Source organism: Mycobacterium sp. 852002-51057_SCH5723018, assembly GCF_001667035.1.
Lineage (GTDB): Bacteria > Actinomycetota > Actinomycetes > Mycobacteriales > Mycobacteriaceae > Mycobacterium.
The window spans coordinates 1-57,671 of record NZ_LZIR01000120.1 but is presented as its reverse complement, the minus strand read 5'-3'; the positions used below and the strand labels follow the sequence as shown (position 1 = coordinate 57,671).

Here is a 57,671-nt window from a genome sequence, read left to right as displayed (position 1 = left end):
GGACCGGCTGCGGGACCACCTGCCGGAGTTCGAGAACGACCACAGCGTGGCACTGGCGATATCGGTGGGGCCGCCGCCCACGCACAAGATCTGGGCCCTGGAGAGCGGGTTCACCTTCCCGGTGCTGTCGGACTTCTGGCCGCACGGCGCCGTCAGCCAGGCCTACGGCGTGTTCAACGCCGACGCCGGCTACCCCAATCGCGGTACCTTCGTGGTCGATCGGTCGGGGATAATTCGGTTTGCCGAAATGAAACAGCCCGGCGAATCCCGCGACCAGCGGGCGTGGACTCAAGCGCTGGCGGCGTTGCGGGCGTGACGTTTGGGTGCTTGGGTTTCCGGCGTGTAGCCTGCGGCGGACCCCCGGGTTTCAGGGCGCGTAGCTCAGTGGTAGAGCTCTGGTTTTACACACCAGCGGTCGGCGGTTCGATACCGTCCGCGCCCACCCTTGTTCTTCCAGGTCAGTGACTTAACGCGACGCTCTGGGATTGGGTTGGCGAACCCCCGTTGTGCCAAGAATGTGCCAACTGTGTTCGCACACGCGGTCGAGCGTGTGCCCGTCAATGTGGATCAGCGCCGCTCGCCGGCGCGCGGCGCCCGGCCGAAAAGCGCATCTCGCCCGCCGAGGCGAGTGCGTCGTCGTAGACGTGGCCGTATACCCGCAGTGTCATCGCCGGATCGTGGCCCAGCCACTTCGCTGCCGCAGAAACAGTGGCGCCGCTGTCGAGCATCCGCGTAGCGGCAGTGTGCCTAGTGTCGTGTAACCGGATCACAGGAACACCGGCAGCCGCGCAGTGACGGCGAAATGCCTTGGAATAAGTCTCGGGCCGAATCGGGGAGCCGTCTGGATTGACAGCGACCAGGCCGGCGTCGATCCATGTCGGGCCGAACGCCACCCGTTCGCGCTTTTGTTGCGCGCTCAGCGCGCGCAACGCGAGCATGACATCAGCGGGCATCGGCAGGGTGCGTCGTGAGCGTTCGGACTTCGGTCCACCGGTCGCGGTACCCGCGCCGCGCACGACGACCCGGCCCTGGGCAACGCTGACGGTCCCGGCGTCGAAGTCCACCGCTGACCACGCCAAGCCGAGCACTTCGGAGCGCCGCCAGCCAGCCAGTGTGAGAAGCCAGCACGCATACAACCGGTCGCGGCGGACATGCTCGCGGAACCGCTCGACCTGTTTCGGCGTCCACGTCGACATCTCGCGGTGCTCGATGGCCGGGCGGTCGACGAGCTGGGCGACGTTACGTGCAACCAGTCCGCGCTTCATGGCCGTGGTGAGCGCCGACGACAGCACAGTGAGCATCGCGCAGACGGTTCGATTACTCACGCCGCCAGGTACTTTCGGACGTTCGGGTTCGGCGGCCACCGCAGCAACGTATCGCGCCCGCCGCGGGCGCAGAACATCGCCAGGTAGGACCAGACGGTCGAGTGCCTTGATGCCAGGTTCGCCGAACGTCGTCAGCAGTTCCGAATACCCCGCGCCGTCTGACTGTGCGCGGAGGTAGGCCAAGACTTCGGCCGACCGCCGCCCGCGCTTAGCACGGTGGGGGATCGGTTCGCCGGTTAGACGCAACGTCACCAGCTCGTCGAGGTGCGGGGTGTCGAGGTGCTGTAACGGGACCGTGCCGAGATGGTCGATGACGGGCTTGAGGGCGGCGCGGTAGCCGTCCAGGGTGTTAGGGCGCACACGGCGGCTGTCGAGCCACTCCGTCAAGAATGCGCCCACGGTCACCTTGTCGCGGCGGACCAGGGTCCCAGCTGACGTTTCGGTGGTAATACGCGCGTACTCACGTCTGGCCTCGGCCAGGGTCGCGTAGGTGTAGCGGCGCCGATCGCGGGAGCCGTCGGGCTTTGTGCCCGCGTCGATTTGGAAGGTGTAGCTGACTTTTCCGTTGCGAGCGACGCGCTTGGTGATCGGTAAGGCACGACGGGCGCGCACGCTCGTTTGGCGGTGGGGGGTGGTCGGGCCCCCGGCGGTTTCGGCACCCATCGGTCGGACTCCTCGGTGGTGATTCTCGATTCGCGCTGGCAATCAATTGGGAATGCCACTGCTAGACAGAGCCTTTCACGAGGCTAGCTCACGAAGGCCAGCGGTCACCACATAGACGCGGCTGCCCAGCCGTCGGATGGGCAGGTCTCCGGAGGCCGCCAGGCGGTAGGCCGAGGGCCGGCTGATTCCCAACAGCTTCGCGGCTCGAGGCACCGCGAGCAGCAGGGGTAAATCGTTGAACACGTTGTCTTCCAGATTCATCAGTTCGCCTCTCCGTAGGCAGTCTCCTGCGGAAGTGCGTTTATGCGCCGGCGGCGGCCTTCGCCGGTGCCACATCTGCTGTCTGGGTGAGCGTGTTGGTAGGCGATGCCTAGACCGGCGATGGTGACCGCACGTCCCGCGGAGACCTTCGGCTCCCCGGCGACCGTCACGCCAATCACGTCTCCGCCCGACGCGTCGAAGGCCATGACTCGGGCCGGCCCCAGCGGCATGCCGGTGGCCTTGTCAACGCTGGCCTGACCCGTCTTGAAGTTCGTACCCGGTTCTGGCGCTCGTGTGCACGCAAACGACACATTGGTGCTGTCCATCTTGAGTCTCATTACCGTGCTATCCCTTCCGGTTGTTGTTTTGGCGCGGTTCTTTTGGATCGCGCAACTAGCACAGCGCGACTGGTCCAGGCGCCGGAAGTGATGCCCAGTGATGGCAGTGATGCCCCCAGACGCGCACGATCGCCTGACGTCACGAATCGGGCTTTGGGTCGTCGACGAACGCTCGCGGGCGAGCGTGCCGAAGCCGCCGGCCGCCAGCGGCATCCTCGGTTGGCACGACGTCTCGCATCATGTCCGGTACCGCCTCTGTATGACGAGGAGTACGCGAGGGTATTGCGAAATCTGACCATCTAGGAGGTGGAATGTGTGGTTTGGGAAGGGATTCCATCTCTGTATGGATTTCAGCCGTGCCCGCGCGGCTCGGCCCCGACCCAGCCGATCCGGGGTGATCGACGACGTGAACCCGAAGATTCGCTGGTGGCGGCTCCCGTCCGCTCGGCCGCTCCCGTCCGCCGCCACCGAAACCCGATTTGCACGCCTCAGCCACCCAGACTCCGGCAGGACACTCGCCAGCCGGTGCGGTTAAGAGTTTCTATACATGAGAATCAAGGGCCGTGACAAGAAGGACCGGATAGCCTATGACAGCCTCAGGGTCCACGCCAAGAGGCATTACGACGACGCTGCTGTAACGGCCTACTGGCGAGCCCGGATGCACAAGGAGCTGATGAAAGCCCTCGGAGGATAACGAGTTGTAGGACCGTGGCCATGCTCGTCAACCGGGAGACAACGCCGGTTCAATTGCACGCCAAACCTTTCGCAACTGGAGATCCCACCGGGAGAGGAAATTTTTCGTACTTATAACGCCGTGCGGGGATCGGTGTGGCTTTGGCTTGGCTTCGGCCCCGAACAACCCGCGCAGACGAAATTAACGACCGGATGCCTTGCACTCAGCCGGTGAGTGGCATGGTGACGTGCAGCGCCGTGCCACATCCCAGCGGACTGATGACATTCATGTGGCCGCCGAGCACTTCGACGCGGTCTTTAAGCCCGATGAGTCCGGAGCCTTTGCGGGAATCCGCGCCGCCGATGCCGTCGTCCTGAATCGACAGGCACAGATTGTCTTCCCTGACTTCTGCGCAGACGGTCACCTCGGAGGCCTGGGCGTACTTGGCGGCGTTGGTCAGCGCCTCGGCCACCACGTAGTAGGCGGCGACCTCAACCGATTCTGGCAGTCGCCCCTCAACGAGAACGTCAACGTTGGCCGGTATCGCGCAGCGGCGAGCCAACGTCCTCAGCGCCGGTCCCAGGCCGCCGTCAGAGAGGATCGCCGGGTGGATCCCCCGCGAAATCTCTTGCAAGTCGGTTGAAACCGCGGTCAAACCCGACACGATGCCCGACAGCTGCTCCTCCAAGTCGTGCTGATCGGGTCGCACCCAACCCTGCGCCTGGCGCAGTTGCAGCGCGAGTGAGACCAGACGCTGTTGTGCTCCGTCGTGCAAGTCCCGTTCCAGGCGACGGCGGGCGTCATCGGCGGCCGCCACGATCCGAGCGCGGGAGGCAATCAGTTCATCGCGGGCGACGGCGTTGGCGATGGCGGTGGCGACCAAATCGGTGAAGTCACCGATACGCTCCTCGGTGTCCTCCGGCAGCGGTTTCGGCACCGATGATGCCAGGCCGATCACCCCCCATACCTCGCCATCGACGATGACCGGAACACCGACCCCCGACTGGACGCCCATCTCGCGGATGATTTCGTTAAGCGAACTTGCCGTGTGCTCCAGGCTGTCCTGGCGTGCGGGGAGGCCGGTTTTGAGGATCGTCGCCGGGATGTTGTCGCCGTCTAATGTCATCCGCAAGCCAATAGGCAGCGAATCCATGCCCGGTGCAGTACGGCTTGCCAGAAGGGTGGCAGTCCCGTCGCCCTCGTAGCGCAGCAGTCCGCCGTTGTCCGCGTGGAAGCATACGAGCAGTTCGTCGACTACCGCCTCAAAAATCTCCGACGGGGCGGCCCCGCGTGCGACGAGTGTCGCCGCCCGCCGCAACGCCGCCTGCTGCTCGGCAAGCTCAGCGAGCTGGTCGCGGCTAGTCTGCAGGTCGTCGCGGGCGGCGGCGTTGGCGATCGCGGTGGCGACCAGGCCGGCGAACTCAGCGACGCGCTGCTCGGTATCGGAGGGTAAAGGCCCAGGTTCTACCGAGGCGACGGTCGCCACGCCCCATAGGCGTCCATCGACGATGATTGGCGCTCCCACCGCCGCACAAATGCCCAACTCACGCACGACTGCAGCGATCGAACCGGTTGCATCGTCAAGGCTGTCCTGTCGTGCGGGGCGGCCCGTGTGTAGCACCATTGCTGCGAGGTTGTCACCCTCGATCGTCATGCGCTGGCCCACGGGATCCGACGGCAACGCCGGATCGCTGGCTGAGGCGACCAGCGTAACTTCGTCGCCGGTCTCGAAGCGGAACAACGCCGCGGTCATCGCACTTAGGCATCGGCGCATTTCATCGGCCACTGCCGCGAACAGCTCAGAGGAGTCCACTCCGCGGGCCACCAGCGTCGCCACCCGCCGCAGCGCGGCCTGCTGCTCGACGGGCAGGCTTGGCTTGTCGCGGCTTGCGCCCAGCATGCCCGCCGCCTCAGCGAGCCGGTCCTGCTCATCCGGGCGTTCGGTCACCGCGCACCTCCGCAGGTGGCGTCAAGCGATAACGCCATGCCGCTAAGTATGGGCGTTTTTTTTGAATGAATCACCGCAACGGCTACGTTGCGGTGAGTGGGCGATTACCGCACCTCGCACGGTGGGCGCGGGACACCTGACCCTGGTCGCACGGTCACCCAACATCATTAGTAGTGATGTTGCTCCCGTCGGGTGCCCAGGAGGGCGCCTAACACGTCGCTCGCTGCCGAGGCGAGACTAAGGCTGAGGTCGCTGGCTATCTCAAATCACCCCAATTGGGGCTATTTGCCCAAGGGGTGAACGTGCTCCCTATGAGCTGTCGCGCGTCCTAGCCGAAGGCGCGGGTTGCTTAGCTCCTGGCGTAGCGTTCGGCTTAGGTCTTAGGTGGGACGGGGTAGCGCATCAGCCGGGCTTTACTCGGAGAGACTGCGCGCGGCCTGAGCAGCTCCCTAGCGTAACGAGTTGTAGGACCGTGGCCAGGCTCGTCAACCGGGAGACAACGCCGGTTCAATTGCACGCCAAACCTTTCGCAACTGGAGATCCCACCGGGAGAGGAAATTTTTCGTACTTATAACGCCGTGATGCTCGCGTTCACCCATGGCCGCGGCCAACTGTCCTCTGAAGGCTTAACGTACGGGGCCCGGCGCAAACCAGCCGACTGGCATGGCCCGGCCTTGAAGGGAAGTGCCGTGAGCGTTGAGCGCCGGGCGCGTCGCAGATTCGGCAGTGCCACCTGGTGTGCCCGCCGCCGCCGTGGCCGCGGCAGGCGACCCTCCGACGAGGACTTGGTTGGGTTCCGATGGCCGCCCCGTCGCCACGACGGGGCGCTGGGACGGTGGCTGGATCCGGTGCCCGTTACGTCCCGAAGTTCTCCCACCGGTGATCGATGTCGATGACGAACTCGCCGCCGCAATCAGCTCGGGCATCCGCGCGGACGCAGCTAGCGCTGAGCGATTCCAGCTAGCTGGCAGTCCGTTTGGAGGCCAGCGGTGGCGACAACGCGTCGCAGGCCCGGGATTGTTGGAGTTTGAGCACCGGCGCAGACACCCTGCATGTCGCAACGGCAGGGTTTCATCAGTGATGAGGAAGAGGATGACCTTGAAGACAACAACATTGGGGAAGACCGGACTGCACGTCTCGCGCATCGCCTTCGGCACATAGCAGCTACGTGGAGACTGGGGTCAGTTCGATGCAGACACCGCCGTGACTGCGATCCGACGCGCTCGAGAGCTCGGTGTCAATTTCTTGACACCGCGCAGGCGTATGGATTCGGTGCGTCCGAGCGGATCCTTGGGATGGCGCTTCGCGACGAATTGGCCAAGTACCGTGACGAACTCGTGATCGCCACCAAGGGCGGCTTGCGCAAAACTGACACCGGCGTTGTCCGCGACGCCAGCCCGGAATGGCTACGCCGAGGCGTGGACGCGAGCCTTGCCGCGCTGGGCCTGGACTACATCGACCTCTATCAGGTGCACTGGCCCGATGCCACCGTGCCCGTCGCGGAGACGGCGGGTGCGTTGGGCGAACTCATAGCCGACGGCAAGATCCGCCACATCGGGGTGTCGAATTACACCGCTGACCAAATTTTGGCCGCCGGAGAATACATTTCGATGCGCAGCCACAAAGAGTCCTATGAACGCGAAATCAGCCTGGGATCCGAGGAATTGCGCGACGACCCCGAGGCCGAGGTTGAGGAACTGGCCCTGATCTATCGAGCCAAGGGCCAATGGCGCAGTGGAGGCCGAGCGGGTCACGATCACCATCATGAAGGACGGTGACGCCGCGTTGGACACCATGGCCCGCGAGGAACTCGGGCTCGACCCCGACGAGCTCGGCTCGCCCTGGTCGGCGGCCATCTCAAGCACAGGAGATCCGCGGTGGCAGTAAGGGTTTGGAACACCCGACGATTGGCGAAGGCGCAACGGCTCGCCGCCGCTTCGCCCTATACCCGGGGAAAGATCGTCGACCCCAAACAGCTGACACCCGCGCTGACGGCGTTGTTGCGCAGCGGCGACAAGGTGGCGTTGGAAGGCGACAACCAGAAGCAGGCGGACTTCCTATCCCGGACGCTGGCCCAAGTCGACCCGTCCGAGGTGAACGACTTGCACATGTTGATTTCGTCGGTGTCGCGCAGCGAGCATCTGGACCTGTTCGAAAACGGCATTGCCACCAAGCTCGACCTGGCCTACGCGGGACCGCAAAGCGTGCGCATCGCCCAGCTCGTTGAGGACGGTGTCGTGACGATAGGGTCGATCCATACTTACGTCGAGCTGTACGCGCGCATGCTCGTCGACCTGTGCCCGGACGTGGCGCTACTCGTTGCCGTACAGGCCGATCGGCACGGCAATCTCTACACCGGCGCCAACACGGAGGACACCCCGACGATTGCGGAGGCAACGGCCTTCCGCGACGGCATGGTCGTCGTCCAGGTCAACGAAATCGTCGACGACGCCTCGCAGCTGCCGAGGGTTGACATCCCCGGCGACTGGATCGACCTCATCGTGGAGGCCGATCGGCCCTTCGCCATCGAGCCGCTGTTCACCCGCGACCCGCGGCAGATCAACGACGTAGCCATCCTCAAGGCAATGATCGCCATCCGCGGGGTATACGAGCGGCACGAGGTCGTCTCGCTCAACCATGGCGTCGGCTTCGACACGGCCGCGATCGAACTCATCCTGCCCACCTACGGCGAGTCGCTGGGTCTGCGGGGCAAGATCGCCAGGCACTGGGCGCTCAACCCTCATCCCACGCTCATCCCGGCCATTGAGTCCGGCTGGGTGGAGTCGATTCACTCGTTCGGCGGCGAGTCTGGCATGGAGCAGTACACCGCGGCGCGACCCGACGTGTTCTTCACTGGTCGGGACGGCTCGTTGCGGTCGAACCGGGTGCTGTGCCAGCTTGCCGGGCAATACGCCATCGACATGTTCATCGGATCCTCGTTGCAGATTGATGCAGATGGCAACTCATCGACGGTGACCGACGGTCGGCTGTCGGGGTTCGGTGGAGCCCCCAACATGGGCCACGACCCCCGCGGACGGCGCCATTCGTCACCCACCTGGCTTGGCTTGGCTCATGGCGAGGGCGCAGCGTTGCGCGGCCGCAAGGTGGTCGTGCAACTGGCCGAGACCTTCCGCTCGGGCGGCACGCCGACGTTCGTCGAGTCGTTGGATGCCATCACGGTCGGCGAGCAGGCTGGCCTGTCGATTCCCCCCGTGATGATTTACGGCGACGACGTGACCCACGTCGTGACCGAGGAGGGCGTCGCCTATCTGTTCAAGACGGACAGCTTGCACGAACGCCGCGAAGCAATAGCCGCAGTCGCAGGTGTGACCCCCGTGGGCAGGCGCGCAGACGCCAAGACCGTCGAACGCCTTCGCCGGGACGGCGTGGTCTGCTACCCCTCCGATCTCGGGGTCGACGTGTCGGCAGCCAACAGATCGCTGCTCGCCGCGAAGAGCATCGGCGACTTGGTGGCCTGGTCCGGCGGCCTCTACAACCCGCCGGAAAAGTTCCGGGACTGGTGACGACATGACGCTCGCCGCCCTCGGCGCCCCCGCGCGCGTCGAGACCACCTCGCGGACCGTCGCACGCACCGCTGTGACAGCGATGGTCGACGAGGCCGAGCTGGCGCCAAAACCCGGCCTGGTCGACCCGCGCGGACTCTCCGCACACGATGACATGGATCTCAGCACACTCATCGCCTCCGCCCGCGCACTCGAACCGACGTTCGTCGGGCTCGCCGACCTGGCTGTCGGCAGACACCCCGACGTCGACCTCCGCGCGGCCGTCGGTTCCGCGGGCAGGCGCGGCGAACAACGGATGCTGGACGCAACGGCCGGCGTGAACACCCACCGGGGCGCGCTCTGGGCGCTCGGCCTCCTGGTCTGCGGAGCGGTCAACGCCAACGACGTCGACGGCATCGCCGAGTACGGCGCGCAGCTGGCTCGACTGTCCGATCCAGCTCCATCCGCATTGCGGCCCGACTCGCACGGCTCCATGGTCATGCGGCGCTACGCGGTGGCAGGCGCCCGCGGCGAGGCGCAACGAGGGTTCCCTCACGTACGGTTAGCCGTCGCGGCGCTGCAGGACGGGCGGAGAAAAGGATTGTGCGCTCAAGCCGTCCGACTGTCCGCGTTGATCGAGTTGATCGCCCGCCTCGACGACACGTGCCTGTTGCACCGCGGCGGCTTCGGCGGCCTCACCGCCATGCAACACGCGGCCCGCACAGTGCTGGCCCAGGGCGGCCCAGGCACACCGGGCGGAGACCTGGCGCTGGCCCAGATGGACCGAGAAGCCCGCCGGCGTCGCCTGTCACCTGGCGGCAGCGGCGACCTCCTCGCCGCCGCCATGTTCCTCGACGAACACGCCCACGGCGGCCAGTTCGAGCCGCCGACCATCGCGATGCCGGAGGTGACATGAGAACCCTTGACTACAGCTTCGATGCCGACGCCGCAGTAGTCCGCGCAGCCCACGTGGGCGTCGTCGCGTCCGGCGACCTGGAGATCGTGGTGGACACCGCGTCCCCCGCCGACACCGCCACGGTTCGGGTGCGTACCAGCGTCGACGGGTTTGACTCCGCTTGGCAGGCGGTACTGGAACGCTTCTTCGCCCAGCAGCCCCTGGCAGGGCGGTGGGAGATCAACGACTTCGGCGCCACCCCGGGCGTCGTGGCGCTGCGGCTGCGCCAGGCAGCCCAGCTGGCGACCGCAGGAGAATCGAAGTGACCCGCGCGACGCCACCGCAGCAGCGACCCAGTGCCACTGATTGGCAACACGTTCTTGCGCGCGACAGCTTCCTGGAACGCGACGCCCACGCCCGCGCGGCCGCACTGCTGGATCCGGATTCGATGCGCGTTCTGCTCGGGCCATTCGACCGGCTGGAGTCGCCATGGCTCGAGCCGCAGGAGATCGTGCCCCAGTTCGACGACGGCGTCGTCATTGCCAAAGGCACGATTGACTCTCGGCCGGTCGTCGTCGCCTCCATCGAGCAGAAGTTCCAGGGCGGCGGCATCGGCGAGGTGTCCGGGGCCAAGATCAGCCAGTTGCTCAGATTAGCGGCCGAGCAGTCCCGCACGGCCACCCGCACGGCGGCGGTCATCTTGTTCGAGACCGGCGGAGTCCGATTGCAAGAGGCCAATCTGGGGCTCAACGCCGTTGCCGAGATCTGCTCGGCGATCTTGGACCTGCGCAGGTGGGCACCGGTGGTGGGAGTGGTGGCCGGCGCAGTCGGCTCCTTCGGGGGTTTGAGCATCGCCGTTGGTCTGTGCAGCCAACTGATCGTCACCCGCGAGGCGCGCATCGGACTCAACGGACCCGCCGTCATCGAGCAAGAATGCGGCATCAGCGAGTTCGATTCGTCCGACAAGGCGCTCATCTGGTCAATCGACGGCGGCGAGCAGCGCGTGGGCACTGGGTTGGCCGACGAACTGGTCCTCGACGACGCCTCGGCGATCCGGGAGGCAGTGACCGCAGCCGTCGGCGCGCCACCCAAGCAAGCAGGGACTCACCGCAGCGAACGTACCGAGGTGTTGAGCAATCGGCTCGCATTGCTCGACCCCGCGGACCCACCCGAGCCAGGACAGCTGCGACGGATGTGGGGGCCCGCCTACGAGACCGTCTCGGAACGGCGATTCGCGCGCCCCGCGTCCGACGAGCCGGCGAGTAGCCGCGGCGCAACATGGCTTCGCTTGCTCGCTCGTTCAGCGGGTGGCAGCGCCCCCGTTGCGCTCATTCCGTCGGTGCTGCGTGCCGACACTGCGGACATCACGTATCTGGCCGTGGTGCCCGACGCATCGAACCCGTTCCACCGGGCGCGCGAAGGGCAGGTCGGACTCAGCGAGTCGCTGCTCCTTGCCGAGGCGGTGCGCGCAGTGGCGCGGCGCGAGGCACACAAAGCGGCCCAAGACAAGCGCGCCGTCGTCGCGGTCGTCGATCTTCCAAGCCAGGCCTATGGGCGGATCGAAGAGATGGCGGGGCTGCACCAAGCAATCGCCACAGCCGTGGACGCCTACCATTCAGCTCGCCTCGCAGGGCATCCCGTGATCGCCCTGGTCGTCGGCACGGCACTGTCGGGCGGCTTTCTCGCCCATGGTTTACAAGCGAACCAGATGCTCGCCCTGGATGACCCCGGCGTCGAGATCCACGCGATGCACAAGCCGGCAGCCGCGCGAATCACCCAGCGCACGATCGAACAGTTAGACGCGCTTGCCACGATCGTCAAACCACTGAGCTACCGAGTCCGCGACTGGGCGGCCTTGGGGTTCTGCGACGGGCTCCTGTCGGTGTCCAGTGCAGATGACCCTACTGAATCCGATCTGCTGTTGGTCCGGGTTGCGATCGCACAGGCAATTGAACGGGCCAGGACGGGACCCCTTGACCTGTCGAACCGTATGACCAGCGCCGACGCGGCGAAGAGCAGGAGCGCCTCGATCGCAGTCAGGGACCGGCTGGCACGGCAATGGAGCTAATCACGACGTGTGGAGTGACGCGGGCCCACGACCTGGTGCGGCTCCGGCGTCCCGCCGAGCTTTCGGGTAGTGCCCCGCAATGGGTGAGCTCGGCGCTGGCCCGGGCACCGTGGGCGGTTGTGCGTCGCAGTGCCGTCCGCGACGGCCAGGTGCCGGTGGGGGTGCGCGGTCCGGCGCGCGATCAGCGCTGGGCCGCCGTGGTCACGGCAGTGAGCATCGTCGAGCGGTTGACGCCAGAAGAGCTCGTGGAGCGGGTGGCAAGTCTGCCGCTGCGGACCCCGGCGTCGCGGACACTCGCCGAAGTGCGGCATCTGCTCGCGCCGGCGACCATGCCGTGGGGGCCGACCGGCAGCGCCGGCTTCGAACTCGCCACGGGACTGCCAACGCTGCGCCCGCAGAGCGACCTCGACCTCGTCTTGCGGGCACATCCGCAAGACCTATCCACGCGATGGGATTTGCTGACCCGATTGCGCCACGGCTTCGCCTGCCTACCCGCCCACGTCGACGCCCAGCTCGACCTCGGCATCGGCACCGTCGCGTTGGAAGAGCTGTTGTCGACGGTCGACGAGGTGCTGGTACGGACCCCGACCGGGCCAGCACTCATGCCCGTCGTAGCGCTGCTGGAGCGTCGGTGACTGCCTTTCTCTTTCCGGGGCAAGGCTCTCAACGGCCCGGAATGCTCAGCGTCGAGGGCTTGTGTCAGGAGACGCTCGAGGAGGCCGAGACGTTCCTCGCCTCGCGTGCCGATCTGCCGAGCTTCGCCGATTTGGACAGCGTTGACGGTCTTGCCCGCTCCAGCAATGCACAGCTCGCTCTCCTCATCGCCGGCACTGCCTGCGCGCGAGCGCTTCTCAAACGCGGGGTTCCCGATCCAGATGTGGTGGCCGGCCATTCCGTGGGGGCGTGCAGCGCGGCGGTCCTTGCCGGGGCACTTCTGTTCACCGAAGCGCTCGACACGGTGGCGCTGCGCGCCTCGGAGATGGAACGCGTCTGCGCGGCAGGACGTTGGGGCATGACCGCGGTAGACGGCGTCGACGCGCGTACGGCCGAGGCAGTCGCGCGTGAGGTGGGTTCGGCGCAAGACCCGCTGTGGGTGGCAAACGTCAACAGCCGCCGACAGGTCGTGTTCAGCGGCTCATGGGGTGCATTGAACGCCCTCGATCTCGCAGCCGAACACGCCGGAGCCCAACGAGTGCGACGACTTGGTGTCAGTGTCGCCTCCCACGGCGCGCTTTTGAAACCGGTGCGCGATGCGCTAGCCGACCACCTCGCCGCCGTACCGCCACGCCCGCTACGGGCCGCCTACCTGACCAACACCCGTGGCCGGCGAACCCAAGACAGCCACGCCGTGCTCGCCGATCTGATCGAGTCGGTGGCTCAGCCAGTCCAATGGCGCACCATCGCCGAGATTCTGCCCGAACTTGGTGTGACGCACGCGGTGGAGATGCTCCCCGGAGACGTACTGACCCGCCTCACCGATAGCCCCGACATCCACGTGATGTCGACGGCCGATCTGGGGCTGATCACGACCATGCACCGGCTCACCCGCTCACGGCGTTCGAGGGGACCAAGCAGATGACGGAGTACCGCAGCATCGCCGCACTTGGCAGTTCCTACGCAGCCGGCCCGAACATCAAGCCCATCGTGAACCGTGCCGCCATGCGGTCCGGCAACAACTACGCTCACGTACTGGCCCGCTCGATCGGTGCCGACCTCACCGACCTCACCGTCTCCGGGGCAACGACTCCCACCATCCTCGACACCCCCCAGCGCGTTGGTCTAGTGAAGTTTGCCCCCCAGCTTGCGTCGCTGCCTGCCGATACCGACCTCGTCCTGGTGACGGCCGCAGGCAACGATCTCGGATATCTGGGCTCGGCCATCAAACTCGCCGCGTACTTCATCCTCGACAAGTACACCCGCGGCCAGCTGCGCCGCTGGAAGCCGCCCCGCCTGCCAGTCACCACCGATACGACCGGAGCCGGAGTGCAGTGGTCGGAAACCGCCAACGCAGACGACTGGCCCAAGAACCTGATCCGGCGCCCGGTGCGGACGCAGTTCCGAACATCGGTGTACCGACCGCTCGGTGTCGTCGTCGGCGATATGAATCCCTAGGGCTGATGAGTGGGCGTCAAGGTTTGATCCGCGTTCGGACGACAGACAAGCGCTTTACCAGCAGATACGAGTGGGGCGGGCGGGGCTCGAACCCGCGACCAACGGATTCGGTTTTGGACGTTCTCAACGACTCCCCTGGAATCCCGTTATTTCCCAGTGCCACAAGGGATCCGACGCCGCTCGATGCGCAACGAAAATCTGCTGATTCCGGTCGGATCCCATTCATAACCGATGAAAAAAGGATCAGGACAATGTGTAGGGACATACAACATAAATTAGGGTCGCGAAACCATCCACGCCGTGCCGCGGCCGCCGAAGTTCACCGGGCGCAACAAGCCCCACCCAAGGACTGGCCTTGGTCACGCCCGTCGGAGTGGCTGGCATATTGCCCGTCACGTCGCGGTAATCGTTCTCCGAAGCTCTGCGGCGATCGCCTGCATCCCTGCGGCGTTGGGATGGAAGGAAGCCGGGAAGCGGTGGAGGGGCTGCATGGGCTGGACCCATGGCTCGACGCTGCCGAGTTCATGTCCGATCCCCAGCCGTGATGCGTGTAACACCTCAGCGCCAGCGTTGTTAGCTGCGGCGTCGAAGACGCCGGTCAGTTGCTGGTGAACCGCCGCCAACGCATCGATGGCCGCCGAGTCGAAAGGGACATCCTCACCGGGGGTGGTTGATTCGGAGACCATCGGGAGGTAGTCCACCAGGACGACTCGAGCCGTCGGCGCGCGCCGACGTGACTCCACGACGATTTTAGTCAGTCCGAGTACGGCACCATCGCGCTGTCGGGAGGTCGTGACCGGCAGGCGGGGCGGCTTCCAGCGGCGCAGCTGGCCGCCGGTGTACTTGTCGAGGATGAAGTACGCGGCGAGTTTGATGGCCGAGCCCAGATATCCGAGATCGTTGCCTGCGGCCGTCACCAGGACGAGGTCGGTATCGGCAGGCAGCGACGCAAGCTGGGGGGCAAACTTCACTAGACCAACGCGCTGGGGGGTGTCGAGGATGGTGGGAGTCGTTGCCCCGGAGACGGTGAGGTCGGTGAGGTCGGCACCGATCGAGCGGGCCAGTACGTGAGCGTAGTTGTTGCCGGACCGCATGGCGGCACGGTTCACGATGGGCTTGATGTTCGGGCCGGCTGCGTAGGAACTGCCAAGTGCGGCGATGCTGCGGTACTCCGTCATCTGCTTGGTCCCCTCGAACGCCGTGAGCGGGTGAGCCGGTGCATGGTCGTGATCAGCCCCAGATCGGCCGTCGACATCACGTGGATGTCGGGGCTATCGGTGAGGCGGGTCAGTACGTCTCCGGGGAGCATCTCCACCTGCCGCACTACGAACTGACCGAACCCGAAAATGATTCCGTGCGCGTACTCGGCCGTCAGCGCGTCGACCCGAACCGGCCGCACCCGTTCACTTCGGAGGGCAACACCGAGTTCAATGCGTTGATCTGGATGCCGCCGGCCGGCGAGCCGGCCGGGGACATCGTGCTCGTCGACTCAACGAACTTCACCACGCTGTTCGGCGGCACAGACAGCCTCAAAAACTTCTGGCGCAACCTGGCGACGATGAAATAACTACCGGAAGTTCAGGACCTTGTCGCCCCACATCGGACGGATGTCGCGATCAAGGTCGTTGACCACAGTGTCGGTGCGACCGATGACCAGGCAGGCCCGATCGGCCTCTTGGTAGGGAATCCAGGCGGGCTCGTCGGGCAGGCCGAGCGGCTTTCCGTGGGCGGCAAAGTTCAGCCAGCGCGCCTGCACGCGCTTGGAAACGGCCTGCCCGGCCTTTAGGCCGCCGAGCTTGAAGGTCGGATCCTTCGGACCCATGCTGAGATTGCCCCAGACGTACGGCAATTCCGTCGCGTGGGCGGCCCCGATGCGCAGGAGCCGCAGCATCGGCGTGGCGAAGTCGAATCGATAGAGATATGCCGGGGCGACAGTGCTGTGCCCTTCGGCGAGCCAGACCGACGGCATTCGGAAGCCGAGGTCACGAGCGACGGCCATGCCGCGCGCCTTGATCCGCAAACCCTCATATGCGGAGCCGATTTCCTCTTCGGTCGGCAGCACCAATTCCGGTTGCTCCGAGGCGATTTCAGCGAACATCGCCTTCAGCGCCGGGGGCGTGATCGGCATCAGTGGCGACTTCATCCACCTGAACAACGCGGCTTCGTGCCTGTTGGTGCCGATGATCAGCGGGACCGGAAGCGATCGGCCTGTGCGTGCCAGCTTGACCGGATGTTCAGGAACCAGGTCGCCATCGATCATCGGAGCAAATGCCCGCGTGCCAGGCGTCTGCATCGGCACAGCCTCAAAGAGGTTTTGCGACGCGGTGACGAGGGCGTTGGCAGGCACCTCGCGTAGCCGGTCGACATTTCCCGGCTCGACCCCCAGCTCCTTCAGGAAAAGCTCGGTAATGCGTTGCGTGCGCTTGGGATCGTAAACCGAAGTGGCAGGCGAGCTTTGGGCGATCGCTCCGACGAAGAGGCCCTCGGCCGCGGGGCTAGACAACAACGTGGTGACGATGCCGGCGCCAGCCGATTCTCCGAATATCGTGACCCGATTGGGGTTGCCGCCAAACTCCGCGATGTTGTCGCGCACCCACCGCAGCGCGGAAATCACGTCGCGCAGGCCGAGGTTGGTGTCGTAGCGGTCGCTGAAAGAAGACAGGTCGAGGAACCCGAACGCGTTGAGGCGGTAGTTGATGGTGACGACGACAGTGTCGCCGTTGCTGGCGAGAACGCTTCCGTCGTACAGCGGCTGGCTCCCGGAGCCCAACACGTAGGCGCCACCGTGCAGCCACACCATCACTGGTTTGGCGTCGCCGGCCGTACTGGGGACCCAGATATTCAGCGACAGGCAGTCCTCATCTGGCGGTGCACCGAGGTCCAACGGGACTACGGGCAGCGTCGGCTGTGGGCACACTGGGCCGAACGCGGAGGCGTCGACGACTTCGGTCCATCGCTTGGGCGGTTGTGGTGCTCGCCAACGCAGATCGCCGACCGGCGGTGCGGCGTAGCGGATGCCCTTCCAGACCCGTACGTGGCCGTGGTCGGCACCGCGAACGGGGCCGTATGCCGTCTCGACGACCGTGCTGTTGTGTGTCATGCGCCTCTTTGCCCGTAACCGGTTATTTGTATCGATTGCGATGGCTTCCAGAATTGCGGCGCGGACGGTGAAAGTCGCCACCGCTGACACCCATTCACGGTTCCCGCTAGCGATATTCCATAGATACCTGCCAGCTGTAAGCGCTCCCGCGCGCGCATACCGGCGCAGCCAAGCATGCACGGTCTGGCGAGACACCCCATAGCGACGGGCAACGGTGCTGATCACCGCCCCGTCCAGCACCTCGAGCACCGCCCGATAACGCAACTCGGACACCCGCAACTCCCGCAACATGCCGGCCCCTTCCGCAGTCCACCCACGACTACGAAAGAAACCACCGCGACCCGCTCGCAAGGAACCAGGGTGTAAAGCACCTACCGGAACTGTTGTCGCGCACCTACCGGAACCACGTCCCAGAACCGTAAAGCAGGAACCGGAACCGAAATGTCAAGCATGAACCGGAATCGCACAAACTGCATGCTGACGCAGCGCTGACGCAGACCCCCCGACGCAAGCTGACTGCTCATGTGGTCGAGACAAAAACCGCCTCTACCTGTGAGAACTTCAGTGCCCCCAGTCGGACTCGAACCGACACTGTGCGGATTTTAAGTACGCCCATTGCGGGAGTTGTCAGGGTCTATCACTCAATTGGAAGACCTCAACTCGTGTCGTAAGTGGCCAAATCCCCCCACCGACACCGCGCCACTGAACGCCGAGAGGACCACCGGAGTTGTCACATTGATGGTGTTAGAGCGTCTCGGTTGATGATGGTTGTTGTCGGCGCACGTCGAGGTCGAGCCCGCGATGGAGCTTTTGGCTTGCGGGCGCGGCGTCGGTTATCTCCTTAAAAGCCGAGTCACCGACGTGGCGGAATTCATCGCCACGGTGGAGCGAATCGCCAGTGGCGCTTCGGTCGTCGACCCCGCGCTAGTGCAGGAGTTGGTGTCAGCGCGCCGACGCGACGACCCACTCGCCGCGCTCAGCGCACGGGAATGAGAGGTGCTGGCCTTGATGGCAGAGGGACGTTCCAACGCCGGCATTGCGCACCGACTCTGGGTAACCGAGGGCACCGTCGAAAAACACGTCCGCAGCATTCTCATGAAGCTGAACCTGCCGGAGACCGACGACGACCATCGTCGCGTGCTTGCGGTTGTCACCTTCCTCGAAGCGCGGTGATCAGCGGACGATTTGCAGTTGACCGGTAGCGGGGATTGCCGCTGCCTGGGGGCATTGAGGGGTGTCAGCGGTAGCGACAGCGGATCACGGGCACGCAATCCTGGGAGATGACCATGCCGCGCGGCGTAGGCCGAATAGGCGGCACATGTTGCGATGGCAGCGAGGCAACGAACGGAGCGACATGGTATCGATGATGCGGGCGCAGCGGTTTTACAGTGACACGAAAACCGTTGTAGTGGAGGACGTTCCGATTCCCGAACCCGCGCCGGGCGAGGTGCTCGTCAAGGTCGCGTTCTGTGGCATCTGCCATTCCGACCTGAGCCTGATCAACGGCACCTTCCCGCCGGAGCGGCCGGTGGTGACCCAGGGCCACGAGGCCTCTGGCACCATCGCCAAGCTCGGCCCCGGCGTCACCGGCTGGCAAGAAGGCGACCGGGTCATCGTCCCCGCCGGGCGCCCATGCACGACATGCCCGAACTGCCGGCGCGGCGACCTGGCGAACTGTCTTCGCATCCAGCTGATGGCGTTCGCCTACGACGGTGCGTGGGCGGAGTACACGGTCGCCCAGGCGATCGGCCTGACGCGCGTCCCCGACAACGTAGCAATGGAGCAGGCCGCCATCCTCGCCGACGCGGTGTCCACACCGTTCGGCGCGGTGGTGCGCACCGGAAAGGTCGGCGTCGGCGAGTCGGTCGGGGTGTGGGGCCTCGGCGGCGTCGGCACCCACATCGTTCAGCTCGCGCGGCTTGTCGGTGCCGTCCCGGTGATCGCCGTCGACACCAAGGCTGAGGTGCTCGACCGCGCGCTCGAAGTCGGCGCCGACTATGCGTTCGACGCCCGCGACGAGGAGCTCCGCGACAAGATCGCCGACCTCACCGGCGGACGCAAGCTCGACGTCGCGTTCGACGCGGTGGGCCTCAAGTCGACGTTCGAACAGGCGCTGGATTCTGTGCGAGTCGGCGGTCGCCTGGTTGCGGTGGGAATGAGTGACCAGTCGCCGACGGTTGGACCCACCGAGATGTTCGGTTTGTCGCAGAAGCACGTGCTGGGCCATCTCGGCTATCAGAACGTCGACATCGAGACGCTCGCTACGCTCGTCTCCACCGGACGGCTGGATCTGTCTCGGTCGATCAGCGACATCGTTTCCCTGGAGGACGTCGCAGTGGGCATCGAGAAGCTCGAACACCAGGAGGGCAACCCGATCCGGATCCTGGTCAAGCCGTGAGCGCGCTGACCGGACGGGTCGCGCTGGTCACCGGCGCATCCGGCGGCATCGGCAAGGGGATCGCCCGCGCACTCGCCGACGACGGCGTGGATCTGTTTCTGACGTACGGACGCCATGGCGACGACGCGGAAGAGGCCGCGGCGTATGCCCGCGGATTGGGGCGGCGGGTCGTCGTCGCGTCCGCCGATCTTGCCGACCCGAGTCCCCTTCGCGCCTGGTGGAACAGGCCAACATTGAATTGGGCGGCGTCGACGTGCTGGTCGCCAACGCCGGCACCGCGACGATAACCGGTTGGCAGGACATCGATTTCGAGTCGTGGAGCACCACGCTCGCGATCACCTGACCGCTCCGTTTCTGCTTGCTCAGCAGGTGCTGCCTGCCATGGTCGAAAAGCGGTTCGGACGAGTGCTGTTCATCTCGTCGATCGCGGGGCTCAACGGCGGCGTCGTCGGCGCGCATTACGCGGCCAGCAAGGCCGGCCTGCACGGGTTGACCCAACACCTGGCAAACAAAACCCCCGTTGTGCCAAGAGTGTGCCAAGACACGCAGATACGGCCCGACACTCGCTGGACCGAGAAGTCATGGAAAGGTCGCTGACCTGGATGTTTCGAGGCGCTACGGGACTGGGTGAAACGCGAGATACGGCCGGGCAGGGCTTTACACACCAGCGGTCGGCGGTTCGATACCGTCCGCGCCCACCAGTGTTGCGCCCGCGCGTCGTTGTCGGCGTAGAGCCGGGTGTGGCAACCTCTGGGGCGTGGGCGAGCAATCCGTGCGGCCGTTTTGTATCGACGTTCCCGACGACGTCCTGGACGACCTGCGATCGCGTTTGGCACGGACCCGCTGGCCGGAAGCCGAGTGCGTCGACGACTGGAGCCAGGGCATGCCGTTGGCCTACACCCGGGAGCTGGCCGACTACTGGGCCAACGAGTACGACTGGCGGTCCCGTGAGGCCGCGCTCAACCGGTTCGACCAGTTCGTCACCGAGATCGACGGCCTGGACATTCATTTCATCCACCAACGCTCGCCGCACGAGGACGCCTTCCCACTGGTGATCACCCACGGCTGGCCGGGCTCGATCGTGGAGTTCCACAAGGTGATTGAGCCGCTGACCAATCCGGAGTCGGGGCGGGCCGAGGACGCCTTTCACGTGGTGTGCCCGTCGCTTCCGGGCTACGGATTCTCCGGCAAGCCCACCCGCGCCGGATGGGGCGTCGAACAGATCGCCGCGGCGTGGGAGACGCTCATGCTGCGCCTGGGCTACGACCGCTACGGCGCGCAGGGCGGCGATTGGGGCGCGGCGGTCACCACCCAGATCGGCCGAAGCGGCGGCCACTGCGTGGCCATCCATGTGAACATGCCGATCGGGCGTCCCACACCCGAAGCCCTGAAGAACCCCACCGACCAGGAGCGGAAGGCGTTGGCGGCGCTGGCCGAGCACCGCAGGTCGGGCACCGGCTATTCCAAGCAGCAGTCCACCCGGCCGCAAACGGTGGGCTACGGGCTGGTGGACTCGCCGGTGGGACAGCTGGCGTGGATCGTCGAGAAGTTCTGGGCCTGGTCGGACTGCGACGGGCATCCCGAGAACGCCTTCAGCCGCGACGAGCTGCTCGACAACGTGATGATGTATTGGGTCACGGCCACCGGGGCCTCGTCGGCCCGCTTGTACTGGGAGAGCTTCAGGGTGTGGGGTCAGATGGAGCGGGTCGAATTGCCCACCGGCATCGCCGCTTTCCCGGCGGAGCTGCTGAAGTCCCCGCGGTCGTGGTGCGAGCCGGCTTACAACATCACGCACTGGACGGACATGCCTCGCGGCGGGCACTTCGCGGCGTTCGAGCAACCGGACCTGTTCGTCGAGGACCTACGGGCTTTCTTCGCGACGATCCGCTGAGATACACACTCGGCCGCAAGGGATTCGCGTCAGCCGCCCGGCGGCGCGAAAAACTCCAGGGCGATCCCGTCGGGGTCGCGAAAGCTCAGCCCCGAGCCGTACGGCGCGTCCACGATGCCGCCGTGTTTGATACCCAGTTCGTCCAGGCGCGTGACCCACTTCTCCAGCTCGGCGCGGTCGCCGCAGCCAAAACCGACGTGGTCGAGACCGAGACGTAGCTCGCTGAAGGCCTCGTCGGGAGCCGGCCGGTCATGCTGGTGGATGCCGAACACAGTGTGGCCGTTCAGCATCCAGACCAGGTGCCGGAAGCCGGCGTCGGTGTGCTCGTCGAGTATCGGATCGGAGCCTAAAAGCGTGCGATACCAGGGGCCACTGACCTCGAGGTCACGCACCGTGACCGCGACGTGGTTGAGCGCGGGGAAAGTCATGCCGTCGACTCTAGCCCTAGGCGATTCGCCGGCCGCGGCGCGCCCGAGATCGCATGTCCCACAAGTAAAGCCGGTAGCTGAAGAGCCACGCCCGGTGCGGGATCAGCCGGTCGGCCAGCCGCAGGGCGACCAGCAGCCAGTCGAACCGGCGTTGCTGGCTCCGCGACCAGTCAAGCCGCATCATCGCGCGGAACTCGGGCGCCAGGAATCCCGTCGTCGCGAACAGGTTGAACGGCCCCGCCAGCATCCGCAGCGGCCACGGCAGAAACGCCATCGATGCGACCCCGTGCAGGTGCTCGCGCACCGGCGGGTCGATGCGCAGCTGGTCGAGGGAGCGCTTCCAGTACGCGTCGAACGCGGCCCGGTCCGGTGGCCACATCCGCTCGGGCACCTGCAGCGTCGTGCCCAACCGTTTAGCGTCGCGATAGACGGCTTCGGCGCTGTAGTCGTCCAGCGGGCCGTGCAGGAACTCGTGCTGGTCGACGAAATAGCGGTACAGGCAGCCGGCCACCCACAGCTGCAGCTTGGGGTCAAAGGCGTTGTAGGACACCGGGCTCGACGGCGTCGACCGCACCTGCCGGTGCGCGACGTCCACGGCGCCGCGGATCAGCGCCCGGTCGGACTCGGTCCCGATGGCCGCGACCGCAAGGTAGGTGCCAGTGGTGCGGGCCCGCTTGAACGGATGTTTGTAGACATTGCCGCTGTCGACCGGGCTCTCCAGCACGCCGTAGCCGACGCCGGGCAGCGACAGCTGCATGATCACGTTTGCCGCCGGCAGCAGGACCGCGGCCGGGTTCAGCAGGTCGGCGATCCGGGTCGCGGGCCCCTTCATGGCTGATGTCGCCTCATGCAATCGAGTAGACCACGTGTGAGACGCTGCCGGAATGTTTGCGACGAGGCGCCATGACCGGATCGCCGGCATGCTGGCCGGCTACCTGGCCGACCTCGCGCTCGGCGATCCGAAACGGGGTCATCCGGTCGCCCTGTTCGGCCGGGCGGCCGCGCGGGTAGAGGGCATCGCGTACCGCGACACCAAGGCCGCCGGTGCGCTGCACGTAATCCTCATGGTCGGTGCGGTAATCATCCTGGGCGCGGCGGCCATACCCCGGGGCCGGTTCCCCTCCGTCGCTGCCACCGCCACGGCAACGTGGATCTCGCTGGGCGGAACGTCGTTGGCGCGCACCGGCCTGGAAATGTCGCAGTTGCTCGAGCGCGGCGACATCGGGGCCGCCCGTCGGCTGCTGCCCTCGCTGTGCGGGCGCGACCCGGCGCGCCTCGACGGCGCGGGCCTGACGCGGGCGGCGCTGGAGTCGGTCGCGGAGAACACCTCCGACGCCGCGGTGGCGCCGCTGCTGTGGGCGGCCGCGGGCGGTGTGCCCGCCGTGCTCGCCTACCGTGGCATCAACACGCTGGATTCGATGGTCGGCCACCGCTCTCCCCGCTACGTCCGATTCGGTTGGGCCGCAGCCCGATTGGACGACGCGGCCAACTACATCGCCGCCCGGGTGACCGCGGCGCTCGTCGTCGCGTGCGCGCCGGTCGTGTCCGGATCACCCGCGGCCGCATTGGGCGCCTGGCGCCGCGACGCCGCCCGGCATCCCAGCCCCAACGCCGGTGTCGTCGAGGCGGCCTTCGCCGGGGCGCTGGGCGTCCGGCTCGGCGGGCCCACCCACTACCACCACGAGGTGCAGATCCGGCCCACCCTCGGCGACGGCCGGCCGCCCACGGTGGCCGACCTGCGGCGCGCGGTCGCGCTGTCGCGGGCGGTGCAGGCGGCGGCCGCCGCGGTGATCGCGCTGGCCTACCGGCGGCGGCCGTAGCGGTCGGCGAGTTTCTCCTCAACGGTCACCGGGGTTTCGGTGGCCTGTTGCTTTTCGCGGCGGCGAACGCGGATCTCGGAGTAGGCGAAGTAGCCCAACCCGATCGGCGCGAGGATGCCGAACGAAATCCACTGAATCCCGTAGGACAGGAACGGTCCGGCGTCCAGGTGCGGCACACCGATCACGCCGAGGCCGCCGGGCTGGTTGTCGACCAATTGCAGGTAGGACCCGGCCAGGGGGACCTTCATCACCGTCGCGACCTGAGCGGTGTTGATCGAATACACCTGCTGCACACCGTCACTGAAAAACGGATCCTTGCCCGGCGCGGTCGGCTCGGAGTCGCGCAGCCGCGCCGTGATGGTCACCGTCTCCGCCGGCGGCCGCGCGATCGGGGGCACGCGCGACCCCTGCACGGGCCGCACATAGCCGCGGTCGACCAGCACGGTCGGGCCGTCGTCGACGACGAACGGCGCCAGCACCTCGAACGCCGGGTCACCCTCGACCACCCGCAGCCGGGCCAGCACCGAGGTGTCCGGCAGGTAGTGTCCGGTCGCCGTCACCCGGCGCCACTGCGCGCTCGGGGCCGACGAATCCTGCTGGGGCAGAACCGTTTTCAGCGCGACCGGCGGGGTGTTGAGGGAGGTCTCGATCTGGTGGTTCTCCCGCGAGGTCCTGGTGTTCTTGCCCAGCTGCCAGGGGGCCAACACCACGAAGCACAGATAGGTGAAGGCGATGACCACCAGCGCCAGCGCAATCCAGCCCGGGCGCAGCAGGAAAGCCAGGCGGCCCATCAGGCTTGTCCGTTGCCCGCGAGCCGTTCGTCGACCCAGGCGTGCAGCCCGGGCAGGGCGGCCTCGATGACGGCGAGGACCCGCTCGAAGTCTTCGTGGCCGCCGTAGTACGGGTCGTCGACGTCCAGCGGATGGGAACCCGAGCGCGGGTCGAACGACCGCAGCATCCGGATCCGGCCGTCGTCCACACCGAGCTGCCGCAACAGCCGAAGGTGATTGCGGCCCAGGGCCACCACCAGATCGGCCGACAGGTGGTCGTCGTCGAGCTGAGCGGCGCAGTGAGCGGTGGAATAGCCGTGGGCGCGCAGCACCCGGGCGGCGCGGTCGTCGGCGCAATCGCCGACGTGCCAGTTGCCGGTGCCGGCACTGGTCACCCGCACCGCGTCACCCAGTCCGCGCCGCCGCAGCTGGTCGGCGAACATCTTCTCGGCCATCGGCGAGCGGCAGATGTTGCCGGTGCAGACGAAGGTGATGTGCAGCGGTTCGCCCCGGCGACGGTGCGGGCCGTCGGACGTCCCGCTGAGGAGTGGGGCATTGGCATCAGACACCGAGGGCCCTCCGCAGGTCGTCCATCGTCGCGGCATGCGTCACGCCGGTGACAGTGGCGCCGTCCGCGCCAAAATGAGCGAAGTCGTCCCGCCCGTAGCCCCAGCCGACCACCACGGTGTCGATGCCGTGGGCGGCCGCGCCGTGCACGTCGTGGCTACGGTCACCCACCATCAGCACGCGCCGGGGCAGCGGCTGCAGCTGTTCCAGCGCGTGGGCGAGCACCTCCTCCTTGCTCTTGCGCGAGCCGTCCGGCGTCGCGCCGGCGATGACCTCGAAATGCTGCTCGACGCCGAAGTGGGCCAGGACGCGCCGGGCCGTCGGTTCCAGCTTGGAGGTGGCCACGGCCAACCGGACGCCGGCGGCGCGCAGGTCGGCCAGCAGCGGCTCGATCCCGTCGAACAGCGTGTTCATCGCCCAGCCCCGGCTGCCGTACTCGTCACGGAAGGCCGCGATCGCCTCCTCGGCGGACTCGCCGAGCATCGACCGGAACGTGTCGTCCATCGGCGGGCCGACGATTTGCGCGACCAGGTCACCCTCGGGCACCTGCGCGCCGATGTGGTCGAGCGCGTGCCGGAAGCTGGCCACGATGCCTTGCGCCGAGTCGGTCAGGGTGCCGTCGAGGTCGAAGATCACCAGTTCCGCGGCTACCTCGGGCATCCCCGGCCGCGTAGCGGCGAGGGGGCCGTCGCCGGGAGGAGGCGGGCAATCCGCCGACGTAGTGCTTGTCACCTCCCCATTGTCCTCGATGGGCGCATCTCGGGTACCACGGTGTTCCTGCCCCACGCTCAACGCGGCGCACTAGTGTTTCACTGATGGCGACTCTGAACCCGAGCCCGCCTGCGACGGCCCGCTATCACGGTGACCAGGCCGCCGCGCCGGGGATGCTCGACTTCGCCGTCAACGTCCGCCATGCGCAACCGCCCGAGTGGCTGACGCAGCGGCTGGCCGCGCGGCTGCCGGATCTGGCGCGCTACCCGGGCGACGACGAGGTGCACCGGGCGCAAGACGCCGCAGCGCAGCGGCACGGCCGAGCGCGCGACGAGGTGCTGCCGCTCGCCGGCGCCGCGGAAGGGTTCGCGTTGCTGCCCAACCTGCGTCCGGCGCGGGCGCTGATCGTGGCGCCCTCGTTCACCGAGCCGGCCGTGGCGCTGGCCACCGCCGGGATACCTGTCGAGCATGTCGTCCTCGAGCCGCCGTTCGGCCTGGACTGCGCGACCGTCCCCGAGGATGCCGACCTCATCGTGGTGGGCAATCCGACCAACCCCACCTCGGTGCTGCACACCCGCGAGCAGCTGCTCGCGTTGCGCCGGCCCGGGCGGATCCTGGTGGTCGACGAGGCGTTCGCCGATTCGATCCCCGGCGAACCGGAGTCGCTGGCCGCCGACTCGCTGCCCGACGTGCTCGTGCTGCGCAGCCTGACCAAAACGTGGGCGTTGGCGGGGTTGCGGGTGGGCTATGCCCTTGGCTCGCCAGAGGTGTTGGCGCGGTTGACCGCCCAGCGGGCGCACTGGCCGGTGGGGACGCTGCAACTGACGGCCATCGCGGCGTGCAGTGGTCCGCGGGCGGTCGCCGAAGCGGCGGCCGGCGCGGCGCGGCTGGCCGAGTCGCGTGCGGAGATGGTGGCCGGACTGGCCTCGGTGGGCGCCGACGTGGTCGCCGGCCGGGCCCCGTTCGTCTTGTTCCGCGCGCCGGATGCCGCGCGGATGCGAAAAGAGTTGGAGCGCAAGGGGATCGCGGTTCGCCGATGCGACACGTTCGTCGGTCTGGACGAGCGCTACCTGCGGGCGGCGGTGCGCCGCGAGTGGCCGCTGCTGGTGCAGGCGATCGCGGAGGTGTCGCGGTGAGCGTGCGGCTGGCCGACGTCATCGAGGTGCTCGACGGGGCGTACCCGCCGCGGCTCGCGCAGTCGTGGGATTCGGTGGGCCTGGTGTGCGGGGACCCCGACGAGGCGGTGGGCTCGGTGACCGTCGCCGTCGACGCGACACCGGCGGTGGTCGACGAGGTTCCCGAGGGCGGCCTGCTGCTGGCCCACCACCCGTTGTTGTTGCGGGGGGTCGACACGGTGGCGGCTAATACGCCGAAAGGCGCGCTCGTGCATCGCCTGATCCGAACGGGGCGTTCGCTGTTCACCGCGCACACCAACGCAGACTCGGCGTCGCCCGGTGTGTCCGACGCGCTCGCCGACGCGCTCGGCCTCGCCGTCGACGGCGTGCTCGAAGCGGCGGAGGCTGCGGGCGACCTGGAGAAGTGGGTCGTCTACGTGCCGCGCGAGAACGCGGAAGCGGTGCAGGAGGCCGTGTTCGAGGCCGGCGCGGGCCACATCGGCGATTATTCGCACTGCAGCTGGAGCGTCAGCGGCATCGGGCAGTTCCTGCCGCACGAGGGCGCCACACCGGCGGTGGGCAGCGTCGGCAGCGTCGAGCGGGTCGCCGAGGACCGGTTCGAGGTCGTCGCACCCGCGCGGGCGCGCGGCGACGTGCTGGCGGCGATGCGCGCGGCCCATCCCTACGAGGAACCCGCGTTCGACGTCTTCGCCCTGGTCCCTCCGCCCGGCGACGCCGGGTTGGGCCGCATCGGCACGCTGTCACGACCGGAACCGCTGCGCGACTTCGTCTCCCGCGTCGATACCGCCTTGCCTCAGACGTCCTGGGGAGTCCGCGCCGCGGGGGACCCGGACGCGCCCGTGTCGAGGGTCGCCGTCTGCGGCGGCGCCGGGGACTCGTTGCTGGCCGCCGCGGCCGGCGCGGGCGTGCACGCGTACGTCACTGCCGACCTGCGGCACCATCCGGCCGACGAACACCGCCGGGCCTCGGAAGTGGCCCTGGTCGACGTGGCACACTGGGCGAGCGAATTCCCCTGGTGCGAACAGGCCGCCGCCGTATTGCGGTCGTATTTCGGTGAGGCGCTGAGCGTGCGGGTGTGCGCCATCCGCACCGACCCGTGGAACATTGGGGGAAGTCAGTAATGAAAGCGGAAGTGGCACAGCAGCTTTCGCTGCTCGAGTTATCGAAGCTGGATGCCGAGTTGTCGCGCATCGCGCACCGCGCCACGCATCTGCCGCAGCAACAGGAGTATGAGCGGGTGCAGGCCGAGCGCAACGCCGCCGGCGACCGGCTGGGCGCCGTCCGAATAGCGATGGAAGACTTGGACGCCCAGGTGTCACGGCTGGAGTCGGAGATCGACGCGGTGCGCCAGCGCGAAGAGCGCGACAAGTCGCTGCTGAGATCGGGTGCCACCGACGCCAAGCAGTTGTCCGATCTGCAGCACGAGCTGGAGACCCTGATTCGCCGCCAGACCAGCCTGGAGGACTCCCTGCTGGAAGTGATGGAGCGCCGCGAGGAGCTACAGGCCCAGCTGAGCGCCGAGCAGGCCGCGGTCGAGGCGCTGCAGTCCGAGCTGGCCAGCGCCAAGCAGGCGCTCGATGCCGCGTTCGCCGAGATCGACAAGGCCCGCCAGGAGCATTCGTCCCGGCGCGATTCGCTCTCGGCGGCATTGGACCCCGCCCTGTCCGCCCTCTACGAGCGGCAGCGCGCCGGTGGAGGGCCGGGCGCCGGGCCGCTGCTCGGCCCCCGCTGTGGCGCCTGCCGGATCGAGATTGGTCGCGGCGACCTGTCCCGGATATCGGCCGCCGCCGAGGACGAGCTGGTGCGATGCCCCGAGTGCGGCGCGATCCTGTTGCGGGTCAAGGGGTTCGAGAAGTGAAGGTCGTCATCGAGGCCGACGGTGGGTCGCGCGGCAATCCCGGACCGGCCGGGTACGGCGCGGTGGTGCGCAGCGCGGACCGTTCGACGGTGCTGGCCGAATCCAAGCAGGCCATCGGCGTGGCGACCAACAACGTCGCCGAATACCGTGCCCTGATAGCGGGTTTGGAAGACGCCGCGAAACTGGATGCCACCGAGGCCGCCGTCTTCATGGATTCCAAGCTGGTGGTCGAGCAGATGTCGGGCCGGTGGAAGATCAAGCACCCCGACCTGATCGAGCTGAACGCCCAGGCGCGCAAGTTGGCGTCACGGTTCGACCGGATCAGCTACGCGTGGGTTCCGCGGGCCCAGAACTCGCACGCCGACCGGTTGGCCAACGAGGCGATGGACGCCGCGGCCGGTATGGACGAGCAGGCTGCGGAAACGGCCGCGCCGGCCGTCGCCGAGGCCGCGAAAACCACTGCGGCCGAGGCCAAGACGTCGCCCGGGTGGACCGGCGCGCGCGGCACGCCCACCCGGTTGCTGCTGTTGCGGCATGGGCAGACGGAGTTGTCGGCGCAACGGCGCTATTCGGGGCGCGGCAATCCGGCGCTGACAGAGGTGGGACGGCAGCAGGCCGCCGCCGCCGCACGGTATGTCGCGGAGCGCGGCGGGATCGCCGCGGTGTTCTCCTCGCCGCTGCAGCGGGCGTACGACACCGCGGCGGCGGCCGCCAAGGCGCTGGGCCTGGACGTCACCGTCGATGACGACTTGATCGAGACCGACTTCGGCGCCTGGGAGGGGTTGACGTTCGCCGAAGCGGCCGAACGCGATCCGGAGCTGCATCGTCGCTGGCTGCGTGACACCGGCACCACGCCCCCGGGCGGTGAAAGCTTCGATGCGGTGCTCGATCGGGTGCTGCGGGCGCGTGAGCGGATCGTCGCGGCACACCAGGGCGCGACGGTTCTGGTGGTGTCGCACGTGACGCCGATCAAGATGCTGCTGCGGCTGGCGCTGGACGCCGGGCCGGGCATCCTGTACCGGCTGCACCTTGACCTGGCGTCGTTGAGCATCGCCGAGTTCTTTTCCGACGGGCAATCATCGGTGCGTTTGGTGAACCAAACGGGTTATCTTTAGGCGGGCACAAGGGGGACACCGATGCAGCCGTCTCAGCCACGCCATGAACCCGTTCCCGCGGATATCCGCGCGCAGGTGATGCCGGCGGCGCTCGACGAATTGGCCCGCTGGGGCGTCGAGCGGTTCAGCATCGAGGCCCTGGCGGAGCGTCATCGCCTCGATCCCGCGATGATCTACCGGTACTGGGGCGGCCGGCAACAACTCATCGTCGCCGCGGCCCTCGCCGACGCCGAGGCATTCAGTACGGCCACCGACACCGGCTCGCTGCGCGGGGACCTGCTGGCGCTGGCGCGGAACGTGGCCGATCGGCTCAACACCGACGAGGGACGCATCTTCGTGCGGGCGCTGGTCATGGACCGCCGCGGGCATCACGACGAACAATCCCGAATTATGTTGTGGCGAGCGCGTTTTGCCGCTGTGCGCGCCGTCGTTGACCGAGCCAGGGAACGCGGCGAACTGCGCGAGGGCGTCAATACGCTGGTGGCCGTGCAGATCCTCCTGGCGCCGTTGAACATCCGCGTCCTTTACTCCGACGCCCGCATCGACGACCACTATTGCGCGACCGTCGCCGACATGGCATGGCATGCGCTCGCGCGAAAGTAGCCGGCGCTACGCGGGCGTGAACTCGACCGGCAGCGCCGCCGGGGAGCGGAATGCCACCCCGCTGACACGCGGCGCCGCAGCGGTCGGATCCAGTCGTAGGTCGGGCAGCCGGTCCAGCAGCGCGTTGATGGCCACCGCGCCCTCCATCCGCGCCAGGTGCATGCCCAGGCACAGGTGTGGGCCACCGCCGAACGTCAGGTGCGCGATGTTCTTGCGGGTGGGATCGAAGCGGTCGGGGTCGTCGTAACGCGCCGGGTCCCGGTTGGCGGCCGCGACGCTGACGCTGACATGGGTGCCCGCCGGGATCGCGACCCCGGCGAGCTCGCAGTCGTCGACCGCCGTCCGCACCACCGTGGTGATCGGCGGCTCCCAGCGCAGCGCCTCCTCGAAGGCGCCCCGCAGCCCGGCGCGATCGGCGCGCAGCGCGTCCAGCAGCGGTGCATTTGCGCCGCTCCTCCTCATCGCTTCGCTCTGCATCGTCGCCGGCGCGGGTGCATTTGCGCCGCTCCTCATTGCTTCGCTCTGCATCGTCGCCGGCGCGGGTTCGGTGAGCAGGGCGACCAGCAGGTTGCCCGAGGCGCGGTAGGTTGTCTCGACGCCAGCGGGCAGGATCAGCAGCAGAAACGCGAAGATCTCGTCGTCGGTCAGGCGCGCGCCGTCGATTTCCGATTCCGCCAGCGTGCTGATCAGGTCGTCCTGCGGGCGGCGGCGTCGCTCCGCGAGCACCTCGCCCAAGTAGGCCTTCAACGACCGGGATGCGGCGAGCCCGCGCTCCCAGTCGTAGACGACGTTGAGCAGCTCGATCGACAGCCGCTGGAAGCGCAGGTAATCCTGTCGCGGCAGACCCATGATCCGCGCGATGACCTGCACCGGGAACGCGAAGGTGAACTCGCGGACCAGCTCGGCCCGCCCGCGCGGTGCGAACCGGTCGATGAGCTCGTGGACCACCACCTCCACCAGATCGGTGCGCCACCGCTCGAGCAGCGTGGTCCGAAACGACGGGGACACCAGGGCCCGGCCCGCCCGATGCTCGGCGCCCTGGAGTTCGAGCAGCGTGCGGCCCATCACCGGGCCCATGATCTGCTCGTAGATCGACGACGAGAAGGTGTCGGGATGTGTGAGCACCGTCTGGCATTCGTCGTACCCGAGGACTGTCACCCCGAGCTCGCCGACCTGCCCGGAATTGATCTCGGCGAACGGGTTTCCCGGCATCACCCGGTGTCGCTCGCGGGCCTCGCGGAGCCGCTCGTGCACGTTCTCGACGTGCATGAGCAGCCCGCCCTGCATTTCGGCGGGGTCGAATTCCTCGGCGGTCACGAGGCCGGCACCGTCTCGGTGTCGCGTCCAGACCGCAGCATTGTGCCGGGCAGGGCGCCGGTGGCGGCGCCGTCGCGGCAGACCTCGACGCCGCCCACCCACACCGAGGAGATTCCGTAGGCGTCGGCGACCAGCCGCGGCGCCCCCGCGGGCAGGTCGTAGCGGGTGCGCTCGGGGCCGTGGTCGACGGTCAGCGGGTCGAACATCACCAGGTCGGCGTGCCAGCCGGGCGCGATCCGGCCGCGTTCGGATAGCCCGTAGAACCGGGCCGGCACGTCGGTGATCAACCGGACGGCTTCTTCGAGCGTCACCACGTGGTGCTCGCGGACGCCGCGCCCGAGCAGCGATGTCGTGTAGATCGCGCCGCACATCATGTCGAGGTGCGCGCCGGCGTCCGAACCGCCGATCACTGCACCCGGGTGCTGCCATACTTCGGCGCGCGCCCGCCAGTCGGCCGCGTCGTCGCCGGTCAGCGATGGGCTGAGGCCGGTGCGCAGCTCGTCGGCGATCACGATGTCCAGCAGCGTGTCGAAGGGCTCGGCGCCGCGGGCGGCGGCGATCTCGCCGACGCTGCGGCCCGTGGCGTCGGCGTTCTGGGGCGCGAAGGTTTCGACGATGACCAGCCGGTCCCACTGCGCCAGCCCGCGCAGCATGCCGGCCTCCTTCGAGGACGCGCCCTCGGCGAGGCGGCGGCGCACCTCCGGATCGGCGAGCGCCTTGAGCCGTTCGGGAACCGGAAGGTGCATGGTGTCGCGCCAGCCCGGGAGCCCGTCGAGCACGAAGCCGGACAGGAACGACAGCCGGATCTTCATGGCCTGCGGCAAGGTGAGCGCGACCACTCGGCCGCCGCGTTGAGCGGCGGCCTCTGAGGCGCGCAGTTGCCGGCGGTGCCCGTCCGGGTTGGTCGCCGAGACGCCCAGCAGGTTCCAGTTCAGCGGCCGGTCGGCGGCTTTTGACATGTCGGTGAGCAGCGCGATGTCGTCGTCGGTGAAGCCAGACAGGCAGCCGGGGATGATCGCCTCGAGGGTGGTGCCGGCATGGTCGCGGAGGCCGCCCGCCAGCGCCATCAGTTCGTCGCGCGACGCGCTGCGCGACGGTACGGGTTGCCCGGCGCCGTCGTTGTGGGTCGGAGACTGTGACGTCGAGAGCCCGAGCGCGCCCGCGTCCAGCGCGTCGTGCAGCACGGCGACCATCTTTTCGAGGTGGTGTGGGGTAGCGTCGCCGCCGACGGCGTCGCCCCCCATCGCGGCCAGCCGCAGCGCCGAATGACCAACCAGGAAGCCGGCATTGACGGCGATACGGCCTTCCAGGCGGTTCAGCCAGTCGCCGAACGAGGCCCAGCCCCAGTCGAGCCCGGCCCGTAGTGCGTCCAGCGGCATGCCCTCGACGCGGGCGAGCATGCGGGTGAGGTAGTCGTGCTGCTCGACGGCCGCGGGCGCGAGCGTGAAGCCGCAGTTGCCACCGAAGACGGTGGTGACGCCGTGCTGCACCGACGGGCTGGCGGTCGGGTCCCAGAACAGCTGCGCGTCGTAATGGGTGTGCAGGTCGACGAAGCCTGGCGCGAGCGCCTGCCCTTGGGCGTCAACGGTTTTCGCGGCTTGGTCCTCGACCTCGCCAACGGCGACGATCCGGCCGTTGCTGACCCCGACGTCACCGTGGCGGGCGGGCGCGCCGGTGCCGTCGACGATCTGGGCGTCGCGGATGAGCAGGTCGAGCATTTCGGGCCTCCTACACCCCTAGGTTTTCGCGAGCCACCCGTCGTCCGGCAGCGGGTGGCGGAACAGCTGTGCCGCATTGCGGTGGGTGATGCGCGCCGCGTCTTCGGCAGAAAGGCCGGCGACGTTGCGCGCCACGACTTGTTGGGTGTCGGGCCAGGTCGAATCGGCGTGCGGGTAGTCGCTTTCGACGAGGATGCGCTCGGCGCCGATCGCGTCCAGCGCGGCGAACGCGTGCGGGTCGTCGATCGAGCAGAACCAGAAGTTCCGCCGCAGCACCTCGCTGGGGAGCAGGTCGCTCTTCCATGCCCCGCCCTCGTGGCCCGAAGCCGAGTGGGCCAGAACGTAATCGGCGCGGTCGCCGAGCATGGCCGCCCAGCCGAGGCCGCCCTCGGCCAGCGTGATGTTCAGCCGCGGGAAGCGCACCGGGATGCCCGACCACAGCATGTCGGCGCTGGCGACCAGGCTGTTGACGGGGAAAAGCGTGGTGATGGTTTCAAAAGGCGTGTCGGGGGCGGGGATCGGCGCCCACTGCGCGGAACCGGTGTGCAGGCAGACCACGGTGTCGGTCTCCTCACAGGCGGCGAAGAACGGGTCCCATACGCCGCTGTGCAGGCTCGGGATTCCGCATTGCGCGGGCAGTTCGGGGAAGCTGACGGCCTTGAAGCCGCGTTCAGCGTTGCGGCGGATCTCCTCGGGTGCGAGCTGGGGGTCGGCCAGCCACGGCAGCTGCAGCGGGATGATCCGGTCCGGGTAGTGGCCGGCCCACGCCTCGAGATGCCAGTCGTTCCACGCCCGGAGCGTGGCGAGCCCCAGCTCCACGTCCTCGCTTTTCCAGAACACGGTTCCGGCGAAGCCGGCGATCAGGGACGGGAAGTTCAGCGAGGCCCAGATCCCCGCGATGTCCATGTCGGCGATCCGGGCGTCGATATCCCAACAGCCGCGGCGCATTTCGTCGAACCGGGCGGCGTCCATGCTCCATTCCTCGTGCGGCCGCCCGATCACCGCGTTGAGCCCGATGTTGGGGTAGTCCCGGCCCTCGTAGCGCCATACCTGGCGCCCGTCGTCGGTCTCGACGACCTGCGGCGCGCGTTCGGCGAGCGCCGTCGGGAGCCGGCCGGCGAACATGTCCGGCGGCTCGATGACATGGTCATCGACCGAGATCACGACGTGCTGTCGCAGCCGGGGATCTGGGTCTGGCAGCAGCGCCATACCTGTCGACTATCGTCGGTTTTCCGGCCGTGTCAATGCTATCTATGCAATGAATGCAATGATGCCTCCCACGAGTGTGTAGTCAGGGCTTTCACTGTGAGTCCAGGGCGCGGAATTAACCGATTTTCCGCCCTGAGCGCACACTCGAAGCCCTCAGTACACAGTCGAATGCAAGTCGTTTCGAAGTTGTCGGGCGGGATGACGGACAACGTTGACCTGCAGTGGAACCATGCGGGGATGGATCCCAGCCGGGATGGCGACGGTGAGCCGGCCGCGACGGGGCTGGTCCTCTTCGCGGCACCCGTTCAGCCGGAATACCGACCCGCGATGCGTGTGTGGACTTCCAGACCGCTGGCGTCGTCGGGAACCTGCGGCGGGTCCAGCTTTGCCATCTCGCTGTTCGAAGCCGCGGCCGAGGTCGATGGCATAGCGGCTTCATCGTCAGGGCCACCCGATGCTTCCGGTGTTGCTCGTTCTAAGAACCGGAGCAGTTCGACGGGGAAGGGAAGCACCAGGGTCGAGTTCTTCTCCGCGGCGACCTCGACCACGGTTTCCAAGAGCCGCAACTGAAGCGCAGCCGGGTGGGCGGTCATTGTCTCGGCCGCCTGGGCCAGTTTTGCAGACGCCTGCAGTTCACCGTCGGCCGTGATCACCCGAGCCCGCCGCTCACGCTCCGCCTCGGCTTGACGCGCGATCGACCGCTTCATCGAATCAGGCAGTACGACATCCTTAATTTCCACGCGGTCGATCTGAACACCCCAGCCCACCGCGGGGCTGTCGATCATCAACTCCAGGCCCTGATTGAGACCCTCGCGATTGCAGAGTAGGTCGTCCAGGTCGCTTTTGCCGATGATCGACCGCAGCGATGTCTGCGCCACCTGGCCAATAGCGGACACATAGTCCTGGACGTCGACAACCACACGCACCGGGTCCGCAACATTGAAATAGATGACTGCATCCACTCGCACGGTCACGTTGTCGCGGGTGATGCCATCCTGCGCGGGCACCGGCATCGTGATGATCTGCATGTTCACCTTCTCGAGGCGATCGGCGATTGGAATCAGCAGTGTGAGTCCCGGTCCACGGACAGCGGTTTGCACACGTCCGAATCGAAAGACGACGCCTCGTTCGAATTGCTTGACGACCCGAACGCTTGTGCCCAGCCACAGCACACCAAGGCTGAACATTGCCGCCAGTGCGCAAATAATGATCATTTTGTCCTCCACTTCCGCCTCGGCAAGACCTGTCGGTACTTCTCGGCGAGTGCGGGCAACTTACGGCCGATGAAATGTCGACTACCCCCAGTATGGGCCGATCACCCGAGGCGTGCGGTGGCCCGAGGCCCCACCTCACCAAAACGACACGACCCCTCGGCGCGGCTAATGATGGAAGCCATCCAAGACAGCATGGCTGCTGGGCTTTACGAAGGGAGCTCGGCGCCCAATGCGAAGGGGCTCAAAGCCCTTCTAACCCGAATGCGAGAGGCCGCTAGTTCGGCACCGGATGCCGGACATACGCCCGCGGCTGGGTGAACGCCCGGATGCCGTCGACGCCGAGCTCGCGCCCAATGCCGGACTGGCCGCAGCCGCCGAACGGCAGGCGCGGGTCCTGGGCGGCCAGGCCGTGGCAGTTGACGCTGACGGTGCCGGCCACGAGCTGCCCAATGATCCGATCGGCGAGCACGTCGTCGCCGGTCCACACCGACGCGGTAAGCCCGAATTCCGTTGCGTTGGCGGCGGTTACGGCGTCGTCGATGCTGTCGTAGCCGAAGATCGGCAAGACCGGCCCGAATTGCTCCTCGGTGGCCAGCGCCGAGTCCGGGCCCGCACCGGTGACGACGGTCGGCAGCGCGAAGTAGCCGCCGGAGTCGGCGTCGGCGTCGCGGATCCGCCCCGCGGTGCGCACGGAAGCGCCGCGCGCCTCGGCGTCGCCGACCAGCTTGGCGACCCGGTCCCGCCCGGCGGCGGTGTGCAGCGGGCCGAGCGTGGTGTCCTCGGCCAGGCCGTCGCCGATCACCTCCCGCTGGCAGCGCGCCAGCAGCGCCTCGGCCAGTTCGTCGACCCGCGCCGTGGGCGCGTACAGCCGCTTGATCGCCATGCACACCTGGCCGCCGGTGGTATAGGTCGCGGTCACCAGCCGCTCCACCAGCTCGTCGCTGACTCCGATGTCGGGCGCGATGATCGCCGCGTCGTTGCCGCCGAGCTCGAGCAGCACCGGCGTGAGGCGCGTCGCGGCCGCCGCCATAACGGCACGTCCGGTGGCAACCCCGCCGGTCAACGAGATCAGGTCGATGCCGGGATGGGTGACCAGCGCGTGGGCCAGCTCGATACCCGGCCCGGAGAGCACGTTCACCACGCCTGGCGGCAGGGCCGCGGCCAGCGCTCCGGCAAGTTGCAGCGCGGCCAGCGGACAAGTCGGCGGAACCTTCACCACGGCGGTATTGCCCGCCGTCAGCGCCGACGACAGCTTGGTCATGGTCAGCGCGAGCGGCCAGTTGAACGGGAGCACGAGCGCGGCCACCCCGAACGGCTCCCGGTGCAGCCGCGGGTATGTCGAGCCGGGGTCGACCTGCTCGGGCGTCAGCGCCGCCTCGGCCATCGATCCGATCAGCGCGGCCAGTGCCGGTCCGGTGCTGATCTCAAAGTTGGCCTCGCTGAGCACCTTTCCGTGCTCGCGGGTGTACAGTCGGGCGCCGTCGTCGGCGGCCAGCCGCTCGCCCGCCGCGGTGGCGGCGGCGGCGACGGCGCACACGCGCTCGGCGACGCTGAGGGCTCGCCACTCGGGCGCCGCCCGCCTTGCCGCCGACACTGCGGCGTCGAGTTGGGCGCTGTCGGCGGCGGGGGCGTGGCCGACTATTTCGGCCGGCCGCGCCGGGTTGTGGACGGGGTAGCTCCCGGCGGCGCCCGGCTGCGGCTCGCCGCCGATCGTCAAGGCCGGCTCGTTGCCCGCAGTTTGGCTGTCGCGCGTGATCGTCGTTGATCCCGTCATGTCCGTCTCCCTTGACCCCTTGCGGTTGCCCCGTCATCGTAAGTCGATATGACGTGCATCACAGTGTGGATTTCATGAAGGGGGTCGTGCTGCGCGAGGTCGGGCGGCCCACCGCGGTGGAGGAGCTCGCGCTGCGGCCGCTCGGCAAGCACGAGGTGCGGGTGGAGCTTCGCGCCAGCGGCGTGTGCCACAGCGACCTGTCGCTGCGCGACGGATCCATACCGACGCTGCTGCCGTCCACGCTCGGCCACGAGGGCGCCGGGGTCGTCGCCGAGGTGGGTGATGACGTCACCACGGTGCGCCCGGGCGACCACGTCGTGCTCACCTGGAACGTGCCCTGCCGGTCGTGCCCGCACTGCCTGCGCGGCGAGGCGCAGCTGTGCTCACATGGCTACGACCACGCCTACGGCGACCCGTACGCGGAGAGCGCCGCGGGCCCGGTGTGGCCGGGCATGGGCGTCGGGTCGCTGGCCGAACAGACCTTGCTGCCGGCCGCGGCGGTGGTACCGGTCGACGAGTCCCTGCCGTTCGACCTGGCCGCGCTGCTGGGCTGCGGCGTCACCACCGGGGTCGGCGCGGTGATGCGGACGGCGGCCGTCCGCCCGGGTGAGAGCGTGCTCGTAATCGGTTGCGGCGGTGTGGGATTGGCCGTGATCCAGGGCGCTCGGCTGGCCGGTGCGGCGCGGATCATCGCCGCCGACCGGGTGGCCGGCCAGCTTGCGGCCGCGACGGCCAACGGCGCCACCGACACCCTCGACGCGAGCGAGACCGACGTCGCGACCGCGGTGCGCGACCTCACCGGGGGTGCCGGGGTCGATCACGGCATCGAGGTGGTGGGCAAGCCCGCCACGATGCGCTCGGCCTACGACGCCACCCGTCGCGGCGGCACGGTCACGCTGGTGGGCGCCGCCGGGATCGCGGAAGAGGTGACGTTTCCCGCGCTGTCGTTGATGGCCGACGGCAAGACGATTCAGGGCAGCGTCTACGGCGCCAGCGACCCCGCGCGCGACATCCCGGTGCTCGCCGAGCTCGCCCTGCGCGGCCGGCTCGACTTGGAGGCGCTGGTGACGCGGCGGATCGGCATCGACGACGTCGAGGCGGCGTTCACCGACATGACCGCCGGGCGCGGGGCGCGCAGCGTGGTCTGCTTCGCGTAAATGCTCAGCGCGACAGCGTGATTGCCTGCTCCGGGCAGTTCTGCTCACCGGTCGCCGCCTGCGCCTCGAGTTCACCCGAGACTTCCTCCACCAGCACGACGCAGTGGCCGGCCTCGTCGGCGTCGAAGACGTCGGGCGCCAGGGTGTAGCAGCGCCCGTGCCCGGTGCAGCGGTCGGCGTCGAACGAGACGCGGGTCACGACAGAAGCTCCTTAAGAGACCGGGAAGACCAGCGGCAGCGACTCCACCGACCGCAGCGCCGCGGTGAAGGTCAGCTGGGTGTCGGGCTTGATCTGGTAATCGGGGATGCGCCGGTGGAATTCGCGCAGGGCCACCCGCAGTTCCATGCGGGCCAGGTGGGATCCCAGGCAGCGGTGCGGGCCCCCGCCGAAGGCGCGGTGCCGGTTGGGATTGCGGGTGAAGTCCACCACTTCCGGATCGGGAAATTCGGCGGGGTCGGTGTTGGCCGCGCCGAGTAGCGGGCTGACCCGTTCGCCCTTGCTGATCGGGCAGCCGCCCACCTCGATGTCCTGCATGGCGACGCGGGCCACGCCGGGAACCGGTGTCTCCCAACGCAACAACTCCTCGATGGCGCTGGGCAGGATGTCGGGCTGCTCGATCAGCTGACGGCGCTGCTCGGGATGCCGGGCCAGGTAGACGAAGAAGCAGTCCAGCGAGTCCGTCACCGTGTCCAGCCCGGCGATGAGGAAGAGGAAACAGATATCTAGGAGCTCCTCGCGCGACAGCGGTTGGCCCTCGATGGTCGCTGCGATCATCGCCGACAGCACGTCGTCGCGCGGGCGGGCGATGTGGTCGTCGATGGCGCGGTCGAAGTAGTCATAGATCTTTTGCGCCGTGGGAGCGCCACTCTCGTGGCGGCGGTCAAACCCGGAGTCGCCCTCCGGCCGGATGACGCGGTCCTTCCACTCCAGGAACTTGTCGAGGTCCTCCAGCGGCAGGCCGAGCAACTGCAGGAACACGGTGCAGGGGAGTGGCACCGCGAACTCGGCGTGAAAGTCGCACTCGCCGCGATCGGCGAAGCGGTCGATCATTTCGTTGACCAGTTCGGTGACGAGCGGTTCGCGGCGGGCCATCTCTCGCGGGGTGAACAGCGGATCGAGGATGCGGCGGTACTTGGCGTGCTCGGGCGGGTCGATTTGCAACGGGATCATCGGCCGGATGTTGCCGAGGTCGACGGCGTCCATGTTCGACGAGAACAGTTCGGCGTGCTTGAGTGCCATCTCGATATCGGCGAGGCGGCTGAGAACCACCGCCTGCGGCGACCGGAACACCGGGCTCGTTTCGCGCAATGCCTTGTACATCGGCTGCGGCTCCGCGATACCCGTCACCGACTGATCGACGAACCCTTCGGTTTCAGTCATGCCGTCAGCCTCGCACCAACACCCTTATTTAGCAATGATGTGAAAGATTGGGCAATGGCGCGTCGCGCCGCCGCCGCTGGTCAGGGGCTTGGGCAGCGAGTACCGTGTTCGTGCGGACGAGTTGGCCGGGCGGCCGCGGGCCGTCGAAAGGCGGTTCGAGGAAAGTCCGGACTTCACAGAGCAGGGTGATTGCTAACGGCAATCCGAGGTGACTCGCGGGAAAGTGCCACAGAAAACAAACCGCCACCTTCGCGGTGGTAAGGGTGAAACGGTGCGGTAAGAGCGCACCAGCATTCCGGGTGACCGGAGTGGCTCGGCAAACCCCACCCGAAGCAAGGCCAAGAAGGCCGCGCGAAAGTGCGGCCGCGCAGGCGTTCGAGGGTTGCTCGCCCGAGCCTGCGGGTAGGCCGCTCGAGGCACCCGGCGACGGTGTGTCCAGATGGATGGTCGCCGCCCCGCTGCCGTTGCTTAGCCGCGACGGCGGGGAACAGAATCCGGCTTACAGGCCAACTCGCCCGCCCCGCGCGCTTAGCCCGATTGCCTAGCGCACCGATTTGGCCAGCTTGCGAAGGGCGGCGTCGAGCTGCTGACGGCACCGCTCGGCCAAGTCGGCCTCCTGCTGATACAGCAGGCCGTAGGTGAAGGTGTCCTCACCGGCGGTGTGGGCGGCTTCGGCCTGATGGCTGAGGTGCGCCCGGCTGACCACGCTGTCCTGGTGATCGCCCAGCAGCCCCTGGATGGCCTTGGCCTGTTCGGACACCTTGGTGGCGCCGGTGGCGGCCGCGGTGTAGCGAAGCCGCTTGGCGCGCTTGCGGATTCGATGCAGCGCCTCGTCGCGCTCGTGCTCGGTCTCCTGATCCACCTCAGCGGCGGCCTTGGCGGCCTTGCGCACCTTCTTGTAGGCGGCGTCGATGGTCACCGGCGGGTGCTCGTCGCTCGAGGCGGCGGCGGGCGCCTCGGTCACCAGCGCGTCGAGGGCGTCGAGCAACCGGAAGTAGCGCTCGGAGCGCATCGCGATGAGCGCCCGCCGCAGCCCGGTCTGGTAGCGGCGCCGAGCGCCCTCGACGAGGCGTTCCCGGATGCGCCCGCGCACCAGCTCGGCCGGCAGCTTGTCCAGCGCCTGTTCGTACCGCTCGGCGAGCACCTCGGCGTCGCGGGCCGCGCCCAGCACATTGCCGAGTTCGCGCAGCTCGTCAAGGATCCAGGCGGTGTCCGAGGATCCCAACGAATCCTGGGAGTCGGCCAGCAGGCTGCGCAGCTTGCGGATGGTCACCCGCATCTGGTGCACGGCATCGTCGGCGTCGGCCCGCACCGCCCGGTCCCACGCCAGCAACTCGTCGACCTGCTCGGCCACCGCACGATGGACCGGATCCGTGGGCGGCGGCGTCTCGTCGGGCCGCGCCGTTTCCCCGAGCACGCGTGCCAGCTTGGAGCCGTGACCGGCGGGCGCGGCGCCGGCGTCGAGTAGCCGATTGCTCAGCCGGCTCAACAGCTCGGTGTTCGGCGCTCCGTTGGTCTCGGCCAGCTCGAGCTCCCACTCGCGCCACTCTTGTTTTGCGGGCGGCGCGTCCGAACCGTCGGCGCCCCCGGCCGCCCACGCGGTGACGTGGTCGTTGCTGAACTCCGCGAGCTCCGCGCCGTCGGCGCCATAGAGCACCTGGTTCTCGCGTTCGGTGCTGATGCGCGCGACGGGATCAAGTGGGCGGTCGCGGACGATCGCCAGCACGACATCCCGCAATTCGCTTGGCACGGTGTCGGGTTCCGATGCGTCCAGCGGCGCGCGAACCTCGGTGCGGGCCTCGGGGCCGGCGGGCAGCTTCAGGTGCCAGCCGGCGTCCGATCCGCCGGTGCGGCGCCGGAGGGTGATCTTGTTGCGGGCCAGGTCCTGCGTCGGCGTGTCGAAGTAGGTTGCGTCCAGCGACTGGATCGGTGACTTCTCGACGCGGTCGACCGCGGCGATGCCTTCGAACGACGGTGACACCGTGGATTCGACGACGTCAAACTTGCGCTCCACCTCCATATGGCGGGAGGTTTTCGGCGCTTTTGCAGGCATTTTCGGCTCCATAGAGGCGGCGCATCGCCGCGGTGTCGAACGTCGTGGTCGGTCGGAATTGGCCTCCATAGCGTGCCATACCGGGGTTGCGCGCTTACTGAGGGCCGAGGTGCATCGCCCGGCCGGTGAGCTGGCGAACCATCTCGATTTCGCCGTCCTGAAACGGGCGCCCGTTGGATTGCAGCAGGTCGTGGAACCAGACGTCCGGGATCGATGGGTACGGGTGATCCCACGAGTCCCATGGGAAGTAGGTCTGGGTCTTCCCCGCGACGAGCCCCCAATTGATCGCACCAACCTTGCGGCGCTTGGCGATTGGCAGAATGTCTGCGACGGTGCTGCCCAGGGGACGGGCCAGGTACTCCGTGCACAGGACCGGTCGCCCCTGGGATTCGAGTTCGTCGATGCGCTTCTCGAAGTCGGCCGGCTCGCCGTAGGAGTGGAAGGTGACCACGTCGGAGTTGTCGAACTGAATGCCGCTGATGACGCCGGTGCTCCCGGTGTCCCATTCGCCCTGCCACACGGCGCTCGTCAATGGTTGAACGGGATCGACCGCGCGCGCCCAGGCGAACACCTGCGGAAGCAGGTCCGCGACCAGCTGCAGCTTGTCCGGCCTCTCGACGGACGCATAGTGGCGCGAGGGATTGTCGGGCTCGTTCCACACATCCCAGCCCAAAACCCGCTCGTCGTTGCGGAATTGGGTGAGTACCGCCGTCACATAGGCCCGCAGCGTGTCGAGGTAGCCGCGGTCGCCGAGGCGTTCGGCGCCTGGGCCCTGCACCCAACCGGAGTTGTGGATGCCGGGCGTCGGGGCGCGCTGCGGGCCCGCTTTCGGAAAAGGGTCCCAGCAGGAGTCGAACAGGACGAACAGCGGTTTGATGTTGTGGTCGGCCGCGATGGCGACGAACTGGGCGAGACGGGCGTGGAACCCGCGGGCGTCCTGGGCCCAGAGCTGGTCGTGCAGGAACACCCGCACGGTGTTGAATCCGGCGGACCGGGCCCAGCCCAACTCGACATGGATGCGAAGGGGGTGGAAGGTGTCGGCCTGGAACATCTCTAGCTGGTTGATGGCGGTCGACGTGACGTAGTTGGCGCCGACCAGCCAGCCCTGCGCCCGGTACCAGCGGTCGGCGCGGTCGGGTGACCAGCGGCTCGAGTCCGGCGTCGGTTGCGCGGCGGCGCGGGGTACTCGGGCCAGGGCGGCGCCGCCCGCCAACAGCAGCGGCAATTTCAGCAGCGATCGGCGGTGGACGAAGCCACCGCGACCGCCGCCGACGCTGTGTACGCTGTGTTCAACCCCGCTCACTAAACCCCGATCGTCTATAGCAGCAACCCTACCAGCGTTGCCACGCAACAGGTTTCAGCAACAGCCGGGGAGAGGGGGTCGAGGCCTCAAGCGGGGGAAAGTGTCGATTGAGTGCCCGTCCGCGAATGGCGGCCTAGAAGGAGTGCACGTCGGCAGGAAACACGCTGCCGGCCACTTCCTCCGCGTATTGCATTGCCGCCCGGCGTAATTCGGAACCGATGTCGGCGAACCGCTTGACGAAGCGGGGCGGCTTGCCGCCACTCAGACCGGCCATATCCTGCCACACCAGGACCTGGGCGTCGCAGTTCGGGCCGGCCCCGATCCCGACGGTCGGAATGGTCAGCTTGCCGGTGATCTGGGTGGCCAGCTCCGCGGGCACCATTTCCATGACGACCGAGAACGCGCCGGCTTCGGCGACGGCGATCGCGTCGGCGACGGTCTGTTCGGCGGCGTCGCCGCGGCCCTGCACCCGGAAGCCGCCGAGGGTGTTCACGCTTTGCGGCGTGAAGCCGATGTGCGCCATCACCGGGATGCCGGCCGCGGTCAGGCAGGCGATCTGCTCGGCGACCCGCTCACCGCCCTCGAGCTTGACGGCGTGCGCGCCCGCCTCCTTCATGAACCGGGTGGCCGCGGCCAGCGCGGCCGTCGGTCCGGCCTCGTAGCTGCCGAACGGCAGGTCGGCGACGACCATGGCGTGTTGAGCGCCCCGCACCACGCCGCGGACCAGCGGGATCAATTCGTCGATCGAGACGGGCACGGTGGTGTCGTAGCCGTAGACCACGTTGGCCGCCGAGTCGCCGACGAGCAGCACCGGGATGCCGGCCTCGTCGAAGATGCGGGCGGTCGAATAGTCGTAGGCCGTCAGCATGGCCCACTTGTGGCCCTCGGCCTTCATTTTCTGCAGGTGATGAGTGCGGATCTTGGTCAGCGGCTTGGCAGGCGCGGACGGGTTTGCCCCATAAACGTTTTGCTCAGACATCATTGTCCCTGGTAGTGGTCGGTTCGATCCTCGTGGCCCTGTGGGTCCCCGGGTTCGTCTGACCCACACATTCTGCCATCTGTTGTCTGCATTCGCACCGCCCAAGCGGTGTGACACATACCATGGCGCCCATGCAGCGGCTCAGCGGTCTCGACGCCAGTTTCCTCTACCTCGAGACCCCGGCCCAGCCGATGCATGTTTGCTCGATCATCGACCTGGACACCGCGACGATGCCCGGTGGCTACAGCTTCGACCGGCTGCGGGAGTCGTTGTCGCTACGCCTCAAGGCGATGCCGCAGTTCCGCGAAAAGCTGGCCAACAGCGCGCTGAACCTCGATCACCCGGTATGGGTGGACGACGACAACTTCGAGGTCGACCGCCACTTGCATCGCATCGGGTTGCCGCCACCGGGCGGGCGCACCGAACTGTCGGAGATTTGCGGGCACATCGCGTCGCTGCCCCTGGACCGTCGCCGGCCGCTGTGGGAGATGTGGGTGATCGAGGGGGTGGCGGGCACCGATTGCCATCGCGACGGGCGGGTGGCGGTGATGACCAAGGTGCACCACTCTGGGGTCGACGGGGTCACCGGCGCCAACCTGATGTCGCAGCTGTGCGCCACCGAGGCCGATGCGCCCCCACCGGATCCGGTGGATGGCGTCGGGGGTGGCAGCGGCTGGCAGATCGCTGCAGGAGGGTTGGTTCGGTTCGCCACCCGGCCACTGCAGCTGGCCAACGTGGTGCCGCAGACGATGTCGTCGTTGATGGCGACGGCGCGAAAGGCCCTCGAGGGCCAGGCGATGGCGCGTCCGTTCGCCGCGCCGCGGACCGCGTTCAACGCCAGCATCAGCGGCCGTCGCAACATCGCTTACGCGCAGCTGGACCTCGAGGACGTCAAGAAGGTGAAAAACCATTTTGGCGTCAAGGTCAACGACGTGGTGATGGCCTTGGTGTCGGGAGTCCTTCGCCAGTACCTGGCCGAGCGCAACGCCTTGCCGGAATCCTCGCTGGTGGCCTCGGTGCCGGTGTCGGTGCACGGCAAATCCGATCGTCCCGGGCGCAACCAGGTGTCGGCGATGTTTTCCAACCTGCACACCCAAATCGCAGACCCGGCGCAGCGCCTCAAGTCCATCGCGGAAGCGACTTCGGTTGCCAAGGAACACAGCTCGGCCATCGGGGATTCGCTGTTGCAGGATTGGTCGCAGTTCGCCGCGTCGGGGGTTTTCGGCATCGCGATGCGGCTCTACGCGCGGACGCGGTTGACCGAGAGCATGCCGGTGCACAACCTGGTGGTGTCCAACGTCCCCGGTCCGCAGGAGCCGCTGTACTTTCTGGGCTGCGAGGTCAAGGCGATGTATCCGCTGGGGCCGATCTTTCACGGTTCGGGCCTCAACATCACCGTGATGTCGCTGAGCGGCAAGTTGGACGTCGGGCTCATCTCGTGTCCGGACCTGGTTCCGGACATGTGGGAGATGGCCGACGACTTCGGAGTGGCGATGGAAGAACTGCTGGCAGCCGCCGGGTAGCCGGCCGGTGGTGGCGCTCATCAAAATCTCAGGTTGGCTCTGGCAGCATATGAGGGCATGGGCCTGACTCGCCGCGACAAGCTCGCGCGCACGCTGCTGATCTGGACCGCGGTCGCTGCCGTGGCGCTGATGGTCGCGGGCTGCGTCCGGGTGATCGGCGGCCGGGCAGTGATGGCCGGCCCCAAGCTGGGCCAGGCGGTCGAATGGACGCCCTGCCGCTCCTCGAACCCCCAGGCCAAGATCCCCGCCGGTGCGCTGTGCGGCCGGCTGGCCGTGCCGGTCGACTACGACCACCTCGACGGCGACGTGGCGACGCTGGCGCTGATCCGCTTTCCCGCGACGGGCGACAAGATCGGCTCGCTGGTGATCAACCCGGGCGGCCCCGGTGAGTCCGGCATCGAGGCCGCCTTGGGCGTCGTCCAGACGTTGCCCAAGCGCATCCGCGAGCGGTTCGACCTGGTCGGCTTCGATCCCCGCGGGGTGGCGTCCTCGCGGCCGGCCATCTGGTGCAACTCCGACGCCGACAACGACAGGCTGCGCACCGAGCCGAACGTCGACTACAGCCCGGCGGGTGTGGCTCACATCGAGGACGAGACCAAGCAGTTCGTCGGCCGCTGCGTCGACAAGCTGGGCAAAAAGTTCCTGGCCAACGTCGGAACCGTCAACGTGGCCCGCGACCTGGACGCCATCCGCGCCGCGCTGGGCGACGACAAGCTGACCTACCTCGGCTACTCCTACGGAACCCGGATCGGCTCGGCCTACGCGGAGGCCTACCCGACCAAGGTGCGGGCGATGATCCTCGACGGCGCCGTCGACCCCAACGCCGACCCCATCGAGGCGGACCTGCGGCAGGCCAAGGGATTTCAGGACGCGTTCAAGGACTACGCCACCGATTGCGCGAAGCAACCGAGCTGCCCGCTGGGCACCGACCCGGCGAAGGCCGTCGAGGTCTACCACAGCCTGGTCGACCCGATGGTCGACCCGAACAACGAGATGGTCGGTAGGCCGATGCCGACGAAGGATCCACGCGGGTTGAGTTACGCCGACGCGATCGTCGGCACCATCATGGCGCTGTACTCACCGACGCTGTGGCATCACCTGACCGACGGCCTGACCGAACTGACCGACCACCACGGCGACACCCTGCTCGCCCTGGCCGACATGTACATGCGCCGCGACCCGCACGGCCACTACACCAATGCCACCGACGCACGAGTGGCAATCAATTGCGTTGACCAGCCGCCGATTACGGACCGAACCAAGGTGATCGACGAAGACCGGCGGTCCCGCGAGATCGCCCCGTTCATGAGCTACGGGCAGTTCACCGGTGACGCGCCGCTTGGCACCTGCGCGTTCTGGCCCGTGCCGCCGACCAGCAAGCCGCACGCCGTTTCGGCGCCCGGACTGGCACCGACCGTGGTGGTGTCGACCACGCACGACCCGGCGACTCCCTACAAGGCCGGCGTCGATCTGGCCAGTCAGCTGCGCGGCTCGCTGCTCACCTTCGACGGGACCCAGCACACGGTGGTCTTTCAGGGCGACAGCTGCGTCGACGACTACGTGACGGCGTATCTGATCGGTGGTGACACGCCGCCCAGCGGCGCCAAGTGCTGACCCTTCAACCTTTCGCCGAACGTGCACTGGTTGCGAAATTCCGGCCGATCTCTCGCGCTGAGTACACGTTCGGCGAGGTAAGAGGCGAGACCAAGGCGTAACCGTTTCGCGCCGCTTCGGGTATTCGCGGCTGCAACGATGGCTGCCATGTCGCGCCTGAGACCCTTGAGCTCGGCGCTGCTGTCGTTCGGGATGCTGGTTGCGGGGCAATCGGCGCTGCCGGTGGCGGGCGCCACCCCGGAACCCGGTGCGGGCCAGACCCCGAGCCCGGCTCCGCCGGCCGCCGCCGCGGGGCCGCAGGGCTGGGGCGGCTGCGGCCAATTCCTGACCGACACCAGCGGCCTTCCCACCGCCCGGTGCACCACCGTGTCGGTGCCGGTCGACTACGCCAATCCCGGTGGCGCGCAAGCGAAGCTGGCGGTGATCCGGGTGCCGGCGACCGGTCGGCGGATGGGATCGCTGTTGGTCAACCCGGGCGGACCGGGGGCGTCAGCCGTCGACATGGTCGCCGGCCTGGCTTCGGACCTGGAAAACAGCGACATCACCCGAAACTTCGATCTGGTGGGGTTTGACCCGCGGGGGGTGGGCCACTCGACCCCGCAGTTGCGCTGCCGCAGCGACGCCGAGTTCGACGCCTTCCGCCGCGAACCGATGGTCGATTACAGCCCCGCCGGCGTGGCCCACATCGAGCAGCTCTACCGACAGCTGGCGCAGCAATGCGCCGGCCGGATGGGCAACGCGTTTCTGGCCAATGCCGGCACCGCCTCCGCGGCCCGGGACATGGACATGGTCCGCCAGGCACTGGGCGAGGATCAGATCAGCTACCTGGGCTACAGCTACGGCACGGAACTGGGCACCGCCTACCTAGAGGGGTTCAGCCCCCACGTGCGGTCGATGGTGCTCGACGGCGCCATCGACCCCACCGTTGACCCGGTGCAGGAAAACATCAACCAAATGGCCGGATTCCAAACGGCTTTCAACGACTACGCCAAGGACTGCGCCCGCTCGGCGGCCTGCCCGCTGGGCACCGATCCGGCGCAATTCGTCAACCGCTACCACGCCCTGATCGACCCGCTGGTGGTCAAGCCCGGCCGCACGTCGGATCCGCGCGGCCTGAGCTACGCCGACGCGACGACGGGAACCATCAACGCGCTCTACACCCCGCAGCACTGGAAGTACTTGACCAGCGGGCTGCTCGGGCTGCAGCGCGGCACCGACGCCGGTGACTTGCTGTTGCTGGCCGACGATTACGACGGCCGTGATAAAAACGGCCACTACAGCAACGACCAGGACGCGTTCAACGGGGTGCGGTGCGTCGACGCGCCGACGCCGGCAGACTCGGCGACGTGGGTCGCCGCCGACCAGAAGATGCGCCAGCTCGCCCCGTTCCTGAGCTACGGGCAGTTCACCGGAAACGCCCCGCGCGACCTGTGCGCGCTGTGGCCGGTGCCCGCCACGTCGAAACCGCACGCCGCGCCGCCCGTCGCCGCGGGCAAGGTCGTCGTCGTCTCCACCACGCACGACCCGGCCACCCCCTACCAGGCCGGCGTGAGCCTGGCCCGCCAGCTGGGCGCGCCGCTGATCACCTACGACGGGACCCAGCACACCGCGGTGTTCAACGGCGACCAGTGCGTCGATACCGCGGTGGTGCGGTACTTCGTCGCCGGGGCCCCGCCGCCGGCGGCGCTGCGCTGCCAGCCCTGAGCGGACGCGTTTGCCGGGTTGGCAACGGTTCTGAGCGGGCGTCGGTAACACAGAATTAACAGCAGTTGCCTACTGTTCGGGGTATGGATCGACAGAAGGAATTCGTCCTCCGCACGCTGGAGGAACGAGACATCCGCTTCGTTCGGCTCTGGTTCACCGATGTGCTCGGTTACCTCAAGTCGGTCGCCATCGCCCCGGCCGAGCTCGAAGGCGCCTTCGAAGAGGGCATCGGCTTCGACGGCTCCTCGATCGAGGGCTTCGCGCGGGTCTCCGAATCCGACACCGTGGCCAACCCCGATCCGTCGACCTTCCAGGTGCTGCCCTGGGCCACATCGTCCGGCCACCACCACTCGGCGCGGATGTTCTGCGACATCACCATGCCCGACGGCTCGCCGTCGTGGGCCGACCCGCGGCACGTGCTGCGGCGCCAGCTGCAGAAGGCCAACGACCTCGGGTTTTCCTGCTATGTGCATCCCGAAATCGAGTTCTTCCTGCTGAAGCCCGGTTCCGACGACGGGTCGCGCCCGGTTCCCGTCGACACCGCCGGCTATTTCGACCAGGCGGTGCACGACTCGGCGTCCAACTTCCGCCGGCACGCGATCGAGTCCCTGGAACTCATGGGCATCTCGGTCGAGTTCAGCCACCACGAGGGCGCGCCGGGCCAGCAGGAGATCGACCTGCGCTTCGCCGACGCGTTGTCGATGGCCGACAACGTGATGACGTTCCGCTACGTCATCAAGGAGGTCGCGATCGAGAACGGCGCCCGGGCGTCGTTCATGCCCAAGCCCTTCGCCGAGCATCCCGGCTCGGCCATGCACACGCACATGAGCCTGTTCGAGGGCGAGGTCAACGCCTTCCACAGCCCCGACGACCCGCTGCAGCTGTCGGATGTGGGCAAGTCGTTCATCGCCGGGATCCTGGAGCACGCGCCGGAGATCAGCGCGGTCACCAACCAGTGGGTCAATTCCTACAAGCGGCTGGTGCAGGGCGGCGAGGCGCCCACCGCCGCGTCGTGGGGGGCGGCCAACCGGTCGGCTTTGGTGCGGGTGCCGATGTACACGCCGCACAAGACGTCGTCGCGGCGGATCGAGGTGCGCAGCCCCGACTCGGCGTGCAACCCGTACCTGACGTTCGCCGTGCTGCTGGCCGCGGGATTGCGCGGCGTGGAGAAGGGCTACGTGCTCGGCCCGCAGGCAGAGGACAACCTGTGGGACCTCACCCCCGAGGAGCGGCTCACGATGGGCTATCGCGAGCTGCCCACCAGCCTCGACACCGCGCTACGCGCCATGGAATCCTCCGAGCTCGTCGCGGAAGCCTTGGGGGAGCACGTCTTTGACTTCTTCCTGCGCAACAAGCGCGCGGAGTGGGCGAACTACCGCAGCCACGTCACGCCCTACGAGCTGAGCACCTACCTGTCGCTGTAGGTTTCATCGCCTATCGCAACCGCCGGGTGATCCGGCAGATCGGCGCGTTGCGCTACCGTCTTGGACGTGACCAAACCCGCGACCGAGCGCCCGAAGCTGCCGGGCGTGGGCCGGCTCGGGCTGGTCGACCCGCCGGCCGGTGACCGGCTGGCGCAGTTGGGTTGGTACGACCACGACGACCAGGCCCACATCGACCGGCTGTGGTCGCTGTCGCGCGCGCCGGACCCCGACGCCGCGCTGCGCACCCTGATCCGACTGGCGGAGAACCCGGAGACCGGGTGGGACGAGCTCAACGCTGCGCTGCTCACCGAACGCGGCCTGCGCGGCCGGCTGTTCGCGGTGCTCGGCTCGTCGCTGGCGCTCGGGGATCATGTGGCCGCCCATCCGCAATCCTGGAAGCTATTGCGCGGCAAGGTCACATTGCCCTCGCACGAGGAGCTGCACGCGGAGTTCACCGGGAGCGCCGACGAGGTGTTGGCGGCGCAGGGTCCGGCGGTGCCGCGACTGCAGACGTTGTATCGCGACCGTCTGCTGGTGCTGGCCGCCCTCGATCTGGCCGCCACGGTCGAGGACGAGCCGGTGCTGCCGTTCACTGAGGTGTCCGCGCATCTCTCGGACATCGCCGACGCCGCGCTGGCGGCCGCGCTGCGGGTGGCCGAGGCGACCGTGTGCGGCGAGCGCACGCCGCCGCGGCTGGCGGTCATCGCGATGGGCAAATGCGGTGCGCGCGAACTGAACTACGTCAGCGACGTCGACGTCATCTTCGTCGCCGAGCGCGCCGACGCGCTGAGCGCCCGGGTAGCCGGCGAGATGATGCGGGTGGCCTCGGAGGCGTTCTTCCAGGTCGATGCCGGGCTGCGCCCGGAGGGCCGCAGCGGTGAGCTGATCCGCACGCTGGAATCGCACGTCGCCTATTACCAGCGCTGGGCGAAGACGTGGGAGTTCCAGGCGCTGCTGAAAGCTCGGCCGGCGGCGGGCGACGCCGATCTCGGCGAGGGCTACGTGGCCGCGTTGATGCCCATGGTGTGGGTCGCCTGCGAGCGTGAGGATTTCGTGGTCGAAGTGCAGGCGATGCGCCGGCGGGTCGAGCAGCTGGTGCCGGCCGAGGTGCGGGCCCGCGAGATCAAGCTCGGCAGCGGCGGATTGCGCGACGTGGAATTCGCGGTGCAGCTGCTGCAGTTGGTGCACGGCCGCAGCGACGAGTCGCTGCACGTGGCGTCGACCGTGGACGCGCTGGGCGCGTTGGGCCGCGGCGGCTACGTCGGGCGCGAGGATTCGGCCAACCTCACCGCCTCTTACGAGTTCCTACGGTTGCTCGAGCACCGGCTGCAGCTGCGGCGCCTCAAGCGCACCCACCTGCTGCCGGAAGTCGACGACGACGAGGCGGTGCGCTGGCTGGCGCGGGCGGCCCATATCCGGCCGGACGGCCGGCACGATGCGGCGGGGGTGCTGCGCGAGGAGCTCAGGCACCAAAACGTGCGGGTATCCCAGCTGCACGCCAAGCTCTTCTACCAACCACTGCTGGAGTCGATCGGGCCGCCCGGTCTCGAGATCTCACACGGCATGACGTCCGAGGCCGCCGAGCGGCAGCTGGCCGCGCTGGGCTACGAGGGCCCGCAGACGGCGCTCAAGCACATGTCGGCGTTGGTCAACCAGAGCGGTCGGCGCGGCCGGGTCCAGGCCGTTCTGCTGCCGCGGCTGCTGAACTGGATGTCGTACGCGCCCCACCCCGACGGCGGGCTGCTGGCGTACCGGCGCCTGTCTGAGGCGCTGGCGGGGGAGCGCTGGTACCTTTCCACGCTGCGGGACAAGCCCGCGGTGGCCAAGCGGCTCATGCATGTGCTGGGGACCTCCACCTATGTGCCGGACCTGTTGATGCGCGCTCCCAGGGTGATTCAGGATTACAGCGACGGCCCGGCCGGCCCGAAGCTGCTCGAGACCGAACCCGAAGCGGTGGCCCGCGCGCTGATCTCCTCGGCGAGCCGGTACGCCGACCCGGTGCGGGCGATCGCCGGGGCGCGCACGCTGCGCCGCCGCGAACTGGCCCGCATCGGCTCCGCCGATCTGCTCGGCCTGCTGGAGGTCCGAGACGTGTGCAAGGCGCTCACGTCGGTGTGGGTGGCGGTGCTGCAGGCGGCGCTGGAGGCGATGATCCGGGCCAACCTGCCCAGCGGCGGCTCCGAAAAAGGAAAGGCTCCGGCGGCCATCGCGGTGATCGGCATGGGCCGGCTGGGGGGCGCCGAGCTGGGCTACGGGTCGGACGCGGACGTGATGTTCGTGTGCGAGGCCGCCAGCGGTGTCGAGGACTCGCAGGCGGTGCGGTGGGCGACGACGATCGCCGAGCAGGTGCGGGCGCTGCTGGGGACGCCCAGCGTCGACCCGCCGTTGGAGGTCGACGCGAACCTGCGCCCCGAGGGCCGAAGCGGCGCGCTGGTGCGCACGCTGGCGTCCTATGCCGCCTACTACGCGCAGTGGGCGCAACCGTGGGAGATCCAGGCCCTGCTGCGCGCGCACGCCGTCGCCGGCGACGCCGAGCTGGGTCAGCGGTTCCTGCTGATGGCCGACCAGACGCGCTACCCGCCCGACGGCGTGTCGGCCGAGGCGGTGCGTGAGATCCGCCGCATCAAGGCCCGCGTCGAGGCCGAGCGGTTGCCGCGCGGTGCGGATCCCAACACCCACACCAAGCTGGGCCGCGGCGGACTGGCCGACATCGAATGGACGGTGCAGCTCATGCAGCTGCGCCACGCCCACGAGGTGCCGGCGCTACACAACACCTCCACGCTCGACTCGCTGGACGCCATCGCCTCGGCCGGCCTGGTGGCCCAAGACGAGGTGGACCTGCTCCGCCAGGCTTGGCTCACCGCGACCCGGGCCCGCAACGCGCTGGTGCTGGTCCGCGGCAAGCCCACCGACCAGCTGCCCGGGCCCGGGCGCCAGCTCAACGCCGTCGCGGTGGCGGCGGGCTGGCCCACCGACGACGGCGGCGAGTTCCTGGACAACTACCTGCGGGTGACGCGCCGGGCAAAAGCCGTGGTGCGCAAGGTTTTTGGGAGTTAAGTCGAAAGGCGGATCGTTGGAAGCCACGTTTGAGGTGTTAAGCGAAGAGGAGCTCGACCGGGTCACGGCGACCTATGCGCCGTTGGCCGAGGCCGTTCGCGAGCTCATCGACGCCACCATCCGCACCCAGGCTGACGACGACATCGTCGCGCAGGCGCGCACCGCGATACAGGCCGCGACCACTTCATTGCTGAGCCAAGGCACCCGGCCGGCCGGGGTGACCTACCGCGTCGACGACCGCCCGGTGCCGTTGGGAAACGCGGTGATCGGCCAGTGCAACCCGATCGCCCCGCCGGTGGTGGTGAACCACGAGGGCGACAGCCGGTGCTGGAGCGAGTTCGTGCTGGGCGCGGCGTACGAGGGGCCGCCCGGCCTGGTGCACGGCGGTGTGAGCGCCCTGGTACTGGACCACATGCTCGGCGAGGCGGCCAGCAAGGGCCTGACCAAACCGCTGTTCACCGGGACCATCACCATCAAGTACCTGCGCGGCACGCCGCTGGGGCCGCTGCGCTCCGAGGCGTGGATCGAACGCGCCGAAGGCGTCAAAGCCTATGCGCGGGGCAATATTTCGGACTCCGCTGGGGTGACCGCCGAGGCGGACGGCGTGTTCATCATGCCGGCGTGGGCGCGGGAAGCCGAATGAAGTTCTACGTCAGCAGCGCCTTTTTGAACACCCGGGAGATCATCGAGATCGCCAAGGCCGCCGACGAACTCGGCTACGACGGAATCGGGATCCCCGACCACGTTGTCAACCTGGAGACCCTGGACACCCCGTATCCGTACACCAAGGATGGGCAACGCCGTTGGCAGCCGTTCACTGACTGGCCCGACCCCTGGGTGCTCGTTGGCGCGCTGGCACAGGTCACCACCCGGCTGCGGTTCGTCACCACGGTCTACATCCCCGCCATGCGCAACCCGTACTCGGCGGCCAAAGCCATTGGCACCGCCGCGGTTTTGGCGTCGGGCCGGGTGGAGCTGGGCATCGGCGTCGGCTGGTGCCGAGAGGAATTCGCCCTGATGGGCGAGCGGTTCGACGCCCGCGGCAAACGCACCGATGAGATCATCGAGCTGATGCGGGCGCTGTGGCAACCGGGCTGGACGGAGTTCGGCGGCGAGTTTTACCCGACCCCGCGGCTGGAGATGCAACCCACCCCGCCGCCGATACCCGTGTACGTCGGCGGGCTCAGCGAGGCCGCGCTGCGCCGGGCCGCCCGCAACGACGGCTGGATCGGGGACCTGATCAAGACCGATCGGGCCATCGAGGCGGTGGGCCGGATGCGGGAACTGCGGGCCGAAAACGGGCTCTCTCTGGACGATTTCACCATCCTGACGCCGCTGACCGATGCCTTCACCACTGCCGATTATCAGCGCGCCGCCGACGCCGGGATCACCGGGATCATCACCATGCCGTGGATGTTCTACGCCGGCCCGGACGCCACGCTGGACGACAAGATCGACGGCATGCAGCGCTTCCGCAAGGACCTGGCGCTCGACGGTTAGGCTTTACGGGTGGCGTTTACGGTCGTTTTCAGCAACGGTGAACCGCGAGACTACGGCGCGTTCGACAGCTACGAGGTCACCGACGCCGGTGTGCTGATCATCAACATGCACCGCGAAGACGTCGAGCGGCATTACGTCGCGCCGGGCGGCTGGCTGGAGGTGGTCGAGATGGCCGAGGGGCAGCCGGTCAGGATGTCGCGCGGGATCCTGGGTCGTCGCCCGAACTGACGCCGTCGCGCCGGAACGGGTTTGGCGCGGCCGCGCGAGGGCAGCGGAAAAACGAGCCGCAACATCCGCAGTATTTCGTTAGGTATCCAGTTCGGCTGCGACGTGTGACGGCAACGCTGGACGTCGAGGCTGGGCTGACGACCTCGGGGTGGGCACGATTGCGCCGGACTGCGACAGGATTGTCGCCTCAGCGTTGCTTGGTATGCAGCAAAGCCTCGGTCTGTGAGGTCCGATCAGCCTTGGCGCGCTTGTCGGCGCGTTTCTCTTTCAGCGATTTAGCGGACTTCTTCTTCGTCATAGTTTGCCGAGGAGATTTATCAGACATCATGGCCCTTCGATATGGGGGCCTGCGTCGGTCCCGGTTTCGTGAGTGTACGCCTCTCAGTCGCGTCGGCCGTGTGTGCTCGGCTCACGTCGACCAATTGTGTTGCAGCAGACGGCTACCGAAAGGTTGTCTCGCCGGTGGCGTCCCCGACGATGGACGCGGCTAGCTGTTCAGGTCGCGTGGACGCTTGCGTGACCGGTCAGGTATGCAACCCGTCCTCGACGGCTCCGGCGCCCGTGCGATTAGTACCGGTTAAAGGTGCGTCGGGGCGCTCCACTACGCCAGGTAAGGTAACGTGCGGACCGACCCCGGTGGTCAACCTTGGCGCGTTCGGGAGGGCATCGTTGCCTTACACCGTGGATTTCAACACTGTCTCAGCCGTCGGCCTGGAGTCTTCGCCGGTTGCGGCCGCGCTTGCTGGTCTTCGAGCGCACGAGGCCCGCTACTTCAAGAACAAGTACGACTACATCTTCGCGGTGGAGCCGGCGAGCGACGCCAAGACAACCATCGACTGGGTGCATCGGATCCTCAAGGAAGAACGCGACATCGTCATCTCGTCTCGCCCACTCGAGGCGACGGCCTTCCAGATCAAGAACATACGAATCGCCTACGTCTTCTACGAGAACGGTCTGTCGATCAACGTCATGTATGCCGTCGACGACCCCAAGAAGCGGGCGGTCGGGTTCAAGCTGTCCGAAGGAATGGCTGTCCCCGCGGAGCTCGCCTCGCGGTTCAAATTCGCGAGACAGAAGTCGAGGCTGGCCGGAACCATTCGTGGTTCCTACTTCAACCTCAAAAATGAGTACTAGTCAACTGACCCACGTCGTCAAGCGACGCCGCGGCTTGGCCAACCGTTACGACAATCACCATCTGGCCGCCCTAGTTGTCAGACACGCCCTAGTCGCGGCCGGCTTCAACAAGCTTGTCTGCCAGACCATCTGGATCAGTACGCCGCCCGTTCGTCGAACCCATTGCCCCACTCAGCGGATGTAGACCAGTTGGTCGATCGAATCCACGGGCAAATCGCCGTCAACGGCGGCGGTCACCACCAGCTCGTTCAGCGTGATCGCCCCTTTGTGATTATCGAGGAACGCGGTGTCGGAGGCGTCCCGACCGGTGGCTATGCGCACCAGGGTTTGCCGCGGTGCCAGCAACGTTGCATCGACGACCCGCCATTGGTCCTCGACCAAAGCCTCGGCCACCGCATGAAAGTCCATCGGGTACACGCCGGGCGCGTACACCGACACCAGGCGGGCCGGCACCTTGACCGCGCGCAGCAGTGCCACCACCAGATGTGCGTAGTCGCGGCACACGCCTTCGCCGGCGAGCAGCGTCTCCACCGCTCCATCGATCGGATCGCTTGAGCCAGGCACGTAATTCAGTCGGGTGCCCACCCACGAACTCACATTCTTCAACAGCGTCTCCGAATCACCGTAGGTGCCGAACTCGGTTGTGGCGAACCCGTAGAACTTATCGGCCTCGGCGTAGCGGCTGGGCCGCAGATATTGAGACTTATCGTATTCGGTCACCGGAGCCGGATCGGTCTGACCAACGATCGTCGCCGCGTAGCGGACTTTCAGTGTGCCCACCTCTGCGTCGAACTTGTGGATGCGGTTGCCATGTACACCGCTGACTTCCAAGGGCTGGACGGACCGTCCGTTCAAGACAAAGCTCAGCGACTCAAAGACCTGGGCGCGAGGATGCGGAGCAACACCGATCTGGAACTCCAGCGTGGTGGGCGCGGTGATCTCAACTTCCATTTCGGCGCCCACTTCTCGTCTCATAGCGCGATGATCCGCCAATAGTTGCGGATTCGCCAGGCGGGCGAGGGCGCCGGGCCGGGATGGCGCGAAGTTGCGAGTAAGTCCTGCAGACCGAACCGGCTTCCGTGGCATCCCAGAGGTTCCGAAAACCCTTGGTGTCGGCCCGCGGGGGTTGGCCCCCCCGGGCCCCCCGGGGTGGACAACCATTAAGCACGCAAAACCCAGGGAGGGGGCGAGTTGAAAAA

General features: G+C 67.7%; 50 protein-coding genes, 1 tRNA gene, 1 other RNA gene and 4 pseudogenes (1 of these 56 running past the window's edge). 33 read left to right on the top strand and 23 right to left on the bottom strand.

Translation table 11 applies throughout. The annotated features are described in order from the left end of the window. Both A5764_RS24200 and A5764_RS24195 read left to right on the top strand, forming a co-directional pair. A protein-coding gene (locus tag A5764_RS24200; RefSeq protein WP_067118361.1) for a peroxiredoxin crosses the window boundary here: on the top strand, positions 1-316 show its 3' portion. Its footprint begins 146 nt before the window's first position; only the last 316 of its 462 coding nucleotides appear in the window; its start codon lies off the left edge, out of view; its stop codon occupies positions 314-316. A 54-nt stretch (positions 317-370) separates the two neighbouring features. Continuing rightward, positions 371-442, top strand: a tRNA-Val gene (locus A5764_RS24195). Positions 443-557: 115 nt separating this feature from the next. Here the strand turns inward: A5764_RS24195 and A5764_RS24190 are convergent. The 4 genes from A5764_RS24190 to A5764_RS24175 all read right to left on the bottom strand — a co-directional run bounded on the left by A5764_RS24190 (position 558) and on the right by A5764_RS24175 (position 5,097). Then, positions 558-1,988 (bottom strand): site-specific integrase, encoded by a 1,431-nt coding sequence (locus A5764_RS24190; RefSeq protein ID WP_067118358.1) that lies wholly within the window; start codon positions 1,986-1,988, stop codon positions 558-560. A gap of 75 nt (positions 1,989-2,063) precedes the next feature. Further along, positions 2,064-2,249: a helix-turn-helix domain-containing protein gene (locus A5764_RS24185; RefSeq protein WP_067118355.1), complete on the bottom strand. Its 186-nt coding sequence runs from the start codon at positions 2,247-2,249 to the stop codon at positions 2,064-2,066. Next, on the bottom strand, positions 2,249-2,575 hold the full coding sequence (locus tag A5764_RS24180) for a hypothetical protein (protein WP_156664848.1): 327 nt from the start codon (positions 2,573-2,575) through the stop codon (positions 2,249-2,251). The genes A5764_RS24185 and A5764_RS24180 overlap by 1 nt, the downstream gene beginning before the upstream one ends. A 908-nt stretch (positions 2,576-3,483) precedes the next feature. Beyond that, on the bottom strand, positions 3,484-5,097 hold the full coding sequence (locus tag A5764_RS24175) for a GAF domain-containing protein (protein WP_067118488.1): 1,614 nt from the start codon (positions 5,095-5,097) through the stop codon (positions 3,484-3,486). 1,209 nt (positions 5,098-6,306) lie between these two features. Here A5764_RS24175 and A5764_RS29580 point away from each other — a divergent pair. The 8 genes and pseudogenes from A5764_RS29580 to A5764_RS24135 form a co-directional block, all read left to right on the top strand. Beyond that, positions 6,307-7,071 (top strand): annotated as a pseudogene (locus A5764_RS29580) (aldo/keto reductase); the annotation flags it as partial. 14 nt (positions 7,072-7,085) lie between these two features. After that, on the top strand, positions 7,086-8,732 hold the full coding sequence (gene mdcA / locus A5764_RS24165; RefSeq protein WP_067118349.1) for a malonate decarboxylase subunit alpha: 1,647 nt from the start codon (positions 7,086-7,088) through the stop codon (positions 8,730-8,732). A 4-nt stretch (positions 8,733-8,736) separates the two neighbouring features. Further along, a complete protein-coding gene (locus A5764_RS24160; RefSeq protein WP_067118346.1) occupies positions 8,737-9,627 on the top strand; it encodes a triphosphoribosyl-dephospho-CoA synthase in 891 nt (296 codons plus the stop codon). Continuing rightward, complete coding sequence (gene mdcC / locus A5764_RS24155; protein WP_067118343.1) at positions 9,624-9,932, top strand: malonate decarboxylase acyl carrier protein; 309 nt, start codon at positions 9,624-9,626, stop codon at positions 9,930-9,932. The genes A5764_RS24160 and mdcC overlap by 4 nt, the downstream gene beginning before the upstream one ends. Next, positions 9,929-11,674 carry a biotin-independent malonate decarboxylase subunit beta gene (locus A5764_RS24150; protein ID WP_231989800.1) on the top strand — a complete coding sequence of 582 codons (1,746 nt, stop codon included), beginning with the start codon at positions 9,929-9,931 and terminating at the stop codon, positions 11,672-11,674. Before mdcC ends, A5764_RS24150 begins: the two co-directional genes overlap by 4 nt. 14 nt (positions 11,675-11,688) lie before the next feature. Further along, the gene (locus tag A5764_RS24145; protein ID WP_197501710.1) at positions 11,689-12,309 is read left to right on the top strand and encodes a malonate decarboxylase holo-ACP synthase; all 621 of its coding nucleotides are present in this window, start codon (positions 11,689-11,691) and stop codon (positions 12,307-12,309) included. Next, complete coding sequence (locus tag A5764_RS24140) at positions 12,306-13,253, top strand: ACP S-malonyltransferase (RefSeq protein ID WP_156664847.1); 948 nt, start codon at positions 12,306-12,308, stop codon at positions 13,251-13,253. Before A5764_RS24145 ends, A5764_RS24140 begins: the two co-directional genes overlap by 4 nt. Beyond that, positions 13,250-13,786: a GDSL-type esterase/lipase family protein gene (locus tag A5764_RS24135; protein WP_067118336.1), complete on the top strand. Its 537-nt coding sequence runs from the start codon at positions 13,250-13,252 to the stop codon at positions 13,784-13,786. The genes A5764_RS24140 and A5764_RS24135 overlap by 4 nt, the downstream gene beginning before the upstream one ends. Before the next feature lie 392 nt (positions 13,787-14,178). On the opposite strand, the gene A5764_RS24130 is transcribed toward A5764_RS24135, so the two are convergent. Next, complete coding sequence (locus tag A5764_RS24130) at positions 14,179-14,964, bottom strand: SGNH/GDSL hydrolase family protein (protein ID WP_067118333.1); 786 nt, start codon at positions 14,962-14,964, stop codon at positions 14,179-14,181. Positions 14,965-15,092: 128 nt separating this feature from the next. Here A5764_RS24130 and A5764_RS24125 point away from each other — a divergent pair. Beyond that, positions 15,093-15,353, top strand: a pseudogene (locus tag A5764_RS24125) (hypothetical protein); the annotation flags it as partial. Here A5764_RS24125 and A5764_RS24120 read toward each other — a convergent pair. Continuing rightward, entirely contained in the window at positions 15,354-16,886 is a 1,533-nt protein-coding gene (locus A5764_RS24120) for a carboxylesterase/lipase family protein (RefSeq protein WP_067118327.1), read from the bottom strand. It abuts the pseudogene before it with no gap. A gap of 141 nt (positions 16,887-17,027) precedes the next feature. Further along, positions 17,028-17,177: pseudogene (locus A5764_RS28565) on the bottom strand (helix-turn-helix domain-containing protein); the annotation flags it as partial. A gap of 477 nt (positions 17,178-17,654) precedes the next feature. On the opposite strand from A5764_RS28565, the pseudogene A5764_RS24115 reads away from it, so the two are divergent. The 5 genes and pseudogenes from A5764_RS24115 to A5764_RS24100 all read left to right on the top strand — a co-directional run. Next, positions 17,655-18,059: pseudogene (locus A5764_RS24115) on the top strand (LuxR C-terminal-related transcriptional regulator); the annotation flags it as partial. Positions 18,060-18,240: 181 nt separating this feature from the next. After that, on the top strand, positions 18,241-19,284 hold the full coding sequence (locus A5764_RS24110) for a zinc-binding dehydrogenase (RefSeq protein WP_067118482.1): 1,044 nt from the start codon (positions 18,241-18,243) through the stop codon (positions 19,282-19,284). After that, positions 19,281-19,571, top strand: a complete 291-nt coding sequence (locus A5764_RS29755) for an SDR family NAD(P)-dependent oxidoreductase (protein ID WP_255361131.1) — start codon at positions 19,281-19,283, stop codon at positions 19,569-19,571. The genes A5764_RS24110 and A5764_RS29755 overlap by 4 nt, the downstream gene beginning before the upstream one ends. A 28-nt stretch (positions 19,572-19,599) precedes the next feature. Next, positions 19,600-19,881 (top strand): SDR family NAD(P)-dependent oxidoreductase, encoded by a 282-nt coding sequence (locus A5764_RS29750; RefSeq protein ID WP_255361130.1) that lies wholly within the window; start codon positions 19,600-19,602, stop codon positions 19,879-19,881. A 175-nt stretch (positions 19,882-20,056) separates the two neighbouring features. Next, positions 20,057-21,175: an epoxide hydrolase family protein gene (locus A5764_RS24100; RefSeq protein WP_067118480.1), complete on the top strand. Its 1,119-nt coding sequence runs from the start codon at positions 20,057-20,059 to the stop codon at positions 21,173-21,175. 29 nt (positions 21,176-21,204) lie between these two features. On the opposite strand, the gene A5764_RS24095 is transcribed toward A5764_RS24100, so the two are convergent. Both A5764_RS24095 and A5764_RS24090 read right to left on the bottom strand, forming a co-directional pair. After that, positions 21,205-21,603: a VOC family protein gene (locus A5764_RS24095; protein WP_067118323.1), complete on the bottom strand. Its 399-nt coding sequence runs from the start codon at positions 21,601-21,603 to the stop codon at positions 21,205-21,207. A 16-nt stretch (positions 21,604-21,619) separates the two neighbouring features. Further along, a complete protein-coding gene (locus A5764_RS24090; RefSeq protein WP_067118320.1) occupies positions 21,620-22,435 on the bottom strand; it encodes an oxygenase MpaB family protein in 816 nt (271 codons plus the stop codon). 52 nt (positions 22,436-22,487) lie between these two features. On the opposite strand from A5764_RS24090, the gene A5764_RS24085 reads away from it, so the two are divergent. Beyond that, positions 22,488-23,423: a cobalamin biosynthesis protein gene (locus tag A5764_RS24085; RefSeq protein WP_067118317.1), complete on the top strand. Its 936-nt coding sequence runs from the start codon at positions 22,488-22,490 to the stop codon at positions 23,421-23,423. Here the strand turns inward: A5764_RS24085 and A5764_RS24080 are convergent. The 3 genes from A5764_RS24080 to A5764_RS24070 form a co-directional block, all read right to left on the bottom strand. Further along, the gene (locus tag A5764_RS24080) at positions 23,405-24,214 is read right to left on the bottom strand and encodes an SURF1 family protein (protein ID WP_067118316.1); all 810 of its coding nucleotides are present in this window, start codon (positions 24,212-24,214) and stop codon (positions 23,405-23,407) included. The two genes, A5764_RS24085 and A5764_RS24080, sit on opposite strands and share 19 nt — an antisense overlap. Further along, the gene (locus A5764_RS24075) at positions 24,214-24,693 is read right to left on the bottom strand and encodes a low molecular weight protein-tyrosine-phosphatase (RefSeq protein ID WP_255361136.1); all 480 of its coding nucleotides are present in this window, start codon (positions 24,691-24,693) and stop codon (positions 24,214-24,216) included. The genes A5764_RS24080 and A5764_RS24075 overlap by 1 nt, the downstream gene beginning before the upstream one ends. A gap of 61 nt (positions 24,694-24,754) precedes the next feature. Beyond that, positions 24,755-25,492, bottom strand: a complete 738-nt coding sequence (locus tag A5764_RS24070; protein ID WP_197501708.1) for an HAD-IA family hydrolase — start codon at positions 25,490-25,492, stop codon at positions 24,755-24,757. Between the two features lie 83 nt (positions 25,493-25,575). On the opposite strand from A5764_RS24070, the gene cobC reads away from it, so the two are divergent. Genes cobC through A5764_RS24045 form a run of 5 tightly spaced genes read left to right on the top strand, consistent with a single transcriptional unit; the run spans position 25,576 to position 30,183 of the window. Beyond that, positions 25,576-26,607: an Rv2231c family pyridoxal phosphate-dependent protein CobC gene (gene cobC / locus A5764_RS24065; protein WP_067118313.1), complete on the top strand. Its 1,032-nt coding sequence runs from the start codon at positions 25,576-25,578 to the stop codon at positions 26,605-26,607. After that, positions 26,604-27,728, top strand: coding sequence for a Nif3-like dinuclear metal center hexameric protein (locus A5764_RS24060; RefSeq protein ID WP_067118310.1), 1,125 nt, complete (start codon positions 26,604-26,606; stop codon positions 27,726-27,728). Before cobC ends, A5764_RS24060 begins: the two co-directional genes overlap by 4 nt. Further along, complete coding sequence (locus A5764_RS24055) at positions 27,728-28,465, top strand: zinc ribbon domain-containing protein (RefSeq protein WP_067118307.1); 738 nt, start codon at positions 27,728-27,730, stop codon at positions 28,463-28,465. Before A5764_RS24060 ends, A5764_RS24055 begins: the two co-directional genes overlap by 1 nt. Next, positions 28,462-29,580, top strand: a complete 1,119-nt coding sequence (locus A5764_RS24050; protein WP_067118304.1) for a bifunctional RNase H/acid phosphatase — start codon at positions 28,462-28,464, stop codon at positions 29,578-29,580. The genes A5764_RS24055 and A5764_RS24050 overlap by 4 nt, the downstream gene beginning before the upstream one ends. A gap of 21 nt (positions 29,581-29,601) precedes the next feature. Next, positions 29,602-30,183, top strand: coding sequence for a TetR-like C-terminal domain-containing protein (locus A5764_RS24045; RefSeq protein ID WP_067118302.1), 582 nt, complete (start codon positions 29,602-29,604; stop codon positions 30,181-30,183). A gap of 6 nt (positions 30,184-30,189) precedes the next feature. Here A5764_RS24045 and A5764_RS27850 read toward each other — a convergent pair whose 3' ends face one another. From A5764_RS27850 to A5764_RS24015, 5 genes are all read right to left on the bottom strand, one after another. After that, positions 30,190-31,500: a cytochrome P450 gene (locus A5764_RS27850; RefSeq protein WP_082951872.1), complete on the bottom strand. Its 1,311-nt coding sequence runs from the start codon at positions 31,498-31,500 to the stop codon at positions 30,190-30,192. Further along, positions 31,497-33,218, bottom strand: a complete 1,722-nt coding sequence (locus A5764_RS24030; RefSeq protein ID WP_067118299.1) for an amidohydrolase family protein — start codon at positions 33,216-33,218, stop codon at positions 31,497-31,499. The genes A5764_RS27850 and A5764_RS24030 overlap by 4 nt, the downstream gene beginning before the upstream one ends. An 18-nt stretch (positions 33,219-33,236) precedes the next feature. Continuing rightward, a complete protein-coding gene (locus tag A5764_RS24025; protein WP_067118296.1) occupies positions 33,237-34,427 on the bottom strand; it encodes an amidohydrolase family protein in 1,191 nt (396 codons plus the stop codon). A gap of 305 nt (positions 34,428-34,732) precedes the next feature. Then, a complete protein-coding gene (locus A5764_RS24020; protein ID WP_067118470.1) occupies positions 34,733-35,641 on the bottom strand; it encodes an SPFH domain-containing protein in 909 nt (302 codons plus the stop codon). A gap of 274 nt (positions 35,642-35,915) precedes the next feature. Then, positions 35,916-37,415: an aldehyde dehydrogenase family protein gene (locus A5764_RS24015; RefSeq protein ID WP_067118293.1), complete on the bottom strand. Its 1,500-nt coding sequence runs from the start codon at positions 37,413-37,415 to the stop codon at positions 35,916-35,918. Between the two features lie 74 nt (positions 37,416-37,489). Between A5764_RS24015 and A5764_RS24010 the strand changes: the two genes are divergently transcribed. Further along, positions 37,490-38,572 (top strand): Zn-dependent alcohol dehydrogenase, encoded by a 1,083-nt coding sequence (locus A5764_RS24010; RefSeq protein WP_067118467.1) that lies wholly within the window; start codon positions 37,490-37,492, stop codon positions 38,570-38,572. A 4-nt stretch (positions 38,573-38,576) separates the two neighbouring features. Here A5764_RS24010 and A5764_RS24005 read toward each other — a convergent pair whose 3' ends face one another. Together A5764_RS24005 and A5764_RS24000 are read right to left on the bottom strand one after the other, a co-directional pair. Next, entirely contained in the window at positions 38,577-38,771 is a 195-nt protein-coding gene (locus A5764_RS24005; protein WP_067118291.1) for a ferredoxin, read from the bottom strand. A gap of 12 nt (positions 38,772-38,783) precedes the next feature. After that, positions 38,784-39,953: a cytochrome P450 gene (locus A5764_RS24000; protein ID WP_067118288.1), complete on the bottom strand. Its 1,170-nt coding sequence runs from the start codon at positions 39,951-39,953 to the stop codon at positions 38,784-38,786. A 117-nt stretch (positions 39,954-40,070) separates the two neighbouring features. On the opposite strand from A5764_RS24000, the gene rnpB reads away from it, so the two are divergent. Beyond that, an RNA gene (gene rnpB / locus A5764_RS23995) (RNase P RNA component class A) lies at positions 40,071-40,471 on the top strand. Between the two features lie 23 nt (positions 40,472-40,494). On the opposite strand, the gene A5764_RS23990 is transcribed toward rnpB, so the two are convergent. The 3 genes from A5764_RS23990 to panB all read right to left on the bottom strand — a co-directional run bounded on the left by A5764_RS23990 (position 40,495) and on the right by panB (position 44,288). Beyond that, entirely contained in the window at positions 40,495-42,006 is a 1,512-nt protein-coding gene (locus tag A5764_RS23990; RefSeq protein WP_067118464.1) for a CYTH and CHAD domain-containing protein, read from the bottom strand. 94 nt (positions 42,007-42,100) lie between these two features. Next, the gene (locus tag A5764_RS23985) at positions 42,101-43,309 is read right to left on the bottom strand and encodes a cellulase family glycosylhydrolase (protein ID WP_197501706.1); all 1,209 of its coding nucleotides are present in this window, start codon (positions 43,307-43,309) and stop codon (positions 42,101-42,103) included. Positions 43,310-43,442: 133 nt separating this feature from the next. Continuing rightward, positions 43,443-44,288 carry a 3-methyl-2-oxobutanoate hydroxymethyltransferase gene (gene panB / locus A5764_RS23980; RefSeq protein ID WP_067118458.1) on the bottom strand — a complete coding sequence of 282 codons (846 nt, stop codon included), beginning with the start codon at positions 44,286-44,288 and terminating at the stop codon, positions 43,443-43,445. 122 nt (positions 44,289-44,410) lie between these two features. On the opposite strand from panB, the gene A5764_RS23975 reads away from it, so the two are divergent. The 9 genes from A5764_RS23975 (at position 44,411) to A5764_RS23935 (ending at position 56,472) form a co-directional block, all read left to right on the top strand. After that, complete coding sequence (locus A5764_RS23975; RefSeq protein ID WP_369807365.1) at positions 44,411-45,811, top strand: wax ester/triacylglycerol synthase family O-acyltransferase; 1,401 nt, start codon at positions 44,411-44,413, stop codon at positions 45,809-45,811. Positions 45,812-45,868: 57 nt separating this feature from the next. After that, the gene (locus A5764_RS23970) at positions 45,869-47,425 is read left to right on the top strand and encodes an alpha/beta hydrolase (protein WP_067118285.1); all 1,557 of its coding nucleotides are present in this window, start codon (positions 45,869-45,871) and stop codon (positions 47,423-47,425) included. A 138-nt stretch (positions 47,426-47,563) separates the two neighbouring features. Continuing rightward, positions 47,564-49,129, top strand: coding sequence for an alpha/beta hydrolase (locus A5764_RS23965; RefSeq protein WP_067118282.1), 1,566 nt, complete (start codon positions 47,564-47,566; stop codon positions 49,127-49,129). 83 nt (positions 49,130-49,212) lie between these two features. Continuing rightward, positions 49,213-50,553 (top strand): type I glutamate--ammonia ligase, encoded by a 1,341-nt coding sequence (glnA, locus tag A5764_RS23960; protein WP_067118280.1) that lies wholly within the window; start codon positions 49,213-49,215, stop codon positions 50,551-50,553. 60 nt (positions 50,554-50,613) lie between these two features. Continuing rightward, positions 50,614-53,610: a bifunctional [glutamine synthetase] adenylyltransferase/[glutamine synthetase]-adenylyl-L-tyrosine phosphorylase gene (locus A5764_RS23955; RefSeq protein WP_067118277.1), complete on the top strand. Its 2,997-nt coding sequence runs from the start codon at positions 50,614-50,616 to the stop codon at positions 53,608-53,610. Positions 53,611-53,626: 16 nt separating this feature from the next. Further along, positions 53,627-54,253 carry a PaaI family thioesterase gene (locus A5764_RS23950; RefSeq protein WP_067118274.1) on the top strand — a complete coding sequence of 209 codons (627 nt, stop codon included), beginning with the start codon at positions 53,627-53,629 and terminating at the stop codon, positions 54,251-54,253. Beyond that, the gene (locus tag A5764_RS23945; protein ID WP_067118271.1) at positions 54,250-55,110 is read left to right on the top strand and encodes a TIGR03619 family F420-dependent LLM class oxidoreductase; all 861 of its coding nucleotides are present in this window, start codon (positions 54,250-54,252) and stop codon (positions 55,108-55,110) included. Before A5764_RS23950 ends, A5764_RS23945 begins: the two co-directional genes overlap by 4 nt. Before the next feature lie 9 nt (positions 55,111-55,119). Next, on the top strand, positions 55,120-55,338 hold the full coding sequence (locus A5764_RS23940; RefSeq protein WP_067118268.1) for a hypothetical protein: 219 nt from the start codon (positions 55,120-55,122) through the stop codon (positions 55,336-55,338). A 669-nt stretch (positions 55,339-56,007) separates the two neighbouring features. Then, on the top strand, positions 56,008-56,472 hold the full coding sequence (locus tag A5764_RS23935) for a phage tail protein (RefSeq protein WP_067118452.1): 465 nt from the start codon (positions 56,008-56,010) through the stop codon (positions 56,470-56,472). Between the two features lie 171 nt (positions 56,473-56,643). Here the strand turns inward: A5764_RS23935 and A5764_RS23930 are convergent, their stop codons facing one another. Further along, positions 56,644-57,447 (bottom strand): transglutaminase family protein, encoded by an 804-nt coding sequence (locus tag A5764_RS23930; RefSeq protein ID WP_067118265.1) that lies wholly within the window; start codon positions 57,445-57,447, stop codon positions 56,644-56,646. Between the last annotated feature and the right edge of the window lie 224 nt (positions 57,448-57,671).

Bases quoted from the DNA above. Each gene is read 5' to 3' on its own strand.
- A5764_RS23975 (WP_369807365.1), top strand. From the start codon at position 44,411: ATGGCGCCCATGCAGCGGCTCAGCGGTCTCGACGCCAGTTTCCTCTAC.
- panB (WP_067118458.1), bottom strand. From the start codon at position 44,288: ATGTCTGAGCAAAACGTTTATGGGGCAAACCCGTCCGCGCCTGCCAAG.
- A5764_RS24110 (WP_067118482.1), top strand. From the start codon at position 18,241: ATGGTATCGATGATGCGGGCGCAGCGGTTTTACAGTGACACGAAAACC.
- A5764_RS24130 (WP_067118333.1), bottom strand. From the start codon at position 14,964: ATGACGGAGTACCGCAGCATCGCCGCACTTGGCAGTTCCTACGCAGCC.
- A5764_RS24095 (WP_067118323.1), bottom strand. From the start codon at position 21,603: ATGACTTTCCCCGCGCTCAACCACGTCGCGGTCACGGTGCGTGACCTC.
- A5764_RS24025 (WP_067118296.1), bottom strand. From the start codon at position 34,427: ATGGCGCTGCTGCCAGACCCAGATCCCCGGCTGCGACAGCACGTCGTG.
- glnA (WP_067118280.1), top strand. From the start codon at position 49,213: ATGGATCGACAGAAGGAATTCGTCCTCCGCACGCTGGAGGAACGAGAC.
- mdcC (WP_067118343.1), top strand. From the start codon at position 9,624: ATGAGAACCCTTGACTACAGCTTCGATGCCGACGCCGCAGTAGTCCGC.
- A5764_RS24185 (WP_067118355.1), bottom strand. From the start codon at position 2,249: ATGAATCTGGAAGACAACGTGTTCAACGATTTACCCCTGCTGCTCGCG.
- A5764_RS24080 (WP_067118316.1), bottom strand. From the start codon at position 24,214: ATGGGCCGCCTGGCTTTCCTGCTGCGCCCGGGCTGGATTGCGCTGGCG.
- A5764_RS23990 (WP_067118464.1), bottom strand. From the start codon at position 42,006: ATGCCTGCAAAAGCGCCGAAAACCTCCCGCCATATGGAGGTGGAGCGC.
- A5764_RS24190 (WP_067118358.1), bottom strand. From the start codon at position 1,988: ATGGGTGCCGAAACCGCCGGGGGCCCGACCACCCCCCACCGCCAAACG.
- A5764_RS24030 (WP_067118299.1), bottom strand. From the start codon at position 33,218: ATGCTCGACCTGCTCATCCGCGACGCCCAGATCGTCGACGGCACCGGC.
- A5764_RS24015 (WP_067118293.1), bottom strand. From the start codon at position 37,415: ATGACGGGATCAACGACGATCACGCGCGACAGCCAAACTGCGGGCAAC.
- A5764_RS23970 (WP_067118285.1), top strand. From the start codon at position 45,869: ATGGGCCTGACTCGCCGCGACAAGCTCGCGCGCACGCTGCTGATCTGG.
- A5764_RS24020 (WP_067118470.1), bottom strand. From the start codon at position 35,641: ATGATCATTATTTGCGCACTGGCGGCAATGTTCAGCCTTGGTGTGCTG.
- cobC (WP_067118313.1), top strand. From the start codon at position 25,576: ATGGCGACTCTGAACCCGAGCCCGCCTGCGACGGCCCGCTATCACGGT.
- A5764_RS24055 (WP_067118307.1), top strand. From the start codon at position 27,728: ATGAAAGCGGAAGTGGCACAGCAGCTTTCGCTGCTCGAGTTATCGAAG.
- A5764_RS24160 (WP_067118346.1), top strand. From the start codon at position 8,737: ATGACGCTCGCCGCCCTCGGCGCCCCCGCGCGCGTCGAGACCACCTCG.
- A5764_RS24085 (WP_067118317.1), top strand. From the start codon at position 22,488: ATGTTTGCGACGAGGCGCCATGACCGGATCGCCGGCATGCTGGCCGGC.
- A5764_RS24090 (WP_067118320.1), bottom strand. From the start codon at position 22,435: ATGAAGGGGCCCGCGACCCGGATCGCCGACCTGCTGAACCCGGCCGCG.
- A5764_RS24000 (WP_067118288.1), bottom strand. From the start codon at position 39,953: ATGACTGAAACCGAAGGGTTCGTCGATCAGTCGGTGACGGGTATCGCG.
- A5764_RS24135 (WP_067118336.1), top strand. From the start codon at position 13,250: ATGACGGAGTACCGCAGCATCGCCGCACTTGGCAGTTCCTACGCAGCC.
- A5764_RS24045 (WP_067118302.1), top strand. From the start codon at position 29,602: ATGCAGCCGTCTCAGCCACGCCATGAACCCGTTCCCGCGGATATCCGC.
- A5764_RS24010 (WP_067118467.1), top strand. From the start codon at position 37,490: ATGAAGGGGGTCGTGCTGCGCGAGGTCGGGCGGCCCACCGCGGTGGAG.
- A5764_RS24180 (WP_156664848.1), bottom strand. From the start codon at position 2,575: ATGGACAGCACCAATGTGTCGTTTGCGTGCACACGAGCGCCAGAACCG.
- A5764_RS24120 (WP_067118327.1), bottom strand. From the start codon at position 16,886: ATGACACACAACAGCACGGTCGTCGAGACGGCATACGGCCCCGTTCGC.
- A5764_RS23965 (WP_067118282.1), top strand. From the start codon at position 47,564: ATGGCTGCCATGTCGCGCCTGAGACCCTTGAGCTCGGCGCTGCTGTCG.
- A5764_RS23930 (WP_067118265.1), bottom strand. From the start codon at position 57,447: ATGAGACGAGAAGTGGGCGCCGAAATGGAAGTTGAGATCACCGCGCCC.
- A5764_RS23945 (WP_067118271.1), top strand. From the start codon at position 54,250: ATGAAGTTCTACGTCAGCAGCGCCTTTTTGAACACCCGGGAGATCATC.